The 53,772-nt window shown below is 69.3% G+C and carries 56 protein-coding genes (1 of these 56 only partly in view); 31 read left to right on the forward strand and 25 right to left on the reverse strand.

The window, feature by feature from the left end; translation table 11 throughout:
• The 6 genes from AC1Q5A_RS12705 to AC1Q5A_RS12730 form a co-directional block, all read left to right on the forward strand.
• Positions 1 to 289, forward strand: partial view of a DUF411 domain-containing protein gene (locus AC1Q5A_RS12705; RefSeq protein WP_492701119.1) — the 3' portion only. It extends 164 nt beyond the left edge of the window; 289 of the gene's 453 nt are visible here — the last part of the coding sequence; its start codon lies off the left edge, out of view; the stop codon is at positions 287 to 289.
• Positions 290 to 358: 69 nt separating this feature from the next.
• Entirely contained in the window at positions 359 to 784 is a 426-nt protein-coding gene (locus AC1Q5A_RS12710; protein WP_492701121.1) for a hypothetical protein, read from the forward strand.
• An 85-nt stretch (positions 785 to 869) separates the two neighbouring features.
• Positions 870 to 2,141 carry a TolC family protein gene (locus tag AC1Q5A_RS12715; RefSeq protein ID WP_492701123.1) on the forward strand — a complete coding sequence of 424 codons (1,272 nt, stop codon included), beginning with the start codon at positions 870 to 872 and terminating at the stop codon, positions 2,139 to 2,141.
• A complete protein-coding gene (locus tag AC1Q5A_RS12720) occupies positions 2,138 to 3,457 on the forward strand; it encodes an efflux RND transporter periplasmic adaptor subunit (protein ID WP_492701125.1) in 1,320 nt (439 codons plus the stop codon). The genes AC1Q5A_RS12715 and AC1Q5A_RS12720 overlap by 4 nt, the downstream gene beginning before the upstream one ends.
• On the forward strand, positions 3,454 to 6,627 hold the full coding sequence (locus AC1Q5A_RS12725; protein WP_492701127.1) for an efflux RND transporter permease subunit: 3,174 nt from the start codon (positions 3,454 to 3,456) through the stop codon (positions 6,625 to 6,627). The genes AC1Q5A_RS12720 and AC1Q5A_RS12725 overlap by 4 nt, the downstream gene beginning before the upstream one ends.
• Positions 6,628 to 6,634: 7 nt before the next feature.
• Complete coding sequence (locus AC1Q5A_RS12730; RefSeq protein ID WP_492701128.1) at positions 6,635 to 6,853, forward strand: GDCCVxC domain-containing (seleno)protein; 219 nt, start codon at positions 6,635 to 6,637, stop codon at positions 6,851 to 6,853.
• A gap of 13 nt (positions 6,854 to 6,866) precedes the next feature.
• Here AC1Q5A_RS12730 and AC1Q5A_RS12735 read toward each other — a convergent pair whose 3' ends face one another.
• On the reverse strand, positions 6,867 to 7,502 hold the full coding sequence (locus AC1Q5A_RS12735) for a class I SAM-dependent methyltransferase (RefSeq protein WP_492701130.1): 636 nt from the start codon (positions 7,500 to 7,502) through the stop codon (positions 6,867 to 6,869).
• Between the two features lie 251 nt (positions 7,503 to 7,753).
• On the opposite strand from AC1Q5A_RS12735, the gene AC1Q5A_RS12740 reads away from it, so the two are divergent.
• Positions 7,754 to 9,229: a hemolysin family protein gene (locus AC1Q5A_RS12740; RefSeq protein WP_492701132.1), complete on the forward strand. Its 1,476-nt coding sequence runs from the start codon at positions 7,754 to 7,756 to the stop codon at positions 9,227 to 9,229.
• A 43-nt stretch (positions 9,230 to 9,272) separates the two neighbouring features.
• Here the strand turns inward: AC1Q5A_RS12740 and AC1Q5A_RS12745 are convergent, their stop codons facing one another.
• The 4 genes from AC1Q5A_RS12745 to AC1Q5A_RS12760 form a co-directional block, all read right to left on the reverse strand.
• Positions 9,273 to 10,202: a DMT family transporter gene (locus tag AC1Q5A_RS12745; protein WP_492701134.1), complete on the reverse strand. Its 930-nt coding sequence runs from the start codon at positions 10,200 to 10,202 to the stop codon at positions 9,273 to 9,275.
• Positions 10,203 to 10,305: 103 nt separating this feature from the next.
• The gene (locus AC1Q5A_RS12750; protein ID WP_492701136.1) at positions 10,306 to 12,456 is read right to left on the reverse strand and encodes an AsmA family protein; all 2,151 of its coding nucleotides are present in this window, start codon (positions 12,454 to 12,456) and stop codon (positions 10,306 to 10,308) included.
• 153 nt (positions 12,457 to 12,609) lie between these two features.
• A complete protein-coding gene (locus AC1Q5A_RS12755; RefSeq protein ID WP_492701138.1) occupies positions 12,610 to 13,203 on the reverse strand; it encodes a class I SAM-dependent methyltransferase in 594 nt (197 codons plus the stop codon).
• 78 nt (positions 13,204 to 13,281) lie between these two features.
• The gene (locus tag AC1Q5A_RS12760) at positions 13,282 to 14,220 is read right to left on the reverse strand and encodes a peptidylprolyl isomerase (protein ID WP_492701140.1); all 939 of its coding nucleotides are present in this window, start codon (positions 14,218 to 14,220) and stop codon (positions 13,282 to 13,284) included.
• Between the two features lie 279 nt (positions 14,221 to 14,499).
• Here AC1Q5A_RS12760 and AC1Q5A_RS12765 point away from each other — a divergent pair, with 279 nt between their 5' ends.
• From AC1Q5A_RS12765 to AC1Q5A_RS12780, 4 genes are read left to right on the forward strand one after another with little or no spacing between them, the layout of a single operon-like run.
• Entirely contained in the window at positions 14,500 to 15,264 is a 765-nt protein-coding gene (locus AC1Q5A_RS12765) for a hypothetical protein (protein ID WP_492701348.1), read from the forward strand.
• Entirely contained in the window at positions 15,204 to 15,581 is a 378-nt protein-coding gene (locus AC1Q5A_RS12770) for a methyl-accepting chemotaxis protein (protein ID WP_492701340.1), read from the forward strand. The genes AC1Q5A_RS12765 and AC1Q5A_RS12770 overlap by 61 nt, the downstream gene beginning before the upstream one ends.
• Positions 15,536 to 15,802, forward strand: coding sequence for a hypothetical protein (locus AC1Q5A_RS12775; RefSeq protein ID WP_492701142.1), 267 nt, complete (start codon positions 15,536 to 15,538; stop codon positions 15,800 to 15,802). Before AC1Q5A_RS12770 ends, AC1Q5A_RS12775 begins: the two co-directional genes overlap by 46 nt.
• Before the next feature lie 24 nt (positions 15,803 to 15,826).
• The gene (locus AC1Q5A_RS12780) at positions 15,827 to 17,626 is read left to right on the forward strand and encodes an EAL domain-containing protein (protein WP_492701143.1); all 1,800 of its coding nucleotides are present in this window, start codon (positions 15,827 to 15,829) and stop codon (positions 17,624 to 17,626) included.
• Between the two features lie 61 nt (positions 17,627 to 17,687).
• Here the strand turns inward: AC1Q5A_RS12780 and AC1Q5A_RS12785 are convergent, their stop codons facing one another.
• Positions 17,688 to 18,539 (reverse strand): CHAD domain-containing protein, encoded by an 852-nt coding sequence (locus tag AC1Q5A_RS12785; RefSeq protein WP_492701145.1) that lies wholly within the window; start codon positions 18,537 to 18,539, stop codon positions 17,688 to 17,690.
• Positions 18,540 to 18,780: 241 nt separating this feature from the next.
• On the opposite strand from AC1Q5A_RS12785, the gene AC1Q5A_RS12790 reads away from it, so the two are divergent.
• Positions 18,781 to 19,146, forward strand: a complete 366-nt coding sequence (locus tag AC1Q5A_RS12790; RefSeq protein ID WP_492701147.1) for a PadR family transcriptional regulator — start codon at positions 18,781 to 18,783, stop codon at positions 19,144 to 19,146.
• Entirely contained in the window at positions 19,143 to 20,060 is a 918-nt protein-coding gene (locus AC1Q5A_RS12795; RefSeq protein ID WP_492701149.1) for a sensor domain-containing protein, read from the forward strand. The genes AC1Q5A_RS12790 and AC1Q5A_RS12795 overlap by 4 nt, the downstream gene beginning before the upstream one ends.
• Positions 20,061 to 20,070: 10 nt before the next feature.
• Here the strand turns inward: AC1Q5A_RS12795 and AC1Q5A_RS12800 are convergent, their stop codons facing one another.
• Entirely contained in the window at positions 20,071 to 21,267 is a 1,197-nt protein-coding gene (locus AC1Q5A_RS12800; RefSeq protein WP_492701151.1) for a DUF1501 domain-containing protein, read from the reverse strand.
• Positions 21,268 to 21,319: 52 nt separating this feature from the next.
• Positions 21,320 to 22,759 carry a DUF1800 domain-containing protein gene (locus AC1Q5A_RS12805; protein ID WP_492701153.1) on the reverse strand — a complete coding sequence of 480 codons (1,440 nt, stop codon included), beginning with the start codon at positions 22,757 to 22,759 and terminating at the stop codon, positions 21,320 to 21,322.
• Positions 22,760 to 23,182: 423 nt separating this feature from the next.
• Between AC1Q5A_RS12805 and AC1Q5A_RS12810 the strand changes: the two genes are divergently transcribed.
• Positions 23,183 to 23,791, forward strand: a complete 609-nt coding sequence (locus tag AC1Q5A_RS12810; RefSeq protein ID WP_492701155.1) for a class I SAM-dependent DNA methyltransferase — start codon at positions 23,183 to 23,185, stop codon at positions 23,789 to 23,791.
• A 126-nt stretch (positions 23,792 to 23,917) separates the two neighbouring features.
• On the opposite strand, the gene nth is transcribed toward AC1Q5A_RS12810, so the two are convergent.
• The 3 genes from nth to metG form a co-directional block, all read right to left on the reverse strand.
• Positions 23,918 to 24,556, reverse strand: a complete 639-nt coding sequence (gene nth, locus AC1Q5A_RS12815) for an endonuclease III (RefSeq protein WP_492701342.1) — start codon at positions 24,554 to 24,556, stop codon at positions 23,918 to 23,920.
• Between the two features lie 121 nt (positions 24,557 to 24,677).
• Positions 24,678 to 25,277 carry an RnfABCDGE type electron transport complex subunit B gene (locus tag AC1Q5A_RS12820; protein WP_492701157.1) on the reverse strand — a complete coding sequence of 200 codons (600 nt, stop codon included), beginning with the start codon at positions 25,275 to 25,277 and terminating at the stop codon, positions 24,678 to 24,680.
• Between the two features lie 10 nt (positions 25,278 to 25,287).
• A complete protein-coding gene (gene metG / locus AC1Q5A_RS12825) occupies positions 25,288 to 27,417 on the reverse strand; it encodes a methionine--tRNA ligase (RefSeq protein ID WP_492701159.1) in 2,130 nt (709 codons plus the stop codon).
• A 244-nt stretch (positions 27,418 to 27,661) separates the two neighbouring features.
• On the opposite strand from metG, the gene AC1Q5A_RS12830 reads away from it, so the two are divergent.
• From AC1Q5A_RS12830 to AC1Q5A_RS12840, 3 genes are read left to right on the forward strand one after another with little or no spacing between them, the layout of a single operon-like run.
• Complete coding sequence (locus AC1Q5A_RS12830) at positions 27,662 to 28,780, forward strand: MFS transporter (RefSeq protein WP_492701344.1); 1,119 nt, start codon at positions 27,662 to 27,664, stop codon at positions 28,778 to 28,780.
• Positions 28,777 to 29,406 (forward strand): HAD family hydrolase, encoded by a 630-nt coding sequence (locus AC1Q5A_RS12835; protein ID WP_492701161.1) that lies wholly within the window; start codon positions 28,777 to 28,779, stop codon positions 29,404 to 29,406. Before AC1Q5A_RS12830 ends, AC1Q5A_RS12835 begins: the two co-directional genes overlap by 4 nt.
• A complete protein-coding gene (locus AC1Q5A_RS12840; protein ID WP_492701163.1) occupies positions 29,399 to 30,196 on the forward strand; it encodes a DeoR/GlpR family DNA-binding transcription regulator in 798 nt (265 codons plus the stop codon). Before AC1Q5A_RS12835 ends, AC1Q5A_RS12840 begins: the two co-directional genes overlap by 8 nt.
• A 71-nt stretch (positions 30,197 to 30,267) precedes the next feature.
• Here the strand turns inward: AC1Q5A_RS12840 and AC1Q5A_RS12845 are convergent, their stop codons facing one another.
• Positions 30,268 to 30,732, reverse strand: coding sequence for a DUF2147 domain-containing protein (locus AC1Q5A_RS12845; RefSeq protein ID WP_492701165.1), 465 nt, complete (start codon positions 30,730 to 30,732; stop codon positions 30,268 to 30,270).
• Between the two features lie 155 nt (positions 30,733 to 30,887).
• On the opposite strand from AC1Q5A_RS12845, the gene apbC reads away from it, so the two are divergent.
• The 4 genes from apbC (at position 30,888) to AC1Q5A_RS12865 (ending at position 33,775) form a co-directional block, all read left to right on the forward strand.
• The gene (gene apbC, locus AC1Q5A_RS12850; RefSeq protein ID WP_492701167.1) at positions 30,888 to 31,982 is read left to right on the forward strand and encodes an iron-sulfur cluster carrier protein ApbC; all 1,095 of its coding nucleotides are present in this window, start codon (positions 30,888 to 30,890) and stop codon (positions 31,980 to 31,982) included.
• Positions 31,979 to 32,524, forward strand: a complete 546-nt coding sequence (locus AC1Q5A_RS12855; RefSeq protein ID WP_492701169.1) for an NADPH-dependent FMN reductase — start codon at positions 31,979 to 31,981, stop codon at positions 32,522 to 32,524. Before apbC ends, AC1Q5A_RS12855 begins: the two co-directional genes overlap by 4 nt.
• A gap of 94 nt (positions 32,525 to 32,618) precedes the next feature.
• On the forward strand, positions 32,619 to 33,185 hold the full coding sequence (gene dcd, locus AC1Q5A_RS12860) for a dCTP deaminase (protein ID WP_114342153.1): 567 nt from the start codon (positions 32,619 to 32,621) through the stop codon (positions 33,183 to 33,185).
• Positions 33,186 to 33,280: 95 nt separating this feature from the next.
• Positions 33,281 to 33,775, forward strand: a complete 495-nt coding sequence (locus tag AC1Q5A_RS12865) for a hypothetical protein (protein WP_492701172.1) — start codon at positions 33,281 to 33,283, stop codon at positions 33,773 to 33,775.
• Between the two features lie 82 nt (positions 33,776 to 33,857).
• On the opposite strand, the gene pcp is transcribed toward AC1Q5A_RS12865, so the two are convergent.
• From pcp to AC1Q5A_RS12905, 8 genes are read right to left on the reverse strand one after another with little or no spacing between them, the layout of a single operon-like run.
• Positions 33,858 to 34,514, reverse strand: a complete 657-nt coding sequence (gene pcp, locus AC1Q5A_RS12870) for a pyroglutamyl-peptidase I (protein ID WP_492701174.1) — start codon at positions 34,512 to 34,514, stop codon at positions 33,858 to 33,860.
• Positions 34,515 to 34,533: 19 nt separating this feature from the next.
• Positions 34,534 to 35,502, reverse strand: a complete 969-nt coding sequence (locus AC1Q5A_RS12875) for a 5-oxoproline transporter, DUF979 family subunit (protein WP_492701176.1) — start codon at positions 35,500 to 35,502, stop codon at positions 34,534 to 34,536.
• Between the two features lie 2 nt (positions 35,503 to 35,504).
• Positions 35,505 to 36,200, reverse strand: coding sequence for a DUF969 domain-containing protein (locus AC1Q5A_RS12880; protein WP_492701178.1), 696 nt, complete (start codon positions 36,198 to 36,200; stop codon positions 35,505 to 35,507).
• 31 nt (positions 36,201 to 36,231) lie between these two features.
• Entirely contained in the window at positions 36,232 to 36,996 is a 765-nt protein-coding gene (locus tag AC1Q5A_RS12885) for a LamB/YcsF family protein (protein ID WP_492701180.1), read from the reverse strand.
• Positions 36,993 to 37,967, reverse strand: coding sequence for a 5-oxoprolinase subunit C family protein (locus AC1Q5A_RS12890; protein ID WP_492701182.1), 975 nt, complete (start codon positions 37,965 to 37,967; stop codon positions 36,993 to 36,995). Before AC1Q5A_RS12890 ends, AC1Q5A_RS12885 begins: the two co-directional genes overlap by 4 nt.
• Complete coding sequence (pxpB, locus tag AC1Q5A_RS12895) at positions 37,964 to 38,662, reverse strand: 5-oxoprolinase subunit PxpB (protein WP_492701184.1); 699 nt, start codon at positions 38,660 to 38,662, stop codon at positions 37,964 to 37,966. Before pxpB ends, AC1Q5A_RS12890 begins: the two co-directional genes overlap by 4 nt.
• 7 nt (positions 38,663 to 38,669) lie before the next feature.
• Positions 38,670 to 39,095: an HIT domain-containing protein gene (locus AC1Q5A_RS12900; RefSeq protein ID WP_492701186.1), complete on the reverse strand. Its 426-nt coding sequence runs from the start codon at positions 39,093 to 39,095 to the stop codon at positions 38,670 to 38,672.
• Positions 39,092 to 39,763: a dienelactone hydrolase family protein gene (locus tag AC1Q5A_RS12905; RefSeq protein ID WP_492701188.1), complete on the reverse strand. Its 672-nt coding sequence runs from the start codon at positions 39,761 to 39,763 to the stop codon at positions 39,092 to 39,094. The genes AC1Q5A_RS12900 and AC1Q5A_RS12905 overlap by 4 nt, the downstream gene beginning before the upstream one ends.
• A 106-nt stretch (positions 39,764 to 39,869) precedes the next feature.
• On the opposite strand from AC1Q5A_RS12905, the gene rimO reads away from it, so the two are divergent.
• Both rimO and AC1Q5A_RS12915 read left to right on the forward strand, forming a co-directional pair.
• Positions 39,870 to 41,207, forward strand: a complete 1,338-nt coding sequence (gene rimO, locus AC1Q5A_RS12910; protein ID WP_492701190.1) for a 30S ribosomal protein S12 methylthiotransferase RimO — start codon at positions 39,870 to 39,872, stop codon at positions 41,205 to 41,207.
• Between the two features lie 94 nt (positions 41,208 to 41,301).
• Positions 41,302 to 42,099, forward strand: coding sequence for a DUF3025 domain-containing protein (locus tag AC1Q5A_RS12915; protein WP_492701192.1), 798 nt, complete (start codon positions 41,302 to 41,304; stop codon positions 42,097 to 42,099).
• 44 nt (positions 42,100 to 42,143) lie between these two features.
• Here the strand turns inward: AC1Q5A_RS12915 and greB are convergent, their stop codons facing one another.
• Genes greB through AC1Q5A_RS12930 form a run of 3 tightly spaced genes read right to left on the reverse strand, consistent with a single transcriptional unit; the run spans position 42,144 to position 42,929 of the window.
• A complete protein-coding gene (gene greB / locus AC1Q5A_RS12920; RefSeq protein ID WP_492701194.1) occupies positions 42,144 to 42,650 on the reverse strand; it encodes a transcription elongation factor GreB in 507 nt (168 codons plus the stop codon).
• A complete protein-coding gene (locus tag AC1Q5A_RS12925; protein ID WP_492701196.1) occupies positions 42,647 to 42,769 on the reverse strand; it encodes a hypothetical protein in 123 nt (40 codons plus the stop codon). Before AC1Q5A_RS12925 ends, greB begins: the two co-directional genes overlap by 4 nt.
• Before the next feature lie 10 nt (positions 42,770 to 42,779).
• Entirely contained in the window at positions 42,780 to 42,929 is a 150-nt protein-coding gene (locus AC1Q5A_RS12930) for a hypothetical protein (RefSeq protein ID WP_492701198.1), read from the reverse strand.
• A gap of 107 nt (positions 42,930 to 43,036) precedes the next feature.
• Here AC1Q5A_RS12930 and AC1Q5A_RS12935 point away from each other — a divergent pair, with 107 nt between their 5' ends.
• The gene (locus AC1Q5A_RS12935) at positions 43,037 to 44,524 is read left to right on the forward strand and encodes a transglycosylase SLT domain-containing protein (RefSeq protein WP_492701200.1); all 1,488 of its coding nucleotides are present in this window, start codon (positions 43,037 to 43,039) and stop codon (positions 44,522 to 44,524) included.
• A 178-nt stretch (positions 44,525 to 44,702) separates the two neighbouring features.
• Here AC1Q5A_RS12935 and AC1Q5A_RS12940 read toward each other — a convergent pair whose 3' ends face one another.
• Both AC1Q5A_RS12940 and asd read right to left on the reverse strand, forming a co-directional pair.
• Positions 44,703 to 45,143, reverse strand: coding sequence for a hypothetical protein (locus AC1Q5A_RS12940; RefSeq protein WP_492701202.1), 441 nt, complete (start codon positions 45,141 to 45,143; stop codon positions 44,703 to 44,705).
• Between the two features lie 141 nt (positions 45,144 to 45,284).
• Positions 45,285 to 46,124, reverse strand: coding sequence for an archaetidylserine decarboxylase (gene asd / locus AC1Q5A_RS12945; protein WP_492701204.1), 840 nt, complete (start codon positions 46,122 to 46,124; stop codon positions 45,285 to 45,287).
• Between the two features lie 73 nt (positions 46,125 to 46,197).
• On the opposite strand from asd, the gene prmB reads away from it, so the two are divergent.
• The 7 genes from prmB (at position 46,198) to AC1Q5A_RS12980 (ending at position 53,675) form a co-directional block, all read left to right on the forward strand.
• Complete coding sequence (prmB, locus tag AC1Q5A_RS12950; protein WP_492701206.1) at positions 46,198 to 47,124, forward strand: 50S ribosomal protein L3 N(5)-glutamine methyltransferase; 927 nt, start codon at positions 46,198 to 46,200, stop codon at positions 47,122 to 47,124.
• Between the two features lie 151 nt (positions 47,125 to 47,275).
• On the forward strand, positions 47,276 to 48,364 hold the full coding sequence (gene aroC, locus AC1Q5A_RS12955) for a chorismate synthase (RefSeq protein WP_492701208.1): 1,089 nt from the start codon (positions 47,276 to 47,278) through the stop codon (positions 48,362 to 48,364).
• A 16-nt stretch (positions 48,365 to 48,380) separates the two neighbouring features.
• Positions 48,381 to 48,776 carry a hypothetical protein gene (locus AC1Q5A_RS12960; protein WP_492701210.1) on the forward strand — a complete coding sequence of 132 codons (396 nt, stop codon included), beginning with the start codon at positions 48,381 to 48,383 and terminating at the stop codon, positions 48,774 to 48,776.
• Positions 48,773 to 49,768, forward strand: coding sequence for a 2-hydroxyacid dehydrogenase (locus AC1Q5A_RS12965; protein WP_492701212.1), 996 nt, complete (start codon positions 48,773 to 48,775; stop codon positions 49,766 to 49,768). Before AC1Q5A_RS12960 ends, AC1Q5A_RS12965 begins: the two co-directional genes overlap by 4 nt.
• A gap of 36 nt (positions 49,769 to 49,804) precedes the next feature.
• Positions 49,805 to 50,836, forward strand: coding sequence for an aspartate-semialdehyde dehydrogenase (locus tag AC1Q5A_RS12970; protein WP_492701214.1), 1,032 nt, complete (start codon positions 49,805 to 49,807; stop codon positions 50,834 to 50,836).
• A gap of 29 nt (positions 50,837 to 50,865) precedes the next feature.
• Complete coding sequence (locus tag AC1Q5A_RS12975; RefSeq protein WP_492701216.1) at positions 50,866 to 51,135, forward strand: hypothetical protein; 270 nt, start codon at positions 50,866 to 50,868, stop codon at positions 51,133 to 51,135.
• Between the two features lie 170 nt (positions 51,136 to 51,305).
• Complete coding sequence (locus AC1Q5A_RS12980) at positions 51,306 to 53,675, forward strand: motility hub landmark protein FimV (RefSeq protein ID WP_492701218.1); 2,370 nt, start codon at positions 51,306 to 51,308, stop codon at positions 53,673 to 53,675.
• The last annotated feature ends 97 nt before the right edge of the window (positions 53,676 to 53,772 follow it).

Below are 53,772 nucleotides of genomic sequence, written 5' to 3' on the forward strand. Positions count from 1 at the left end.
GCATCAGGACCAGCCGATGACGGCGGTGAAGGCGCGTTTCGGCGTGCCGGCTGGCGCGATGTCCTGCCATGCCGCCGTGATCGACGGCTATGTGATCGAAGGCCATGTGCCGGTAGCGGACATCCGCCGCCTGCTCGCCGAGCGACCCGATGCGATCGGCCTCGCGGCGCCTGGCATGCCGATGGGTTCCCCGGGTATGGAGATGGGCACGCCCGAACGTTACGACGTGGTGCTGATCGGCCACGACGGCTCGACCAGGGTATATGCGACGCACGGCCGGGGAGCGTGAGCGACGCCGCGCGGCCTGCTTGATCCGCATCAATGACGCCGCCGCCCCTGATGCTACAGTGCCCGTGAGATGAAACGCGCCTTCCGCCTCCGTCCGCTCACCCGTCGCCGCCTTGCGTGGCTGGTGACCCTTCTGCTGCTTTGGCAGCAGGTGGCGGTGGCTGCGTATGCCTGTGTCGCCGCGCCGGCGTCACCCGGTGCAGTGGCGGCGGCCGTGGCGGTGCATGCCTCGTCGATGGCAGCGATGGGCGACGGTTGCGCGGACATGAAGGTGCCGACCGATCCGCTGTGCCGGCAGCACTGCCAGCCCGACCACGCCACCCAGGTCGATGCGCGCAGCGCTTCGGTGCCGGCCAGCACGCTGGCCACGTTGCCGCCGGAGTCGCCGTCTGTGGCCACGGTGGCGTTACCGTCGCATCGCGCCTTGCTGCGACGGGATCAGCTGCGTGCGCCGCCACTGATCCCCCGATTGTTGTTCTGCTCGCTCCTGATCTGATCTGACACGTCGCGGTATCCACCGACGTGGCGTCATCGTGCCCGTTCTGGCACGGCGCAGATTCCAGATCGAGGAGTGTCCATCCATGTTGTCCATGTATTTCGTCCGACGCCTGCTGGCGACGGGCCTGGTCACGCTCCTGTGGGGAGCGGTGGCCGCGGCGGCACAAGCCGCCGAACCGCCGCTGACGCTGGAAGCGGCGGTCCGCCAGGGCGTGGCGCAAGCGCCGCAGCTCGAGGCGCGCGTCGCCGATACGGTGGCAGCACGCGAGGAATCCGTACGGGCTGGGCGATTGCCGGACCCCACCCTGACGTTCGGACTTGCCAATCTTCCCGTCACCAGTCCGGGCGCTTTCAGCCTGCGCTCGGACGGGATGACGGAGCGCACGGTCGGCGTGGCGCAGGCGATTCCGTCGCGCGCGGCGCGGCGTGCGGAACACGCACTGGGCAGTGCCCGGATCGATGCGGCGCAGGCCGATCGCGTGGCCGCCGAGCAGGATGTGCGCGAGCGTATCGCCGACGCCTGGATCGGGGTGTGGGCGGTGGAGCAGCAGCGAACCTTGCTGCTCGACCTGCACGACGAGGCGGCGCTGGCCGTGCGGATCGCGCAGGCGCGCCTGCGCGGCGGCGAGGGCAGCGCGGTCGATGCGTTGGCGGCGCAGGCCGAGATGGCCACGCTGGACAATCGGCTGGAGGCGGTCGAGGCCGATCGGCTGGCCGCGCAGGCGGGCCTGCAGCGCTGGCTCGGGGCTCCGCCCGGTGCGCTCGCCATGGCGCAGGACTTCAGCCGGCTGCCGGTGGCGGCCGATCGCCTGCTGTCCGCCATCGACCAGCAGGCGCCGCTGCAGGCGTGGGCCGCGCGCGAACGGGTGGCGCAGGCGGCGCTCGAGCAGGCGCGCGCGGCCAGGCACCCGGACTGGAGCGTGAGCGCCAGTTACGGCCGGCGCGCGCCGGGCCTGTCGGACATGGTGATGCTGGAGGTGGGCGTCAGCCTGCCGCTGTTCACACGCAACCGGCAGGACCGTGGCATCAGTGCCCGGCAGGCGCAATGGGATGCCGTGCAGGCCGACCACGAGGACGCGCGCCGTGCCCAGCGCGAGGCGGTGACGCGGGCGCTGGCCGGCTGGCAAGGCTGGGGCCGGCAGATCGAGCGCTACCGGCAGACCCTGCTGCCGCTGGCGCGCGACCGCACGCGCACCGCGCTGGCCGCTTACCGCGGCGGCGGTCCGCTGCAACCGTGGCTGGACGCCCGCCGTGCAGAGATCGAACTGCGCCTTGGCTATGCCGACGCGCTGGCCGTCCACGCGCGGCTGTGGGCCTCGCTCGCCTATCTGCTGCCTTCCGAGGTGACCCCATGAAGCGCTCCTTGCTCATTCTTGCTGCCATCGTCGTGGCTGCTGCCTTGCTCACCCTCGGCTACTTCGGCGGTCGCCGTCAGATGGCGACGTCGGTGCCGGCGCACGCGTCGTCGACCGTACCGGACAGTGCCGGCAAGGTGCTGTACTGGTACGACCCGATGGTGCCGGAGCAGCATTTCGACAAACCGGGGCTGTCACCGATGGGCATGCAGATGGTGCCCAGGTATGCCGACGCCGGCGGCACGCCCGGCGACGTGGTGCGGATCGATCCGGCCACCGTGCAGAATCTGGGCCTGCGCACCGCGCCGGTCGAGCGCCGTGTGCTGTCGGGCGTGCTGCGCGTGCCCGGCACGCTGGCGTGGAATCCGCGCGAGGCGGTCACGGTCAGCGCCCGCGTCGATGCAGTGGTCAGCAAGCTGCACGTGCGCGCGCCGTACACCAAGGTGGCGGCGGGCGAGCCGCTGGCCGACCTGCTGGCGCCGCAGTGGAGCAGCGCGCTGGCCGAGTACGGCGCGCTGCAGAACGCGCAGTCGGCCGATGCGAAGGCCCTGCGCGGCGCCGCGCGCGAGCGCCTGCAGCTGCTCGGCCTGACTTCCCAGGAGATCCGCGCGGCACATCGCGGCGCGGGCGCGGCGATCACCCTGCATGCGCCGCAAGCGGGCGTGGTCACCACGCTGGAGGTGCGCGAAGGGCAGCGGGTCGGCGCCGGACAGACGCTGATGACCTTGAACGGGCTGGCCACGGTATGGGTCGAGGCGGCCCTGCCGCAGGCGGTCGCCGGCACGGTGCGCGACGGCACGCCGGTCACCGTCACGGTCGATGCGCTTCCCGGGCAGGAGTTCCACGGCAGCGTGGAGACGTTGCTGCCGGATGTCGACAACACCACGCGCACCCAGCGCGCACGCATCGTGCTGGCCAACCCGGACGGCCGGCTGAGTCCGGGCATGTTCGCCACCGTGCAACTGCAGCCGGCCGAAGGCGAGGCGGTGCCAGTGGTGCCGAGCGACGCACTGATCGCGACCGGCGCCCAGGCGCGGGTGATCGTGGCGGAAGCGGATGGTCGTTTCCGCCCGCTCGCCGTGCGCACTGGACGTTCGGCCGGCGGCTACACGGAAATCCTGGATGGCCTGCACGGCGGCGAGAAGGTCGTCGTCTCCGGCCAGTTCCTGATCGACTCGGAGGCCAGCCTGTCCGGTGCGCTGGAACGCCTTGGCGAACACGGAGAGGTTCCTGCCGCTGCCGCCAGTGCCCCTCATCCGGCAACCTCGCATGGCTCGCATGCGGGCCACGCGATGCCGAGCGGAGGCCATCCATGATCGCCGCCCTGATCCGCGCCGCCGTCGCCAACCGCGTGTTCGTGCTGCTGGCCGCGCTGGCGCTGGCCGCGGCCGGCGTGTTCTCGCTGGTGCGCACGCCGCTGGACGCCTTGCCGGACCTGTCCGACACCCAGGTCATCATCCGCACCAGCTGGGCCGGGCAATCGCCGCAGGTGGTCGAGGACCAGGTCACCTATCCGCTGGCCACCACCATGCTGTCGGTGCCCGGCGCCCGCACGGTGCGCGCGTACTCGTTCTTCGGCGACTCCTATGTCTACGTGCTGTTCGACGACAGCACCGACCTGTACTGGGCCCGTTCGCGCGTGCTGGAGTACCTGAGCCAGGTGCGCGACCGGCTGCCGGCCGGAGTCAACCCGTCGCTCGGCCCCGACGCCACCGGCCTGGGCTGGATCTACGAGTACGCGCTGGTCGACCGCAGCGGCCGGCACGACCTCGGCGAACTGCGCGCGCTGCAGGACTGGTTCCTGCGCTACCAGCTGAAGACCGTGCCGGACGTGGCCGAAGTGGCCAGCCTCGGCGGCATGGAGCGCGCCTGGCAGATCGTGCCGGACCCGCCGGCGCTGGCCGCGCGCGGCATCACCGTGGCGCAATTGGCGGACGCGGTGCGTGCGGCCAACGGCGCCAGCGGCGGCTCGGTGATCGAGCAGGGCGAGGCGGAGTTGATGGTGCGCAGCGAAGGCTATCTGCATAGCCGCGAGGACTTCGAGAACGTGCCGGTCGGCACCAGCGCGAACGGCGTGCCGGTGCTTCTAGGCCAAGTCGCCACGGTGCGGCGCGGGCCGAGCTTCCGGCGCGGCATCGCCGAGCTGGACGGCCAGGGCGAGGTGGCCGGCGGCGTCGTCGTGCTGCGCTCGGGCAAGAACGCGAAGGCCGCGATCGAGGCGGTCAAGGCGAAGCTCACCGAACTCAAGCGCAGCCTGCCGGCCGGCGTCGAGATCGTGCCGACCTACGACCGCTCGCAACTCATCGACGCGGCGGTGGACAACCTGTGGGGCAAGCTGCTGGAAGAGTTCCTGGTGGTCGCGCTGGTCTGCGTGCTGTTCCTGGGCCACCTGCGCTCGGCGCTGGTGGCGGTGGTCAGCCTGCCGCTGGGCGTGCTGGCCGCGTTCATCGCGCTGCACCTGCAGGGCGTGACGGCGAACCTGATGTCGCTCGGCGGCATCGCCATTGCGATCGGCGCGATGGTCGATGCGGCGGTGGTGATGATCGAGAACGCGCACAAGCACCTGGAGCACTGGCGCGACGCGCACGACGGCGGGGAACCGCAGGGCGCGGCGCGCTGGGCGCTGGTGGTCGAGGCGGCGGCGGAGGTGGGGCCGGCGCTGTTCGTCAGCCTGCTGATCATCGCGCTGTCGTTCATCCCGGTGTTCGCGCTGCAGGGGCAGGAGGGCAAGCTGTTCAAGCCGCTGGCGTTCACCAAGACCTACGCGATGGCGGCGGCGGCCGGGCTGGCGGTGACCCTGGTGCCGGTGCTGATGGGCTACCTGATCCGCGGGCGCATCCGGCCGGAGCACGCCAACCCGCTCAATCGCGGCCTGGTCGCGCTGTACCGGCCGGTCCTGGAGGCGGTGCTGCGCTACCCGAAGGCGACCCTGGTGCTGGCTGGCCTGCTGCTGCTCAGCGCGCTGCTGCCGCTCGGCCGGCTCGGCAGCGAGTTCATGCCGGCGATGGACGAAGGCACGCTGCTGTACATGCCCACCGCGTTACCCGGATTGTCCGCGGGCAAGGCGGCACAGCTGCTGCAGCTCACCGACCGCATGATCAAGAGCGTGCCCGAGGTCGAGCACGTGTTCGGCAAGGCCGGCCGCGCCGACACGGCCACCGATCCGGCGCCGATGGAGATGTTCGAGACCACCATCACCTTCAAGCCGAAGGACCAATGGCGACCGGGCATGACGATGGCGAAGATCAAGGCGGAGCTGGACAAGGCGGTGCAGGTGCCGGGGTTGACCAACCTGTTCGTGCCGCCGCTGCGCAACCGCATCGACATGCTGGCCACCGGCATCAAGAGCCCGATCGGCATCAAGGTGCTTGGCAACGATGTCGGCCGCCTGCAGACGGTGGCCGATGCGATCGAGGCGGTGGCGCGTACCGTGCCGGGCGTGGGTTCGGCGGTCGCCGAGCGCGCCGCCGCGGGGCGCTACGTGGACGTGCGCATCCGCCGCGCCGAGGCCGCGCGCTACGGGCTGACCCAGCAGCAGCTGCAGCAACTGGTCGCCACGGTGGTCGGCGGCGAGCCGATCGGCGAGGTCGTCGCCGGGCGCGAGCGCTATCCGATCGTGCTGCGCTATCCGCGCGCGGCGCGCGATTCGCTGGCCGCGCTTGAACAACTGCCGATCGTCGCGGCGAACGGCGCGCAGCTGACGCTGGGGCAGGTGGCCGAGATCGAGGTGGCCGCCGGGCCGCCTATGCTGAAAAGCGAGAACGGCCAGCTGGCGGCCTATGTGTATGTCGACACCGCTGGCCGCGATCTCGGCGCGGTGGTGGCGGACCTGCAGCGCGCGGTAGCGCGCAAGGTGCGCCTGCCGCCGGGCGTCACGGTGGCATGGTCGGGCCAGTTCGAATACCTGGCGCAGGCGATGCAACGGCTGACCCTGGTGGTGCCGGTCGTGCTGCTGATCGTCTTCGTGCTGATCTACGCGGTGTTCCGCCGGGTGGGCGAGGCGGCGCTGATCATGGCCAGCGTGCCGCTGGCGCTGGTCGGCGGGCTGTGGCTGATCTGGCTGCTCGGCCATGCGGTGTCGGTGGCGACGATGGTCGGCTTCATCGCGCTGGCCGGCGTCGCCGCCGAGTTCGGCGTGGTGATGCTGCTGTACCTGCGCCACGCGTGGGACCGCCAGCTCACCATCGATCCGCGCTCGGGGCCGGCCGAACTGGACGAGGCGATCCGCGAGGGCGCGGTGCAGCGCGTGAGGCCGAAGGCGATGACCGTCGCGGTGATCCTCGCCGGCCTGTTCCCGATCCTGCTCGGCCACGGCGCCGGTTCTGAGGTGATGCAACGCATCGCGGCGCCGATGATCGGCGGCATGCTCACCGCGCCGCTGCTGTCGATGCTGGTCATTCCCGCGGCGTTCCGCCTGCTGGAGCTGCATCGATTGCGCCGGGCCGGCCATGACACCGATCGAGTGGGTGCAACCGGAGCAGTGTAAAGACCCCATGACGACCGAACCGATCCTGCGCAGCACGCTGACCTGTCCGCATTGCGGCCACCAGGTCGCCGAGACCATGCCGACCGACGCCTGCCAGTTCTTCTACGACTGCCCCGGCTGCGGCGAACTGCTGCGGTCCAAGCCAGGCAACTGCTGCGTGTTCTGCTCCTGGGGCAGTGTGCCGTGCCCGCCCGTGCAGCAGCAGAAATCCTGTTGTGGCCAGTGAGGCCGCGGCGCCGTCAGGGCGCTGCGGCGCCGGGCTCGCGCCGGAACAGGGCGTAGAGGAACTGCTGGGTGGTGCCGAACGGAGTGGCGTGGGATTCCAGCGTGCTGTCGAGCAGCGTGAAGCCCACGCCGAGCTCGCCGGCCAGCCCCGCGGCATCGTAGCGGACCGTGTCCAGCCCGCTGCACTTCAGTGGGCCCTGCGGGCCGAACGTGGCCAGCAGCGCGTGGCCGCCCGGCTTCAGCGCATGGATGAGTTGTTGCACGTACCGCGCCCGTTGCCCTGCGTCGGTCAGGAAATGGAACACGGCGCGGTCGTGCCACAGGTCGTAGCGCGCTGGCGCCAGCGGCGCGTCGAGCAGGTCGATCGCCAGCCAGGTCACCGCGTCCGCTGCCGCGCCCAGGCGCTCGCGGGCGAGTTGCAGCGCCGCCGCCGAAATGTCGAGCACGCTGAGGTTGCGGTAGCCGCGCGCGATCAGGTCGTCGACCAGGGTCGACGCGCCGCCGCCCACGTCGAGCACCGCGGCGGCGCGGTCGGGCGTGGCGCGCTCGATCAGCGCCAGCGAGGTGCCCAGGTGCGGGCGGTACCAGCTGACCGCGTCCGGCGCCTTGTTGCGGTAAACCGTTTCCCAGTGCTGCTGCGTGTCGATCATGGCGGAATCCTGCGGGAGTGGCGATGCGGTGGCGGAGGTCCGGGTGGTGCGGATGGGCGTGCTTGCCCGCCGGCCCCGGCGACGCGCGTGATGGTAACGGCGATGCCGTGCGCATTGTTCTGCGCTTGCGCACGCACCGTTCCGCGGACGCCTGCTTCCATGGAATGCGGCCGGCGCGACCGCACTGTCCCTCATCGCGCGAGGGACACCGGCAAGCATGCGTCGCGTCGGGCTTCCCGGTGCAGCCGGGCGTGGATGGCATAATCGACCGCAGCCTGTGCGGCCGCAGCGTGGTGCCGACCGGCAACCGGTCGGACTTCACCCCGCGCAAGCGGGTGCTGCAGGACATCCGCGACTGGCTCAGCCGTCCATTCGGGCGACGGCTTCCCAATTTGATGGAGACGACGACAGTGTCCGACTTGGCGGGCGTATTTGAGGTACTGCTGCTGGTGGCGGCCAACGGGTTCTTCGTGGCCTCGGAGTTTTCCCTGGTGGCCGTGCGGCGCAGCCGGGTGGCCGAGCTGGTCGCCAACGGACGCCTGAACGCCAGGGCGTTGCAGCGCGCGGTCGACAACCTCGACGCCAGCCTGGCCGCGACCCAGCTCGGCATCACCCTGTCCTCGCTGGCGCTGGGCTGGATCGGCGAGCCGGCGCTGTCCCACCTGATCGAACCGCTGCTGGCGGCGTGGGCCGGCTCGTTCGCCGCCGCCGGCTCGCATGCGGTGGCCATCGCGATCGCCTTCTCGCTCATCACCGCCTTGCATATCGTGCTCGGCGAGCTGGCGCCCAAGAGCCTGGCATTGCAGCGCAGCGAAAGCACCGCGCTGTGGATCGTGCGTCCGCTGCAGGTGTTCCTGTTCGTACTCCGGCCCGCAATCGTGGTGCTCAACGGTCTGGGCAACCTTGTCCTGCGCCTGTTCGGCCTGCGGTCCGGCGCGGGCGAGGAATCGCTGCATTCCGCCGAGGAGCTGAAGTTGCTGGTCTCCGCCAGCCAGGAGGCAGGGCTGCTGCAACGGACCCAGCAGGAACTGGTCGAGCGCGTCTTCAACATCGGCGACCGCCGCATCGGCGACATCATGACGCCGCGCCCGGATATCGACTGGATCGATGCCGACGACAGCCTCGACGAGATCCTCGCCACCGTGCGCGCCTCCCGCCACGACCAGTTGCTGGTCGGCCGAGGCGGCATCGAGGAGCCGTTGGGCATGGTCATGAAACACGACCTGCTGCACCAGGTGCTCGACGGCCGGCCGATCGATCCCCTGGCGGTGATCCGCGAGCCGCTGGTGGTCCACGAGGGCATCTCGATCTTCAAGGTGATGGAACGCTTCCGGGCCACGCCGGTGCGGGTGGCCATGGTGCTCAACGAGTACGGCGGCCTGGAGGGCATCGTCACCCAGACCGACTTGCTGGCAGCCATCACCGGCCACCTGCCCGAGGTGGAGGGCGAGGCGCCGGAGATCGTCCAGCGCGAGGACGGCAGCTTCCTGATTGACGGTTCCACCTCGGTGCTGGATGTCTTCGACCGGCTCGGCCTGCGCAACCAGACCGCGGAAGACGGCTACCACACCATGGCCGGTTTCGCGCTGTCCAGGTTCCAGCATCTTCCGAAGGCGGGCGAGCACTTCGACCACCAGGGCTGGCGCTTCGAGATCGTCGATACGGACGGGCGCCGGATCGACAAGGTGATGGCGTCGCCGCTGGCGGACGCGGACGTTCACGCTTAACGGCGCCGGCCACCCATGCGGACGGGTGGCCGGCGCGGTGCGCTCAATCCACCACGCCGTGGATCTCGGTGGTGCCGAGCAGTTCGGGCTGCGTGGCCGGGCGCTGCCGGCGATGCAGCAGCGGATGCATGAACACCGCCAGCAGGATCACCGCCACGCCGGCGTAGAACCAGCGGTCCAGCTCATGCTGCTCGCCCAGCAGCACGGTCGCCAGCACGATCGCATAGACCGGCTCCAGGTTGGTCACCATCTGCGTGCCGAACGCGCTCATGTGGCGCAGCGCCACCAGTGCCAGCGTGAACGGAAGCAGGGTGCAGCCGAACGCCAGCGCCAGCAGCAGCAGCGCGTCATGCGCGCCCGGCAGCATGAACGCCGGGCCGGCGTGCGGGATGAGCGGCGCCAGCAGGGTGAGGAACACGGCGCCGGTGCCCAGCTCGATGAAGGTCACCGTGAGCGGGTCGCCATGCTCGACCAGGCGCTTGTTGAGCGAGCCGAAGAACGCCACGAACAGCGCCGACAGCACGCCCACCGCGATGCCCAGGCGCATGTCGTGCGGCACGCCGCCCACCACCATCACCACGCCCGGCACCACCGCCACGCCGATCAGCAGTTCGCGCGGATCGAAGCGGCGTTTCGCGATCCACGGTTCGATGAAGGCCAGGAACACCGGCCCCAGCGCGATGCAGGTGGCGCCGACCGAGGCGTTGGACAGCTTGATCGCGGCGTAGAAGGTGAGCCAGTGCAGCGACACCAGCACGCCGATGCCGGCATAGGCCCAGACCAGCCGCGCCGGCATCGCGCGCAAGCCGCGCCAGACCCGCGGCATCAGCAGCAGCGCCACCACCACCAGCAGCATGCGCCACCACACCAGCGGCAGTGCCGGCAGGGTGATCAGCTTGCCGAGGATCGCGGTGAAGCCCCATAGCAACACGCAGAAATGGATCTGCAGGCGGGCCTGGTTGACGGGTTGCATGGGGACATCGCGCGGTGAAAGGAGCCGGCATTCTAGCGCTGGGCACCGCCGCAGCCATCACCAAGGCAAATCGGTGTCACCCCACCGTACCGCCAGCGGGATCCTAGCGGTGTGGGCGGGGCTTGGCTGGTGGCGCCATGGTGCCGGAGCTGCGCAGCTGCTGCAGCACGGTGCGGCAGGTGTTGTCGCCGTCGCCGCCGTGGCTGGGCGCGACCAGGGCGAGCAGGGCGGCGGCCGGGGCGGCGACGACGCCCAGCGCGACGGCGCCGGCGCCGCGCGCCAGCAGCGGGCCGGCATGCACGCCGACATCCGGATTCTTCAGCGTGCCGCGGACGTACAGCGGCGAGCGCAGCGAGAACACCCGGAACCCCTTGGTGTGCGGCTTTACGTCGAGGTCGAGTTTCTCGTCGGCAAAGTTCACCGTACCGGTCACGTTGACCACCGCGTCGCCGGTGTCGAACACGAACAGGCGCATGTCGAACAGGCCGTGGGTCGCACTCATGTCGGCAGCGGCGCAGTTGATCGGCACCGTGCGGTCGCCGAACAGCTTGCCGATGACGATGTTGGCCACGTTGAGGCCGGCGGTTTCCAGCAGGGTCTTGCTGATCGCGCCGTCGTTCATCAGCAGCTTCAGTTCGCCGTTCGCGCTGCCGAGCAGGGCGGCGACCGAGTTGCCCTGTGCATCGAGCGCGGCATCGCCGTTGATCTCGCCGAAGCTGGTGCGCATCGGCCCGAAGGTCGGGAACAGCTGCTTGAGCTTGAGGTGGCGCGCATCGAGTTTCAGCACGCCGCGCATCGGCCTGCGGCTGCCGTCGAGGGTGAGGTTGCTGCGCACCGTGCCGCCGGCCAGGCTGAAGCTCAGCGGGTCGAGATACAGCGCGCCGTTGTTCATGACCAGGTGGGTGCTGAGCGAGTCGATCGGCAGCGCCGCACCGCGCACGATGCGTGCGCCGGTGAAAGTCACGTCCGCGTCCATTGCCTGCCAGCGGTCGGTGCGGAACGGTTCCACCGGCAGCAGCTTGTCGGCCGGCTGCGGCGTGGCGTCGCCGCGCCGTTCCTTGCCGGCGCGGGAGTCGGCGCCGATCAGCGGGGCCAGGTCGGCGAGCTGCAGCAGTTTGGAGTGCAGGTCGCCGCTCAGCTTCGGCCGCGCACCGCCGGTGACGAACAGCAGGTTGCCGGCGAGGTCGCTGCCGCCGACGCGGCCGCGGAAGCCCTGGTAGCTGTAGCGGCTGCCGTGGCGGTGCAACTCGGCCTTGAGGTGGCCCTCGGTGGCGTAGGGCGGCGTGTCGGGCAGGGTGATGCCGGTGATCGGGTAGAGCCTGGCCATGCTGGAGCCGGAGAACCACAGGCGCACGTCGAGCGCGCCCAGGTGCAGCGGATCGGTCAGCGTGCCGACCAGCGCGATGTGGCTGTCGCCGATGCGCAGGTCGGCCTGCAGCGGGAACGGCATGCTCTTGTCCTGCAGCGCCAGCACCGCGCCAGTGCGGCCCTTGCCCTTGAGCGGGCTGCCCTGGTAGCTGCCTTCGGCGGTCCAGCCGAACTGGTAGACGGTCGACGCGGTCGCCTGGCCGACCCGTTCCGGCGTGGCCTCACCGCCGGCCATGACCCTGGTCGCGGCCGCGCCGGCCGTCTTGCCGGCCTGCTCGCGTGCATCGCTGGATTGCTGCGCCACGATCTGCTCGTAGGGAATGGCTTGCTGCAGCGGCTCCACCACCAGCTGCAGCTTCACCCGGCTGGCGGCATCGTCGAGCGTGATCAGCCCCTGGTCGAAGCCGATCGTGCCCAGCTGCAGTTTCCAGGCGGAGGGCGCGGTGCTTTGCGGCAGCGCGAAATCCCAGCTGGCGCGGCCCGACTTGTCGCGCTCCAGGTCGACCCTGGGGCGCACCAGTTGCAACGTGGGCACCTCGATGCGGTGCGCCAGCAACGCCGGCAACGACAGCCGGAAGCGCAGTGCGTCGAGGTGGGCGAACTGCGGCTGCACGGCCCAGCCCGGGTTGGCGATGCGGATGTCGCGCGCGGTGAACTCGGGCCACGGCAGCCACGAACGGGGCCAGCCGGCGAGGGGGTCGCGCCGCCAGTCCACGGTCAGCGCGCCGTTGATCGCGAACGGTCGCCCGATCGCCTGGCTGACCTTGTCGCCGATGAACGGCTTCATGCGGTTCCAGTCGAACGTTGCGACGGCGACCAGCAGCACCGCGAGCAGCACCAGCAGCGTGCCCGCGATCCAGCTGAGTACTTTTCGGCTGCGTTGCATCCGTGACTCCCGCGGCGGTTGGCCCGCGCGTCGGGCGGACGCGTCGAGGCACCGCGCCCATTGATAGCCGCAGAGATGCAAAGGTTATGTGGTGATGGCCGGCTGCTTTCAGACCCCGTTCACGCGCGGTCGTCGGGCGAAGCCTGCGCTGGATCAGGCCGCGACCTGACTCTCGGTCCGCCGGCTGATGCAGTACACCGCCGCGGGCGGCAGGTTGAGCAGTGCGCTGCCGACGCGGTGGGCCTGCAGGCCCAGCCGCGCGAGCAGGGCCGGTGACAGCGGGCAGCGCGGGCCGTAGGTGAACTGGTAGAACATGCCGCCGCTGCGCAGCTGGCGTTCGAATACGCCACGCATGATCGCGGCGACCTGGCCCGACGGCATCGACAGCAGCGGCAGGCCGCTGACCACGGCGCAGGCGCGTTCGTCGCCGAACAACGGTTCGGTGTCGCCGAGCCGGGCCGCGTCCATGTGCAGGATGGTCGCTTCCGGGTAGCGCCGGCCCAGCGTGTCGGCGAGGTGCGGGTCGGCCTCGACCAGGGCCAGCCGGTGCAGCGGCACGCCACGCGCGAGCAGGGCACGGGTCAGCGCGCCGGTGCCCGGCCCCAGTTCGATCACCGGGCCATCCAGCGCGCCGACGCGGCTGGTCATCAGCCGTGCCAGCGCGGCGCCGGACGGCGTCACCGCGCCGATGCCGCGCGGGTCGCGCAGCCAGGCGCGCAGGAAAGTCAGGGTGTCGTGCAAGGGCATGCAGTGGTTTCCGCGCTCGGCTGGAGGTGCACGGTAACCGACGCGGGTGAACAAAATGTTTGCAGCGGCGTGGCGGCGTCAATGCGCCGGTTGCGCCTCGCGCACCGGTACGTCGATGCTGCACAGGTCGACCTTGCCGGCCGGCCGGGCATAGAACGCATTGCGGCCGTTGCGCTTCGCCTCGACCAGCGCGGCGAAGCTGGCGCTGCCGGTGCGCAGCACCTCGATCGCCGGGCGATCCTTCGCCGGAATGTCGGCGGCCAGCCGTACCGACTCGATGGTGACGCGTTGCGCCGGCTTCGTGTAGAAGCCCATCGGTTCCGCGCCGCGCGGCAGGCCGGACAGCAGCGGCATGCCTTCCAGCACGCGGCCGGCGACGGCGAGGTTGCGGTCCAGCCGGCGCGGCGCCTGGCCGATCACCGCATACAGCGAGCTGCCGCTGCCGGTTTCCGGGGCCACGTCGCGCGCTACGCCGACCATGCCGTAGCAGTGCGCCAGCCATTGCTGCCCGCTGGCCGGGTCGCGCGCCACCGGGAAGCCTTCGCTGAAGCCGACTTCGGGCGCGTACACGTCGCCGTCCGGCAGCGGCGTCCACGGCAGCTTCGCGTCGATCGGGCGGGTGAACTCCGGCGGCAGCGTCCTGCTGGCGTTGCCCAGCGAACGGAGCTTGCTCTTGTCGCCGTTGTCGTCGTCGTTCGGGTCGCCCCACTGGGTGACGAAGTTGTCCTGCACGCGGATGATCGCCAGCCCGTCGAAGTAGTGGTTGCGCACCAGGGTACGGATGTTCGCCGCGTGCAGCGGGGTGAAGTCCGGCGCCAGCTCGATCACCACGCGCCCGGTCGACAGCTGCATGAACAGCAGGTCCTGCGGATCCGGCGTGCGCCATTCGGCCGCTGTGGATCTGGCCAGGATTTCCTTCGCCGTCGGCGTCGGCTTGTCCTGTTCGGCGGCGACGGCGGGCAGCGCGAGCAGGCTGCCCGCCAGGGCCAGTGCGATGGCGAGATGGCGGCGTAGCATGGCATTCCCTTTGCGCAGAGACTGGCGGCGGCAGCAACTTAGCAGAGTACCGATGGGCATGACATCGGGGCCCGCGGATGCCTCGTAACAGCACGGTCTTGCAAGCTGGGCATGCTTTCCGCGGTGCCGAGACAGGGTTCGATCCGTCGTCGTGCGCGTTGGGCGAGCGTGAAATATATTATTTAATAGATTGAAATATAAAATAAATATTTCGTCACTGGCTAAAGTAAACAAAGCAGCAGCCGCTATGATGGTGACCTCGTCAGCCTTGACTTCCTCATGTCCCTGCGCTTCGCTCTTCCATCCCTTTCCTCTTTCGGCGCACGTCTGGCAGCACGACTGGCCGGCACCGTCGCACTGCTCAAGTCCGGGCAGTTCGACATGGCGAGGCTCAAGGTCTCGAATGACGTGGAGAACGCCTTCGGTCCGCTCAAGAGCGATTTTTCGAACCTGTTTGCGTTGGCGCTCGCTGCCGGCGATTCGCAGGCTGCCCTGCAGCATGTGGCGAACCGGCGCGGGCTCTATGCGCTGATTCTCCTGGTGCTTGCCGCGTTGGGACTGACGCTGTGGGTGGACCTGCGCATCATCCGCTCCCTGACCGGCTGCCTGGCCGTTGCGGCGCGGGTGGCCACGCGCATCACCCAAGGCTCGCTGGGTGGGCCGGTCGAACCCGGGCACGGTGACGAGATCGGCCGCCTGCTGCGGAGCCTCGACGGCATGGATCGCCGGCTCGCCGCGGTAGTCGGCCAGGGGCGGGACCGGGCCTGCATGCTCGACAGCAACGCTGCCGGCATTGCCGATGGAAATGACGCGCTCAGTCGGCGCACGGAATTGCAGGCGATGCAGTTGCGCGTACCGCCGGTGCCATGGCCAGCATCGCGGCGACTTTTTCCGAGAGCGCACGTCTGGGCAGGGACGCCGATCGCGCAGCGAGCGACGCACGCGAGCAATCCGGACATGGTCGTCTTGCGGTCGGCGAAGCCATCGGTTCGATGGAAGCCATCGGCCGCACCAGCCGCAGCATGGGCGACATGCTGGATATGATCGATCAGGTGGCCTTCCAGACCCGACTGCTTTCCCTCAATGCGGCCATCGAGGCTGCCCGGGCCGGCGAGCACGGCCGCGGATTCGGGGCCGTGGCTACCGAGGTGCGCCAGCTGGCCCAGCGGTGCGCGGAGGCGGCGGGGGATATCCGTGGCCTCGTCAAGGCGAGCGACGAAGCCGTGCGCAGCGGCCCTGGCCGGGTTGCCCGGGCCGGCGGGGTGATCGAAGCATCGGCAGCAGCGTCGACCGCCTTGCCGGAGCAATGGCGGCCATGCTGGTGGCCGGCCGCGCGCGGGCCAGCGAGATCACGGCCGTGAACCAGGTGGTGATCGACATGGATGCGATGACACGGGAGAATGCTGCACTCGGCGAGCAGGCCGCCGCGGCGAGCCGGGCGATGAGGGAGAGCGCCACGGCACTGCTGGACGAAGTCGGTTTCTTCACCCTCGTGGAGACGGCAGCCCCGCCGCCAGCCATCGACGAGGTCGCCGGGTCTTCGCAAGCCACGTTCGCCGATCCACTCCCGGTTCTCACCTGATCAGACGGTCAAGCTCGAATGAGCATGGTTATTGGTCCAGACAATCGCGGTCCATCCCTGCTCGACCAGGCGGCTGGCGGCAGCGGACTGCGGGCGGTGTTCCAGCCGATCGTGCGGCTCGATACCATGACCGTGGTGGCGCATGAGGGCTTGTGCCGGCCGGCGGAAGGAGCCAGGGACCTCAGCGTGCTCGACATGCTCGACCTGGCTCGCGCCAAGGGCCGGCTCGGCGAGTTCGAGCTGCTGGCTGCCCGCACTGTCTGTGCCGCCTTTGCCATGCAGCCTGGGGGCGGCCGTTTGCTGGTCAATCTCAGCGCGCATACCATCGTGGACGGCGGCCTGCAGCCGGACCAGTTGATCGCGGCCCTGTCGGGGGCGGGCATCAGCCTCGATCGCATCACGATCGAGGTCACCGAACGCGACATCGTGGAGAATCCGGCCGAACTCGCGCATGCCGTCGGCTATCTGCGGGCACGCGGCACGCGCATCGCGCTGGATGATTTCGGCAACGGCCACTCCAATTTCGAAATGTGGAACGAACTTCACCCCGAAATAGTGAAGATCGATCGCTACCTGGTGCACGGGCTGGCGCGAAGCGCCGAAAAGCTCGCGATAGTGCGTGCGCTGTGTAGCGTCGCCGAGACGCTCGGTGCCGATCTGGTGGGCGAGGGCGTGGAAGATGCCGCGGACCTGCGGCTGTTGCGGGAGCTGGGCATTTCCTACGTGCAGGGCTTTCTGCTTGGGCGGCCGCTGACCGAGGCCGCAACCTCGGTCAGCGACGAGGCCCGCGAGGCGATCCGCGGGCACACGGTGCCGGTGCCGCCGCGGCCGCGCGGCCCGGTCACGCAACGACCGCTGCAGGCGGGTCACCTGGTGATTCCCGCTCCGGCCGTCACCTTGCAGCAGACCAACGACGACGTGGCGGCGCTGTTCGCGCGGCACGACGAACTGCATGCCGTGGCGGTCACCGACGGGGAACGTCCGGTGGGGCTCATCAATCGCCGCGTGTTCACCGAGCGACTTGCGCAGCCGTTCGCGCGCGAGCTGTTCGGGCGGAAATCCTGCGAGGCCTTCATGCACGCCGCGCCCTTGCTCTGCGAGGAGGGCCAGTCGGTGGAGAGCATGGCCGACGTGCTGCGTGGCGAGGACCAGCGCTACCTGACCGACGGTTTCATCATCACCCGCGACGGAAATTATCTCGGGCTGGGCACCGGCGAGTCGCTGGTGCGGCGCGTGACCGAGCAGCGCATCGAAGCGGCGCGCTATGCCAATCCGCTCACCTTCCTGCCGGGCAACATACCGGTGACCGAGCACATGGAGCGGCTGATACGCGAGCAGCGCATCTTCGTTGCCGCCTATGTGGATCTGAACGACTTCAAGCCATTCAACGACCAGTACGGTTACTTCCGGGGCGACGAGATGATCCGCCTGCTGGCGGCGATCCTCACCGCACGGATCGATCCGGCATGCGATTTCGTCGGCCACATCGGCGGCGACGATTTCATGCTGCTGTTCCAGAGCGCCGATTGGGAATCGCGCTGCCGGACGGTCATCGCCGAATTCAACGAGCGCTCGCGTGTCCTGTTCGATGCCGAGGATCTCGCCCAGGGAGGCATCGAGGGTGAGGACCGTCGTGGTACGCGGCAGTTCTTCGCGCTGGCCACCGTGTCGATCGGTGCGGTCCGCGTCCAGGCTCCCTTTCCCCGCCGTCCCGAAATCATCGCCACGCTCGCCGCCCGGGCCAAGCGGCATGCCAAGCGCGAACGGCTCGGCTTCCATGTATTTCTGGCTTCCGCGACCGAACCGGCAGCGTCTGCCACCTGAACTGCATCGAGGCGGCCGTGGTTCTTCGAAACCACAGGTCGCCCTGGCAGTTCCCGCGCCCTCATCCGGCAAGTTCCGCCGTCACCCTGGCTGCGTCGACCATCGCCTTGCGCAGTTCCAGGCGGAGCTGGGCCGGGCCTCCACGACCCGCATCGAGCCGCGCGAGGTGGCGGCGCAGCAGGCGAAGGTCTTGTCGCCGGCCCAGGGCATCTGTCATGCGCTTGAGTTCGCGCATGGGGCGCCGAGGGTGGGTCGCGTCGGCGAGAGCCGGCGACATGGCGGAAACCTTCGCCATGGCATCGAGCTGCAGGCGCAGTCGACGCAGGCGGCGACGCCAGCGATGGAGCAGGTCGACGGTACCCCGGCGCCGGGCATCGTCTTCGCTGCGTTTGGTGCGGCGCCGGCTACGTTTCAGCGCCCGTGCCATGGCTTGCGGGTTGACACGTTCCCATGACAGGGCGGAAAGCGCCTGGCGAATCCGGCCGAGTTCGCTCCTTCGCGCGGCGAAGTCGGGGTCCGTGGCCAACGCGCTGAGCAACTCCTGGTTGCAGGCCTCTTCAAGGGCGGCGGCAGCGGCATGCCACGGCGCTGCGCTTCCACCCATGGCCAGCGATTGCGCTGTCTGCGTCGCGACGAAGGCATCGCGCAGCGCGGAGAGGCTCCGTGCCAGCTTGCGCAGGCGACGATCGATCCACCGGGTTGCGTCATCCGGCTTCGGCTCCGCCAGCGCAAGGATCGCACGCAGCGAACGGATCTCTTTGCGCGCCCGATGAATGCCAACGTGCCGGTTCCGGGTATTGGCCAGCGCCCGGTCGATCGCATGGCATTCGCGCACCGCAAGCACGGCCAATGCCCCGCCGGGGGTGATGGCCCTGGCTTGAGCGCGGGATGGCTTCGATTCTGGAACAGGCATGGCCGGCCCCTGGCAAGGCAGGTTAAGCGTCGTACCCCTGATTGTCGTATGCGACGAGTGCTTCTTTCATGTCGCGACCGACGCTGGGTGCCTTCATGATGCCCATGTTCGTGTGAAGCGCACAAACAGGGTGCCCGACCACGGCTGCAGGTTGGCCAGGGCATGACTTCAGGCCCATGCACTAGTGTCAACTTCGTACTATGGTTCACTCAATGCCAGGTGGCGGTGCGGGTGAGCCGAAGTGGACGACAGCGCCGGCCAGTTGAAGAAGTTCCAGAAGGAGCTTTCCAGCGGCACCGTGGCGCTGGTGCTGCTGGCGGTGCTGGGGCAGTCGCGCCAGCCGATGTACGGCTACCAGATCGCCAAGCGGCTCGAAGAAACGGGCGAGGGTGTGCTGGCCGGCAAGCAGAGCGCGCTGTATCCGGTGCTGCGCAACCTGGAGGCGGCCGGCCTGCTCGCCAGCGAGGTGGAGCCGTCCGTCAGCGGGCCGCCGCGCCGCTATTACCGCATCACCAGACCGGGGCGCGAGGCCCTGCGTGAATGGGTCGCCGCGTGGAACGCCACCCGCGATTCCGTCGACAACGTCTTGCAAGGAGGGGTGTCATGAACGCGCCGCGCACCATCGTCGAATACCTTGAGCAGCTGCGTGCCGCGTTGCGCGGCGCCGACCCGGCGCTGATCCAGGACGCGCTGTACGACGCCGAGGAACACCTGCGCGCCGAACTGGCCGAGCAGCCCGGGCGCAGCGAGGCACAGATGCTGGAACACGTCGTCGGCAGCTACGGTGCGCCGGACGAGGTGGCGGACATCTACCGCGACCAGGAGATCAAGATCCAGCGCGCGCTGCGCCCGCCGCGGCCGCCGAAGCGGCGCTCGCTGGCCGGGCGCTTCTTCGGCGTCGCCGCCGATCCGCGCACCTACGGCGCGCTGTTCTACATGCTGCTGGCGCTGGCCACCGGCATCTTCTACTTCACCTGGGCGGTGACCGGCCTGTCGCTGTCGTTGGGGCTGTCGGTGCTGATCATCGGCTTGCCGTTCATCGTGCTGTTCTTCGGCAGCGTGCGCGTGCTGTCGCTGGTGGAAGGGCGCATCGTGGAGGCGATGCTGGGCATGCGCATGCCGCGCCGGCCGGTGTATCCCATCCAGGGCATGACCCTCATGCAGCGCATCGGCAGCATGTTCACCGACGTGCATACCTGGACCACCCTCTGCTACCTGTGGCTGATGCTGCCACTGGGCATTGTGTATTTCACGCTGACGGTGACCCTGCTCAGCGTGTCGGTCGCCTTCATCGCTGCGCCGCTGGCGATGCTGTTCCGCGACGACAGCTGGTTGTCCTGGCCGCGCCAGGTCACCGTGGACTGGGGCTCCGGCGCACATGTGCCGGGCTGGGGCGACGCCATCGCGATGTGCGTGATCGGCATCGTGCTGCTGTTCGCTACCCTGCACCTGGCGCGCGGCCTGGGGCGGCTGCACGGATATATTGCCAAGCACATGCTGGTGCCGCGCGCGGCGAGCTGACCGTGGTGGTTCAGACCAGTTGCAGGTCGCGCGGCCGGGCCTGCGGGAACACCGCCTGCAACTGGCTGTCCGACAGCCCCCAGAGGCGCTTGAACACGCCGCCGAACACGTCGCGGTAGTTGTTGAGCACCGGGTAGTCGCGATCCTGCAGCAGGCTTTGCCGCGTGACCGCGATCTGGTTGCCGGCGATGCGGCCGCCGTTGACCTTGCCGCCGAGTACCCAGTGCACCGTGCCGTGGCCGTGGTCGGTGCCCTTGTCGCCGTTCTCGCGGAAGGTACGGCCGAACTCGGAGACCACCATTACCACGGTGTTGTCCCATTCGCTGCCGAGCGCGTCGGCGTAGGCGGCCAGGCCCTGCCCGAGGTTTTCCAGGTTGTTCGCCAGGGCGCCGCTGACGCTGCCCTGGTTCACATGGGTATCCCAGCCGCCGACGTCGACGAAGCCGAGGCGGTACTGGTCGCGCATCAGCGTGGCGATGCGCCGGGTCTCGGCGGCGAAGTTCCTCGCGTTGGCGGCGCCGCGGTTCGCCTTGGCCATTTCTTCCTGCAGATCCTTCGATACCTGCTGGTGCAGCTCCAGCCCGTCGGCAGCGGCAGCGGCGAGCGGGGTGTGCCTGTACATGCCGGCAAGGATCGACGATTGCCCGGCGTCGAACACTGGCCTGGCCACGCCCCGCAGCGAAATGTTGGGAATGTCCTTGCGACCCTGGAAGCTAAGCGGCAACGCATCGGTGAACGCGATGGCCGGGACGCGCGGCAGCGTGCCGGACAGGCGTGCGAGGAAGCCGCTGCGGAAATCGCGGTGTGGCGCGGCCGGTTCGCCGGATTCGATATTGTCCTGGGTCTCGAAGTGGCTGCGGGAGAGATCGTCGGTGCCGGCGAACGGCACGAAGGTGATCTGCTTGCGTTGCCACAATGGATAGATCGAATCGCGCAGCACCGGGGTGAGGCCCCAGTCCGCGTCCAGCGCGATCGCGCTGGACGGGTTGCCGGCATCGGGCCTGGCGATCGCCAGGGTCGGGCGCGATTCGTAATAGAAGTCGCTGCCGTACGGCACCAGCAGGTTGTTGCAGTCGTAGCCGCCGCGCAGGAACACCAGCAGGAAGCGTGGCGAACTGGCCGGCGCGGCGAACAGCCTGCCGGAAAACGACAGCGCCGGGACGGCTGCAGCGCTGGCGGCGGCGAACAGGAATTCACGGCGGTTCATGGGGTGCCTCGGCGGGTGGCGGGGAAGGCGGCTGGACGGACACGTGCGGCGGTCAGCGGTAATTGAAATCCGGCGACGACAGCAGGAAGGTGTTCCACTCCTGCTGCGAGGTTGCCTTGCCCAGTGCCGTACGGGTGCTGGCGGAAAGGCCGGGCTCGATCGCTTCGTAATACAGCCGGCTGGTCAGCATCGGGAAGCCGGCGTTGACCCTGGGGCTGCCTTCGGGCCGGAACAACTGGTTGTCGCCGGTGCCGATCGCGCGGGCGATTTCGAAGCGTTTGGCCATCTGGCCGGAGCTGCTCCAGTCGACGGAATCCAGCGGCCAGCCGTCCGGCGTGAGGCGGCCGAAGGGCGGTTCGCCCATCTGGTTGAGCCAGTTGACCAGCGGCCGCGCGTTGGCGATCGGCTGGCCGTCGTAGGCCAGCCGCATGGCCGACACCACGAACCGGGTCGGATCCTTGAACTTCCCGCCGCTCCCGTCGAACTCCGCCGAGGTCAGCATGGTGCGCATCACGGCGGCGATGTTGCCGCCACTGCGCTGGAAGGTGGCGGCCATCTTCGCCACCAGCGACGGGGGCGGATCGTCGGCGACGAAATATCCGGCGAGCTGGCGCGAGATGAATTGCGCGCAGGCCGGTTGCTGCACGATCAGCTGCACCGCCTGTTCCACCTCGCGGAAGCCGCTGCCCTTGATGTGCTGGCCGAGGAACACCTTGTCGCTGAAATCGTGGCGCGCCGGGTTGAACTCGAACAGGTCCCGGCGCACGACCCGCGCCTGCATGCGCGGGTCGAAACGGCGCTGCCGGTCGTTCGGCGGGGCCAGCCCCGAGCCGGTCAGGATCAGCGCCAGCTGCTGCACGTCCTGCTGGGTATAGCCCGAGCCGACGCCCAGCGCGTGCAGTTCCATCAGCTCGCGCGCGTAGTTCTCGTTGACCTTGCCCCGGGCGTTCTGCGCGTTGTCCAGGTACTCGAGCATGGCCGGACTTTCCAGCGTGGCCAGCAGCAGATCGCTGAACTTGCCCAGTGCGTGCGGGCGGATGGTGTTCTCGGCGTAGTCGGCGACGACCCAGCGGACCCGCCCTTTCGCCGCGTACACGCTGAAGTGGTTGAGCCAGAACCACGTCAGCTGTTCCTTGAGCTGGTCGCTGCCGTAGACGGCGCGCAGCAATTCGGTCTGTTGCGCCTGCAGCGCCAGGTTCTGGCCGTGTTGCTGCAGGGCTTTTTTCGCGGCGATCTTGCCGTCGCCATCGGGCATGTCCCGGATGCGTTGCTGCTCGTCGCGCAGTTGCGCCATCAGTTGCGCGACGGGCGTATTGATGGCTTCGTAGCTGCCGATCAGGCCCGCGACGGGCGCGGGCAGGGCATCGGACCCGCCGGCGGCGAGCTGCCGGTCGAGGTAACGGGCGCGGCCGAGCTCGCGATAGCTGGCCACCTGCGCCGAGTCGATGCCGAAGCCGATCCGCTGCAGCCAGGCGATATCGTCACGATGCAAGGGCTGGCCGTGAGGGCTGCCTGGCGCCGCGAGCGCTGCCGTTCCATCGGCGCCGCGGTCGGGCCGGGCCTGCGCACCGCACGCCGACACGGCGAGGGATGCCAGTGCGTACAGCGCAAGCCGCGGCAGGCGCGAACGCGGCGAAGTCGCAGTGGCCGGCGGACAGTGGGACGGCGGTATTGGCTGCATGCGGGGCATTCCAGGCAGTGCACGGCAGGGATGGGCAATGGCGACGCCACAGTGTCAACGCACGCGAGCGGCATCCGATGACAGCGGGCAGGTTTTTCGTCGAGGCATTGAGTCGGGATTCAGGCACCGGCACGAAGGCATCGGTCGTTCCGCGACAACTTGCGGGCGCTCCGGGGGATGGCGCGCCGCGAAGCCCGTCGCCGGTTACCATGCCGCCTTTGCCGGAGCGGGCCGATGCCGAAGACCTACGATCGCGACTATTTCGACAAGTGGTACCGCGACCCGCGGCACGCGGTCGGCTCGCCGGCGGAGCTGAAGCGCAAGGTGGCGATGGTGGTGGCGCAGGCCGAGTACTACCTGGGCCGGCCAGTGCGCAACGTGCTCGACGTGGGTTGCGGCGAGGCGACCTGGCGCGCGCCGCTGCGAGCGCTGCGACCGGGCATCGCGTATCGCGGGCTGGACGCCAGCGAGTACGTGGTGGCGCGTTACGGGCGCAGCCGCCACATCGGGCTCGCGCGGTTCGGCCAGCTGGAGCAGCTGCGCTTCGATACCCGCTTCGACCTGATCGTATGCACCGACGTGCTGCATTACCTGAAGCCGGCGGAGATCCGTGCCGGGCTGCAGGGCATCGGCGAGATGCTCGAAGGCGTGGCGTTCATGGAGGTGTTCACCAGCCGCGACGACGTGGCCGGTGACCACCACGGTTTCGTGGCGCGCGCGCCGGCGTGGTACCTGCGCGAGTTCGGTGAGGTCGGCTTGCTGCCGTGCGGCTCGCATTGCTACCTGGGGCCGCGGCTGGAACGCCACATCGCGGCGCTGGAACGGGCGCAACTGCCAGCCTGAAACAGTCCCGGGCTTCGGGGTGCTCAACCCCGACCTGTGGGGGGAAGGATAAGGTTTCTGGTCTTCGTCGCGGAGAGCAACCCCACCCCAACCCTCCCCTGCAAGCAGGGGGGCGTGCCCTGTGGCTCAGTCGGCCTTGGTCTTGTGCTTGTAGCGGCAAAGGTCGCGGATCATGCAGTGCGAACAGTCGGGCTTGCGCGCCTTGCACACGTAGCGGCCGTGCAGGATCAGCCAGTGGTGGGCGTCCTGCTTGAACTCCGCCGGGATCACCTTCTCCAGCTTGTCCTCGACCGCGCGCACATCCTTGCCCGGAGCCAGCCCGGTGCGGTTGGCGACGCGGAAGATGTGCGTGTCGACCGCGATGGTCGGTTCGCCGAAGGCGGTGTTGAGGATCACGTTGGCGGTCTTGCGGCCCACGCCGGGCAGCGCTTCCAGCGCCTCGCGGGTGCGTGGCACCTCGCCGCCGTGCTGCTCGATCAGCAGCCGGCACAGCGCGATCACGTTCTTCGCCTTGGCGTTGAACAGGCCGATCGTGCTGATGTACCGCTTGAGTCCGTCCTCGCCCAGCGCGAGGATCGCCTGCGGCGTGTTCGCCACCGGGTAGAGCTTCTTCGTGGCCTTGTTCACGCCCACGTCGGTGGCCTGCGCCGACAGCACCACGGCGACCAGCAGTTCGAACGGCGTGGAGTAGGCGAGTTCGGTGGTGGGATGCGGGTTCAGCTCGCGCAGGCGGGTGAACAGCTCGACCACGTTGGCGCGTTTCATGGGCATGGCGAAACGTCCGTCATGCCAGCGAAAGCTGGCATCCAGTGTCTTGCCGCTGCCCCAGCCTGAGAGTCGCCGGGTTCCAGCCTGCGCAGGAACGACGATCTGCGGCCCCGCGTGTTCATGGCGATTTGTCCTGTTTCGCACGCGCGCGCGCCAGCGCGGCCAGCACCGGGTTGCTCGATGCGGCGGTGTCCACCGCCGCCTTGCGCGCCGCCAGTTCCGCCTCGCGCGCGGCCGTTTCGCGCGCCAGGCGCGCCTCGCGGCGCTGGAAGTGTCCGCGCGCCGCGTCGGCGTGCGCCTGGTCGATCTGCTGCGCCGGCATCGGTTCCAGCACGATGCAGTCGACCGGGCAGGCCGGCACGCACAGCTCGCAGCCGGTGCAGTCGCCGGCGAGCACGGTGTGCATCAGCTTCGATGCGCCCACAATCGCATCGACCGGACAGGCCTGGATGCACTTGGTGCAGCCGATGCAGTCGGCCTCGACGATGCGCGCCAGCAGGCGCGGCTTTTCCGTGCCGCGGGCCGGGTCCAGCGGCAGCGCCGGCCGCTGCAGCAGGGCGGCCAGCTGCGCGATGCCGGCCGCGCCGCCCGGGGGGCAACGGTTGATTTCCGCCTCGCCGCATGCGATCGCCTCCGCATACGGCCGGCAGCCGTGATAGCCGCACTGCTCGCATTGCGTCTGCGGCAGCAGGGCATCGATGCGGTCGGCGAGGCTCATCGTCGGTGCGTCAGCGCACGGTGGCACCCGGCTTGGCGCCCTGGTCGGCGTCGAGCAGGAACAGGTCGCTGCCGCCGTCGCCGGCGGAGAGGATCATGCCTTCGGACAGGCCGAAGCGCATCTTGCGCGGCGCCAGGTTGGCGATGAACACCACGTTGCGGCCGACCAGCTTTTCCGGTTCGGCGTAGGCGGCGCGGATGCCGGAGAAGATCTGCCGCTTGCCCAGCGGGCCGGCGTCCAGTTCGAAGCGCAGCAGCTTGTCCGAGCCGTCCACGACGTCGCAGGCGGTGACCTTGCCGATGCGCAGGTCGAGGCGCGCGAAATCGTCGATGCCGATGGTGGCGGGATCGGAAAGGGTGGATGCCCCGGCATTCGCCAGCAGGGCGCCGGGATTCGTCACGGCGGGCTTCGGGCTGTCGTTCCTGGGCTTTTTCTTCTTGTCGGCAACGGGAGCTTCGGCCGATGCGCCGAGCGAATCCTTCGAGGCTTCGACCATCGCCTCGATGCGCTTGGGGTCGATGCGGCCGAGCAGCGGGTCGAACGCGTTGATGGCGTGGTTGCGCAGTTCGACGTGAGCGTCGTCGAAGTCGATGATCGGCGCGTCCAGGAACTTCTCGGCCGCGGCCACGGTGGCTGGCAGGATTGGCTTGAGCAGGCCTGCCAGCAGGCGGAACGCGGCCAGCGCGAATGAACACACCTGGTGCAGTTCTTCGCGGCGCGATTCGTCCTTGGCCATCGTCCACGGTGCTTTGGCAGCGATGTAGCCGTTCACCAGGTCAGCCATAAGGACGAACTTGCGGGTGACCTCGGCGAACTCGCCGTTGTCGTACAGCGTCGGCACATCGTCGTAGTGCGAAACCAGCACTCGCCACAACTCGACCTCCTCGCGACCGAAGTGCGAAGCCAGGCGGCCGCCGAAGAAGTTGTGCACGAAGCCGGCGGTACGGCTGGCGATGTTCACCCACTTGCCGACCAGATGCGAGTTGACGCGCTCCTCGAACGCCTTGAGGTCGAGGTCCACGTCCACCGGCGCGTCGCTGAGCATGCTGGCGAAGTAGTAGCGCAGGAACTCCGGATGGATGCCGGCGTCGAGGTAGGTGCGCGCCTGGATGAAGGTGCCGCGCGACTTGGACATCTTGGCGCCGTTCACCGTGAGGTAGCCGTTGACGTGCAGCGCGGTGGGCACGCGCATCTGCGCGCCATGCAGCATCGCCGGCCAGAACAGGCCGTGGAAGTTGATGATGTCCTTGCCGATGAAGTGGTGCATCTCGGCCGTGCTGGCGGGGGCGAGGAAGTCCTCGAACTTGAGGCAGGCGGTGCGGTCGCACAGCGCCTTGAAGCTGGCCAGGTAGCCGACCGGCGCGTCCAGCCATACGTAGAAGAACTTGCCCGGCGCGTCGGGGATCGGGAAGCCGAAGTAGGGCGCGTCGCGCGAGATGTCCCAGTCCTTCAGCCCGCCGTCCAGCCATTCGCGCAGCTTGGCCGCCACGCCGACGTTGGCCACCGGCTTGCCGTGGGTGTACTTGCCGGCGAACCAGTCGCGCAGCAGCCCCTCGAACTTGCCCAGTTCGAAGAAGTAATGCTCCGAGTCGCGCAGCACCGGGGTGGCGCCGGACATCACCGAGTACGGGTTGATCAGGTCGGTAGGCGCGTAGGTGGCGCCGCAGTGTTCGCAGTTGTCGCCGTACTGGTCCGGCGTGCCGCAGTTCGGGCACACGCCCTTGATGTAGCGGTCCGGCAGGAACATCTGCTTTTCCGGATCGAACAACTGCTGGATCTTGCGCCTGGCGATGTAGCCGCCGTCGCGCAGGCGCGTGTAGATCAGCGTCGACAGTTCGCGGTTCTGTTCCGAATGGGTGCTGTGGTACTGGTCGAAGGCCACGCCGAACGCGGCGAAATCCGCCTCGTGGCCTTCGCGGATGCCGGCGATGAAAGCCTCGGGCGTCATGCCGGCCTTCTCCGCGGCCAGCATGATCGGCGTACCGTGCGCGTCGTCGGCGCAGACGTAGATTACCTTGTTGCCGCTCATTCGCTGCGCGCGCACCCAGATGTCGGCCTGGATGTAGCCCAGCAGGTGGCCCATGTGCAGCGGGCCATTGGCATAGGGCAGGGCGTTGGTGACGAGCAGGCGACGACTCATGGGGCGTATTCCGTTGTTGACTGCGCATTATGCCATGGCCGCCACGGTCGCATTGGCTGCGGACGGTCTTCCGGCGAGGTTCGGCGGCAGGGTCGGGCACGCCCCGGAGGTGCCTCGCGATGCATGGAGGCGATCTGATCGATTGCGTATTTATACGTGTTTATATACATTTATGCGCATTCAATCAGGTGGGATTGGCGTGCAGACGAACAGCATTTCCCTGGCGGCGGGCGAGCGGGACGCCATGGCACCGGCCATCCGCGCCACCCGGCTGGTCTTCCTGGCTTCCGGCATCGGCATGGCCGCGTGGGCGCCGATGGTGCCTTACGCAAAGGCGCGGCTCGGCCTCGACGAGGCTTCGCTCGGCTTGTTGCTGCTGGCCTTCGGCGGCGGCTCGATGGTGTCGATGCCGCTGGTCGGCTTCCTCACCCATCGTTTCGGCAGCCGCCGGGTGATCGGCGTCGGCGGCCTGCTGCTGTGCCTGGCGCTGCCGCTGCTGGCGATCGCGCCGGGCGCGGCCACGCTGGCGCTCGCCCTGTTGTACTTCGGCGCGACGCTGGGCGCGGTGGACGTGGCGATGAACGCACATGCGGTGGAGGTGGAGCGTCGCGATGGCCGTCCGCTGATGTCGGGCTTCCACGGGCTTTTCAGCATCGGCGGCTTGAGCGGTGCCGCGGGCATGAGCCTGCTGCTGGCGCTGGGCATGCCGCTGACCGTTGCCGCCGTGGCGATTGCCGCGCTGCTGGCCGTGGTGGTGGTGACGCAGTGGCCCTGCCTGATCGAACACGTCGACGATGCCGGCGAACGCGCGGCGTTCGGCATGCCGCGCGGCCTCGTGCTGGTGCTGGGCCTGCTGTGTTTCATCAGCTTCCTGGCCGAGGGTTCGATGCTGGACTGGAGCGCGGTGTTCCTGCGCGATTTCCGCGGCTTCCCGGCGGCTTCGGCCGGCATCGGCTATGCCGCCTTTTCGGTGGCGATGGCGGTGGGGCGGCTTGGCGGCGACTGGACGGTGGCGCGCTTCGGCCCGGTGCTGACCGTGCGCCTGGGCGCCTGCACCGCGGCGGCGGGCTTCCTGCTGGCGTCGATGCTGGCGTGGCCCGGCGCGGCGCTGGTCGGCTTCGTGCTGGTGGGTTTGGGCGCGGCCAACATCGTGCCGGTGATGTTCGGCGCGGCCGGCCGCTTGCCTGGCACGTCGCCGGGCATCGCCATCGCCACGGTGACCACGCTGGGTTATGCCGGCCTGCTCAGCGGCCCGGCGCTGATCGGTTTCCTGGCCCAGGCCAGCAGCCTGCCGGTGGCGCTGGCCGCAGTGGCCGGGCTGCTGTTGCTGACCGCCGCCTCGGCAAGGCTGGTGCGGCCGTGAGTGCGCCGCGCTTCGACACCGTGGTGTTCGACCTCGGCGGCGTACTGCTGGACTGGAACCCGCGCCATCTGTATCGCCGGCTATTCGACGACGAAGCGGCGATGGAGCGCTTCCTGGCCGAGGTCTGCACCCAGCACTGGAACGAGCAGCAGGATGCGGGGCGCGCCTGGCGCGAGGCCATCGACGGGCTCAGCGCACAGCATCCGCGGCATGCCGAACTGATCGCCGCCTACCGCGAACGCTGGGACGAGATGCTGCGCGGGCCGATCGAGGGCAGCGTGGCCATCCTCGACGAGCTGCGCGCACGCGGCGTGCGGTTGTACGCGCTGACCAACTGGTCGCAGGAAACCTTTTCGCTGGCGCGGCAGCGCTACCGCTTCATGGACGCCTTCCGCGGCATCGTGGTGTCGGGCGAGGAGCGGCTGATCAAGCCCGACCCGGCGATCTTCCGCCTGCTGCTGTCGCGCCATGGCCTGGAGGCCGCGCGCACGGTGTACATCGACGACGCGCCGCGCAACGTCGAGGCCGCGGCGCGGCTGGGCATGCACGCGCTGCACTTCCGTGATCCTGCCACCTTGCGCGCGGAACTCTGCCGTGCGGGCCTGCTGGAGGCGGCGCATGGCTAAGCCGACGCTGCCCAGCGAGATGCTGCCGCAGGAGCGCCAGCACGAGATCCTGCAGCGCCTGCGCAGCCGCGGGCGGGTGGTGGCGGCGGAGCTGGCGGTGGAGTTCGCCGCGTCGGAGGATTCGATCCGCCGCGACCTGCGTGAACTGGCCGCGCAGGGGTTGTGCAAGCGCGTCTATGGCGGCGCACTGCCGCTGTCGGCGGCGATCGCGCCGCTGAAGCAGCGGCGCGGTGAACAGGTCGGCCGCAAGCTGGCCCTGGCGCGCAAGGCGGTGAGCCTGGTGCGCGAAGGACAGGTGCTGCTGGTCGACGCCGGTTCCACCAATGCCGCGATTGCCGCGGCGCTGCCCGAGCGGATGAACCTCACCGTGATCACCAACGCGCCGGATATCGCGCTGGCGCTGATCGAGCGCGAAGGCTTCGGGATCCTGCTGCTGGGCGGCCGCATCGACCCGCGGATCGGCGGCGCGGTGGGGGCGCAGACCCTGCAGGAACTGCATCGCGTCCGCGCCGACCTGTGCTTTCCGGGCGCCTGCGCCATCGACGCGGACAGCGGCCTGTGGGGCTTCGACAGCGAGGAATCGCTGCTGAAGCGGGCGATGGTGGAGGCCAGCGGCGAGACTGTGGTGGTGGCCACCAGCGACAAGCTGGGCGCGGTGGCCACGCACCGGATCGCGCAGATCGCCGAGGTGCAGCATCTGGTGGTCGAGCATGCCGTCGGCCGCCAGGCACGCGCCGCGTTTGGCGCCCGCGGCGTCAGCGTGCATCGGGCCGAACCGGCGGCCGACTGATCAGCCGCACATGAAAACGCCCCGCACCGGCGGGCGGTGCGGGGCGTTCGGTCAGCCGCAGCGATGCGGGGTCAGTCCTGCCGTTCCCAGACCTGCGAGCGGCCGAGCAGGGCGAAGCCGATGTAGCCGTGCACGTCGAGCTTGCGACCGCCGTCCACCAGCTTGAGCTTCACCTTGTAGACCTTGCCGTTCTTCGGATCGAGGATCCTGCCGCCGCTCCACTCGTCGCCATCCTTGCTGACGCCCCACATGAAGGTCATCCCCACGATCGGCTGGTTCTTGCGTTCGCCGTCGCACCTGGTGCAGAGCGGGTGCTCGCCGTCGCGGGCCACGTCCTCCGGCGTGCGGTTCAGCAGTTCCATGATCTTCGCCTGGTACTCGCCGTTGTATTCGGTGATCTGGACGATCGACTTCGGCTGGTGGGTGGCGTCGTCGATGGTCTTCCAGGTGCCGGCCGGGGTGTCGGTGGCGGCCAGCGCGGTGCCGGCCGCCAGCAGCAGGCCGGCGGCGAAGGTGAGGCGGACAGCAAGCTTCATGGATATCCTCCCGTACGAAAGCGTATGGATGCGAGACTGGCGAGGTTCCATGGGGCCGTCAAGTTGCATTGCGCCATGTCTGTCGCTGACCCAGGTCAGCGGGGCCGCGACGGCGGACTGGCATAATGGCGCTTCCGAGAATCATTCGAATTGACATGACACAGGCGAACGAAACCCTGGTCCGCCAGATCCTGGGCGGCCTCATCGACACCCATACCGGCGCGCCGCTGGCCGAGGCCGTGCGCGCGGTCGGCGTGGACGGGACGAAGGTGTCGGTGGACCTGCAACTGGGCTACCCGGCCGCCGGCGCGATCGACAGTTTGGCGGCGCGCGTGCGCCAGGCGCTGGAAGCCGATCCGGCGATCGATGCGGCCGTGGTGTCGATCACCAGCCGCATCCATGTGCACAAGGTGCAGGGCACGCTGGGGCCGCTGCCGAACGTGAAGAACATCATCGTGGTGGCTTCCGGCAAGGGTGGCGTGGGCAAGTCCACGGTGTCGGCGAACCTGGCGCTGGCGCTGCAGGCCGAGGGCGCGAAGGTCGGCGTGATGGATGCGGACATCTACGGCCCCAGCCAGCCGACCATGCTCGGCGTGCACGGCAAGCCGGCCTCGCCGGACGGCAAGAGCATCATTCCGATGCAGGCGCACGGCATGCCGGTGATGTCGATCGGCTTCCTGGTGGAGGAAGACACGCCGATGATCTGGCGCGGCCCGATGGTCACCCAGGCGATGATGCAGCTGCTCACCGACACGCGCTGGGAGCAGCTCGACTACCTGATCGTCGACCTGCCGCCGGGCACCGGCGACATCCAGCTGACGCTGTCGCAGAAGGTGCCGGTGGCCGGCGCGGTGATCGTCACCACGCCGCAGGACATCGCCCTGCTGGATGCGCGCAAGGCGCTGAAGATGTTCGAGAAGGTCGAGGTGCCGGTGCTGGGCGTGGTGGAGAACATGGCCACCCACGTCTGCTCCAACTGCGGCCACGAGGAAAACATCTTCGGCGAAGGCGGCGGCGAGCGCATGGCGAGCCAGTACGGCGCGGCCTATCTCGGCTCGCTGCCGCTGGACATCCGTATCCGCGAGCAGGCCGACAGCGGCAATCCCACGGTGGCGGCAATACCCGATTCCGACCTCGCCATGCGCTATCGCGAGATCGCCCGCAACGCGGCGGGCCGGCTGTCGCGGCAGCCGCGCAACAAGTCGCTGGGGCTGGGCAAGATCGTGGTGCAGGGCGTACCCGCCGCATGACGGTGACGGCACGGCGCGTGCTGTGCCTGTGCGGCAGCCTGCGCCGGGTGTCGTCGAACCGCGCGGCGCTGGAGGCCGCGCGCCAACTGGCTGCGCCGACGCTCGAACTGGTGTTGTACGAAGGGCTGGGCAAGCTGCCGCTGTTCAGCCCGGATGACGATGTCGATCCGTTGCCACCCGTGGTGCTGGCGCTGCGCGAAGCCGTCGGTCGCGCCGACGCCCTGCTGATCGCCTGCCCCGAGTACGCCCACGGCCTGCCAGGCGCGTTCAGGAACCTGCTGGACTGGCTGGTCGGCAGCCTGGAGCTCCCCGGCAAGCCGGTGCTGCTGCTGAACACCGCCGCGCGTGGTTCGTACCATGCGCAGGAGGCGCTGGCCGAGGTCCTGGCCACCATGTCCGCCCAGCTGCTGGCGTCGCAGCCCTTGCCGGTGGCGCTGCCGGGCGCCGGCTGCACGGCGGCGCAGGTGCTGGCGAGCGCGGAACGCTGTGCGGAATTGCGCGCGGCGCTGGACGTGCTGGCCGAGGCGCTCCCCGCGGCCTGAGGCCACGCGGCTGGCGCGGCGGCGCCCCGACCATGTATTTTTGCCGCCTTGCGCCCGGCCCGACCGGGCGCTGCCGCTACCGACCGGAGACCGCGTGAGCATCAAATCCGACAAATGGATCCGCCGCATGGCCGCAAGCCACGGCATGATCGAGCCGTTCGAGCCGGGCCAGGTCAAGCTGCGCGACGGCGACAAGCTGATCTCCTACGGCACCTCCAGCTACGGCTACGACGTGCGCTGCGCGCGCGAGTTCAAGATCTTCACCAATATCAATTCCACCATCGTCGATCCGAAGGCGTTCGATCCGAGCAGCTTCGTCGACGTCGAGGCGGACGTGTGCATCATCCCGCCGAACTCGTTCGCGCTGGCGCGCACGGTCGAGTACTTCCGCATCCCGCGCAAGGTGCTCACGGTCTGCCTCGGCAAGAGCACCTACGCGCGCTGCGGCATCATCGTCAACGTGACGCCGCTGGAGCCGGAGTGGGAGGGCCACGTGACGCTGGAGTTCTCCAACACCACCCCGTTGCCCGCAAAAATCTACGCCAACGAAGGCGTGGCGCAGATGCTGTTCCTCGAATCCGACGAGGAGTGCGAGACCAGCTACAGGGACCGCGGCGGCAAGTACCAGGGCCAGCAGGGCGTGACGCTTCCGCGCACCTGAGTACGCGAGCTGAACGGCGGAACCGCGACCCGCATCGCCGTTCCGGGCCGCGCTACACTTCCATGATCCAGACGTTCGATTGCCAGGAGACTCCCATGACCCGTTTTTCCACATTGCTGACGCGCGTCACGGCAGCCCTCATGCTGGGCAGCCTGCTCGTGCTGGCAGGCTGCCACCGGGGCAGCACCCGGGACGCGGTCAGCACGGCGGCGATGAAGGGCCAGTTCGACGCCACGCTGCAGGCTTACAAGGACGGCCAGTTCCTGCTCGATGGCGCGGTGCTTTCGGCACTCGATGTCGGCAGCCATTTCGCCTACCTGAAGGATCAGGGCAAATTACCGAAGACCGTGCTGCTCACGCGCAGCGACGATTCCAAGATCCGCAAGCGGCACCTGGAATACCTGGCGCGCATGCAGATGGACTATGGCTTCACCGCGTATTACGACGATGACGGCACGCTGACCAAGATCAATCCGGTGGAAACCAAGGCCCGCGCGCTCGAGGATCATCATGCGCCGGCGCCGTTGCCCGATTCGCAGAAAGGCAAGGACGCCAGCAGTGGCGGTTTCGACCCGCAGCACCAGTACTGATTCCTGCCGGATGGACCATGGAAGCCGCGATGCGAATCGCGGCTTCCTGTTTTTTGGGGGCCGGGGCCGGCGCGGGACCCGGTCAGTCCAGGGTGCCTGCGCCGAGCCTGCGGTCGCGCCGGGTGGCGGCTGCCGTGCGCAGGGCGATCTCCAGGCCGCGCACCACCTCGGCCTGCGTCATGCTCGGCGCACCGGGGTGCTGCGCGGCCTGCGCCGGAAGGAACGGAATGTGGATGAAGCCGGCGCGTGCGCCCGGCCGCCGCGAGGCGAGGTGCAGCATGGCGTAGGCGATGTGGTTGCAGACGTAGGTGCCGGCGCTGTTCGAGATTTCCGCCGGCACTCCCTGCGCCCGCAGCGCAGCCAGCATCGCCTTGATCGGCAGCGTGCTGAAGTAGGCGGCCGGAGCATCGGCGATCACCGCCTCGTCGATCGGCTGCGCTCCGGCGTTGTCGGGGATGCGCGCATCCTGCAGGTTGATCGCCAGCCGTTCGATCGACAGCTGCGCCCGCCCGCCGGCCTGGCCGACCCCGAGCAGGATCGCTGGCGCCACCTCGCGCACCGCGCTCCTGAGCAGGCGCAGCGAGGCGGCAAATTCGGTGGGCAATTGCAGTGCGACGACGCGATGGCCGCCGATGCGCCGGCCGTGCAGCGTGCGCACGGCTTCCCACGACGGATTGACCGCCTCGCCGGCGAACGGATCGAAGCCGGTCAGCAGGATGCGTGGCAGGGGTGTGCCCATGGCGGCCTCTTCAGCGTGTTCAACGGAATACCAGCAGCCACATCATCATGAAGGTGGCGAGCAGGATCCACCACGCGCTCCACAACTGGGCGCGGATCACCCCGTATGGGCTGCGCAATTCCAGCAGCGCCGCCGGCACCAGGTTGTAGTCGGCCGCCATCGGCGTCAGCAGGGTGCCGCAATAGCCGCACAGCATGCCCATCGAGCCGAGTATCGCCGGATCGGCGCCGTGCTGGCGGATCAGCAGCGGCAGGCCGATGCCGGCCATCATCACCGGGAAGGCGGCGAACGCGTTGCCCATGATGACGGTAAACAGCACCATGCCCAGCGCGAAGGTGATCAGGCAGGCCAGCGCGCTGCCGGTGGGCAGCCAGCTGGTGGCCAGCGCGGCGATCGCCGCGCCCACGCCGCTTTGGGTGAACACCTCGCCCAGCGCCGCCAGCAGCAGCGGCAGCAAGGCCGCCCAGCCGATCGCGTCGAGCAGGCGGTGGCCCTCGGCCAGGCCGGTGGCCAGCGGCGCGCGCGCCACGCGCGCGGCGGCGAACAGCGCGATCACGCAGGCCAGCGCGAGCCCGGTCAGGGTCATCTGCGCGGTGGCGAACAGGTGCCGGCCCGCGAACGCGAGGTAGCCGCCGAACAGCGCCACCAGCAGGGTCACCAGCGGGATCAGCAGGGCCGGCACGAGCAGCTTGTGGCCGAGCCGGATGGCCGACTGCAGGCGTTGGGCGGCGCTGTTGTCCTCGGCATGGGCGTGCCGGTGCAGTCGCGGCGCCAGCAGGGCCAGCACGATCACGCCGGCGCCGGCCAGCTGCGAAGGCAGCGCATGGCCGGCGGCCTGCTGCGCCAGCACGTAGTCGCCGCCGCCGAACAGCACGCCGAGCACCAGCCAGAACGCGGCGTGCCAGGCGCGCCGTTCGCGCAGGTCGCGCAGGCCGCAGTAGAGCAGGAGGGCGGCGATCAGCCAGTAGACGTATTCGATGCGGAGCATGCTCAGTCCGCCGCCCCGGCGCGCAGGCCGGCGGCACGGCGCTGCAGCCGGCGCTGGTACAGCCATATCCGCACGGACTGCACGACGAAGGCGGCCACCGCGGTGGGCAGTGCCCACAACGCGATCGACAGCGGGCTCAGCTCGATGCCGTGCTGGGCGTAGAAGCCCTGGATCAGCAGCACCGCGCCGAGCGCGATGAACACGTCCTCGCCGAAGAAGCGGCCGATGTTGTCGGTGGCCGCGGCGACCGCGCGCAGTTCGTCGCGGTCGGCGTCGTCCAGCCCGGGATCGATCTTGGCTGCCGCCGCCTCGCCCATCGGCGCCAGCAGCGGGCGCACGGTCTGCGCCGGGCCGGCCACGCCGGTCAGTCCGAGCGTCGCCAGCAGCTGGCGCAGCAGCAGGTAGCCGATCAGCAGCCGCGCGAGGGTCAGTCCGTGCAGCCGGCTCATCCAGCGCTGCGCATGTTCGCGCAGGCCTGCGTGCTCGAGCAGACCGATCGCCGGCAGGGTCAGCACGAACAGCATCAGCATGCGGCTGGAGACGAAACTCCTGCCGAGCAGGGCGAGCAGGGCGGGAATCGTCAACCCGGCGAGCAGGCCGCTGCCGACGGCGGCGGTAACCACCACCAGCACCGGATTGAAGCGCAGCAGGAAGCCGATGACGATCACCGCGACGCCGAGCAGGGGCCAGTAGTTCATGCGGTTCCTCCGGGGTGGGGCGCAGCGCGCTTCATGCCGCATCCGGCGCGGCGACGCGCAGGCCGGCGGCATCGAGCGCCTCGCGCAGGCGGCCGGCCAGCTGCACCGCGTGTGGGCCATCGCCGTGCAGGCACAGCGTGTCGGCATGCAGCGGAACGGGCTGGCCGTCCACCGCATGCACCGTGCCGTTGCGGGCGATGCCGAGTGCCTGGGCCACGGCGGATTCCACTTCCTCGATCACCGCACCGGCCTCGCGCCGTGGCTGCAGCGAGCCATCGGCACGGTAGCGGCGGTCGGCGAAGGCCTCCGCCGCCACCGCCAGGCCGAGCTTCCGGCCCGCCTCGATCAGCGCCGAACCGGCCAGGCCGAACAATCGCAGCCGCGGGTCGAAGTCATGCACCGCGCTGGCCACCGCGTCGGCGAGGAGGGCATCGCGTGCGGCCATGTTGTACAGCGCGCCGTGTGGCTTGACGTGGCTGAGGGTAGCGCCGGCGGCGCGGGTGAACGCGTGCAGCGCGCCGATCTGGTACAGCGTCATGGCGTAGGCCTCGGCGGGCGTCACCGCGATCTCGCGCCGGCCGAAACCCTGCAGGTCGGGCAGCGAGACGTGCGCGCCGATCGCCACCCGGTGCGCCACTGCCTGCGCCACCGTGTGCTGCATGATCTCCGGGTCGCCGGCATGGAAGCCGCAGGCGATGTTGGCCGAGCTGAGCAGCGGCAGCAGCGCGTCGTCATCGCCCATGCGCCACGCGCCGAACGATTCGCCGAGGTCGCCGTTGAGGTCGATGCGGTTCATGCGCCGGTTTCCAGTCGTTGTGCGATCGCGTCGAGCATGCGGGCCAGTCGTTGCCGGTGTGCGGCCAGCCGGGCCAATGCCTCGTCCATGCCGGTGTCGCGGAAGCATACGGTATCGCCGGGACGCAGCTGCGCCAGCCGCGGCAGATCCACCGCGGCCAGCTGGCCGATGCGCGGATAACCGCCGGTCACCGGCGCCTCGGCCTGCAGCGCGATCGGCTGGCCCGATGGCGGCAGCTGCAGCGTGCCGGGCAGCACCGCCTCGGATACCAGTTCCAGCGGCTCGGCCAGGTGCAGCGCAAGACCGTCCAGACGACCGGCGGTGCGGTTGCTGTCCTTGCTCAACGTGAATCGCCCGCCATAGAGCTGCCGTTGCGAGGCGCTGTCCAGGGCGGCCCAATGGCTCCCGTGCAGCAGCGCCAGCGGCCGGCGCTCGAGATCGAACCAGGGCCGCGGGTCGAGGCCCCAGCCCAGTACGCGCACGTCGTGGCCGGGGGGCAGGGCACGCAGCGGCGGCGCCGCGCCCAGCGGCAACACGTCGCCCGCCTGCAGCGCGCGGCCGATGCGGGCATGCAGGTCGCTGCTGCGGCTGCCGAGCAGTGGCGGCACGTCGAAGCCGCCGCGCACGGCGAGATAGCTGCGGCAACCCTGGCGCATGCCGCCAAGCTGCAGCACGCTGCCCGCGGGCAGCTGGCAGGTCGTCCATGGCAGGATCGCCCGCGAGCCGACGTGGGCGGCGATCGCCGCGCCGGTCAGGGCGATGATCGCAGGCTGCTCGAAACGGAGGCTGGGCCCGGCCAGGGTGCATTCCAGCGCGGCCTCGCCGTGGCGATTGCCGACCAGCGCATTGGCGAGCCGCCAGGCCGGCATGTCCATCGCCCCGGCACGGCCCACGCCCAGCGCGGCATGCCCCGGGCGGCCGGCATCCTGCAGGCTGCTCAGCAAGCCCGGCTTGATCACCGTAATACTCATTCGGAGTGGGTCGTGGCCAGCTGGCGAAAGGCGTCCGCGTCGATCGCGCGGAAGCGCACGCGATCGCCCGCGGCGAGCAGCGCCGGCGCTTCCGCCGCGAGATCGAACAGGCGCAGCGGCGTGCGCCCGATGACCTGCCAGCCGCCGGGCAGCGCCTCGGGGTAGATGCCGGTCTGGCGGCCGCCGATCGCCACGCTGCCGGTCGGCACGCGCTGGCGCGGATCGCTGCGACGCGGCATCACCAGGCGCGGATCGAGTCCGAGCAGGTAGGGGAAGCCCGGGGCGAAGCCGAGCATCGCCACGCGGTAATCCGCCGCCGCGTGCAGCGCGGCCACCGCGGCCTCGTCCAGCCCGCAATGGGCGGCGACTTCGGCGAGGTCCGGGCCGTACTCGCCGCCATAGCAGACCGGAATGACCAGTTCGCGCGCCGCGGCGACGGCATCGCCGGCCGCGGCCAGGGCCGCATCGGCGGCCGCCTGCAGCTGGCGATGGGGACCGCCATCGCCGGGCCAGTCCCTCGGGTCGAAGCGCAGCAGCACGCTGGCATAGGCCGGCACGCATTCCACCCGCGGCAGCCGGCGCAGGCGGGCGGCCGCGGCCTGCACCCGGGCGTTGAGCTCGATATCGATGCGGTCGCCGAAACGCAGCAGCAGTGCATCCTCGGCCAGTGTCTCGAAGCGGATCGGCGACTCCATCGGGGCGTTACCGGGCCGTGCCAGCCAGTTGATGGCGCAGCGCATCCTGCCGTGCGGCCAGCGCTGTTTCGGCGTACGGCTGTGCGCGGCCGCTGCCCCAGACCGGGCCGGGCCACGCCGCGTCGCCTTCGCGGCGCGCCACCACGTGCACATGCAGCTGGCGCACGATATTGCCGAGTGCGCCGAGGTTGAGCTTGTCGCAGGGGGCGGCGGCACGCAGCGCGGCGGCGGCACGATTCACCTCCCGCCACAGCAGGGCCTGTTCGTCGTCGCGCAGGTCGTCGATCTCGACCAGGCCGTTCCGGCGCGGCACCAGGATCAGCCACGGATAGCGTGCGTCGTCCATCAGCCGCACCTCGCACAGTGGCAGCGACGCGACCGGCCGGGTGTCCGCCGCCAGCCGGGGGTCGAGTGCGAAGTCGGCTGCGCTCATGCGTCGCCGGCCAGTTGCCGGTCGAAGAACGCCAGCGTGCGCTGCAGCGCCAGTTTCGCGCTGGCCTCGTGGTAGGGCGCGCTGCCGTCGCGGTTGAAGGCGTGGTCGGCCGGGTAGGTGAAGAGCTCCATCTGGGGCAGCGCCTCGCGGTGCTTCGCCACCATCTCCGACGGGATGCTGCGGTCCTTCTCGCCGAAGTGGAACATCACCGGCGCCCGCGGCGTCTCGTGCAGGAACGGCAGGTTGCGCGCGCCGTAGTAGCTCACCGAGGGCAGGCCCAGGCGCAGCGCGGCGAGCAGCGCCACGGTGCCGCCCCAGCAGTAGCCGACGGTGCCGATCCGGCCGGCCGAGGCGATCGATTCGGCGGCGCTGGCGACGTCCTCCAGCGCGCGCTCCAGCCCCAGTTCGCCGATCAGTTGCCGGCCCTTGTTCATCCCGGCCTGGTCGTAGGCCAGTTCCACGCCGCTCTCCAGGTGATCGAAGAACGCCGGTGCGATCGCGACATAGCCGTGCCCGGCGAAGCTGTCGGCCACGCGGCGGATGTGCTCGGTGACGCCGAAGATTTCCTGGATCACCACGATGCCGCCCTTCGGCTTGCCCTGCGGCTGGGCGAGGTAGCCGCCGATGCACTGGGTGCGGCTGGTGGGGATGTTGATGTGCTGGCCCATGGTGTGGCTCCGGCAAGGGGATGGCGTGAAGTCTAGCCGCGCCGGTGGCCGGGCCGCACTGCCGTATAATCGTCGGTTGTTCCGCATGTTTCCGGTATCGACACGCATGTCCCAGACCGCACACAAGATCGGCTTCGTCAGCCTCGGTTGCCCCAAGGCGCTGGTCGATTCCGAGCGCATCCTCACCCAGCTCAAGGTCGAGGGCTACCAGATCGTGCCCAGCTACGGCGAGGCCGACGCGGTGGTGGTGAACACCTGCGGCTTCATCGATGCGGCGGTGCAGGAGTCGCTGGATTCGATCGGCACCGCGCTCAACGAGAACGGCAAGGTGATCGTCACCGGCTGCCTGGGCAAGCGCGAGGCGTTGATCCGCGAGGCGTACCCCGACGTGCTCTCGATCAGCGGCCCGCAGGACTACGCCAGCGTGATGGGCGCGGTGCACGCGGCGCTGCCGCCGAGGCGCAACAAGTTCATCGACATCGTGCCGGACACCGGCGTGAAGTTGACCCCCAAGCACTACGCGTACCTCAAGATTTCCGAAGGCTGCAACCACCGCTGCAGCTTCTGCATCATCCCCTCGATGCGCGGCAACCTGGTCTCGCGCCCGGTCGACGAGGTGCTCATCGAGGCCGAGAAGCTGGTCAAGGGCGGCGTGAAGGAACTGCTGGTGATCTCGCAGGACACCAGCGCCTATGGCGTCGACTTGAAATACGCCGAACGCGAGTGGCGCGGCAGGGCGTACCGCACGCGCATGACCGAGCTGTGTGAGGGCCTGGCGGAGCTGGGCGCGTGGACGCGCCTGCACTACGTCTACCCCTACCCGCACGTGGACGAAGTGATGCCGTTGATGGCGGATGGAAAGATCTTGCCGTACCTCGACATCCCGTTCCAGCACGCCAGTCCGCGCATCCTGAAACTGATGAAGCGCCCCGGCAACATCGACAGGACGCTGGAACGCATCCAGAACTGGCGCAAGCAGGTGCTGGACCTGACCATCCGCAGCACCTTCATCGTCGGCTTCCCCGGCGAGACCGATGCGGAGTTTGAGGAGCTGCTGGATTTCCTGCGCGAGGCCGAGCTCGACCGCGTGGGCGCCTTCGCCTATTCGCCGGTGGACGGCGCCAAGGCGAACGAACTGCCCGGCGCGATCTCCGAGGAACTGAAGGAAGACCGCCTCGAACAGTTCATGGCGGTGCAGGCGGAAATCTCTGCCGCGAAGCTCCAGCGCAAGGTCGGCCGCACGATCAGGGTGCTGGTCGACGAGGCGGGCGCCGAGGGCGCGGTGGCGCGCTCCGCCGCCGATGCGCCGGAGATCGACGGCACGGTGCTGATCGCCGACGGCCAGTCGCTGAAGCCGGGCCAGTTCGTCGACGTGGTGATCGAGGCGGCCAGCGAGCACGACCTGCATGCGCGCCTGGCGCATCCTGCGCTGAAGATCATCTAAGAGTGCGGCCACCGATGGCCGCTTCCGGCATTGATGCGAGGCGTGGAGTGCATGCCATGATGATCGACGGGTCGGCGCGTTCATGGACGTGCACATGAAATACATGGCGCCGGCGCGCGACGCGGTCGATCCGGCGGTGTTCGGCCGGCCGCCGCTGGCGGCGTGGCGCGAGTATGCGGCTCTGCTCGATGGCCTCGCGTGGCCCGCCATCGAGGCGCTCAATGCGTACTGGCCGCGCGAGGCCCGCGAGCGCTTCGCGGCGCAGACGCCCGACCTGCTCGCCGACGGCCTGCACTACGAGCAGCGCATCGCCGAGCGCGGCGTCATCGCCACCCGCGAGCGCAACTGGCACGACCTGTTCAACGCGCTGGTCTGGCTGCGCCACCCGGCGCTCAAGCGCGCGCTCAACGTGCGCCAGCAGGCCGAGATCGCCCGCATGGGGCCGAAGCGGCGCTCGCGCGCGCAGTACGCGCTGACCCACTTCGACGAGGCCGGCGTGGTCGTCGCCGTGCGCGATCCCGCTCTGCTGGCGCTGTGGGATGCGCACGACTGGCACGGCCTGTTCTGGCGCCGGCGGCAGGCCTGGCTGGACGGTTCGATCCGGCTGGAGCTGTTCGGCCACGCGCTGCTCGAACTGGCCTTGAGTCCGGACCGGCTGCTGGTGGGCAAGGCGCTGGTGTTCGGGGGCGAGGATGCAGCCGAGTCGTTGCCGACCCGCGGCGCCGAGGCGATCGCCACCGGCCGGCTGCTGGACGACCCGCTGGAATTGCGCCCGCTGCCGTTGTCGGGGATCCCGGGCTGGCATCCCGCGAATGCCGATGAAGCTTTCCATCGCAACGCGGCCTGCTACCAGCCACGGCGGGCCGGGCGGGTGTATCCGCCGGCTGCCTGAACCGGCCCGGGGCATGCCTGGCGAAACCTGTTGCCGGCGCCGCGTCAGTCCCGTTCGTAATCGACCGCGAGCACGGCGAATGCCGTCGTACCGCTTGGCAGCTCGGCGACGAATTCGTCGTCGATGCGCTTCTTCAAGACCGCCCGTGCCAGCGGCGAGTCGATGCTGATCCAGCCGCGCTTCGCGTCGGTCTCGTCGGGGCCGACGATGCGGTAGCGGTGGAGCTCGCCGGTGGCGACGTTCTCCAGCTCGATGCGGGCGCCGAAGAACACCGCAGCCCTGTCGCCCGGCGCGCCTTCGGCCACCTTGAGCGAGGGGATGCGCTTGCTGAGGTAGCGGGCGCGGCGGTCGATCTCGCCGAGCTGTTTCTTGCGGTAGGTGTACTCGGCGTTTTCCGAGCGGTCGCCCTCGGCGGCGGCCGCGGCCAGCGCCTTCACCACTTCCGGTCGCAACACGTGCCACAGGTGGTCGAGTTCGGCCTTCAGCCGCTCGAAACCCTCGCGGGTGACGATCGCGGTGGAGCCGGGCGAGGGTGGCCGCCAGCGACTCATGCCGGGCTGGCCAGCTGGCGCCGCAGCGCGTCGATCTCGGCGCGCTGCGGATAGCCGAAGCCGGCCGCGAGGCGTTCGCCGAAGGGGGTGTTGGCGGGGACTACTTCGACGCGCGGCATCGTCGGCGCCTCAGCGCTTGCCGCCGAAGATGCCGCCGGGCACACCGCGCAGGATCTGCCGCCCGATCTGGCTGCCCATGGTGCGCACCACCTGGTTGCCGTAACGCGGGTCGAGGTTGACGCTGGTGCTGTCGTTGCGGCCGATCAGGATCTCGGTCATGGCGTTCCATCCGTTGCGGGTCGATCGATTGTAGCCAGGCATGGCCGCGCGTTGAGTCGGAGCCGTGCGCCCGCTATGGTGGGCATTTTCCGCGGGTGAAGTTCGTGATGTCGTCGTATCCGGTGGTTCGTTCCGTGCGCCTGGCGCCGCTTGCCATGGCGATCATCCTGCTCGGCGGCTGCGCCAGTGCCGGTCGCGGCGCCAGGCACCCGGCCCAGGTCGATGAGCTCTACGGCCAGCTCGACCAAGCCAGCAAGGGCTATGAGACCGCCCTGCAGCAATCGCGCGCGGGCGACCGGCAGGCCTCGCAGCAGACCCTGGCCCGTTCGCTCGACAGCCTGAAGGCAGCCGCGGCACGCTGCGGCAATACGGCCGGCTGCGATCCGCAGCGGTTCTTCTCGGCGTTCGACCACCTGTTGCGCATGAAGGATGGTGATTTCGACGACACACAGGATCTGGCCGGTGATGTCGAGCCGTCGCAGGCGGCGCTGGCCGCCGGCAAGGCCGGTCCGGGCAGCCTGCCGCAGGCGCAGCGCAGCGTGACCCTGCTGCACGGGCGGAAGCTTTCCCAGCTGATCGCGATGAACGGGCCGGTGAAGGCCGCGCTGGAGATGTGGCTGACCCAGTGGCGCCCGCAGCTGATGGACGCCTGGGTCAACTACCAGTACCTGCGCTACCAGATGTGGCCGCAATACGAGAAGGCGGACCTGCCCGAGGCGCTGCTGTTCGGCATCATGGCCAAGGAATCCGGCGGCAAGGTGCATGCCGTCTCGCGCTCGGGCGCGTCGGGTCCCCTGCAGTTCATGTACGCCACCGGCATGCGCTTCGGCCTGGGCAGCGACGGCGGCTTCGACCTGCGCTTCGACCCGGCCGCCTCGGCGCGGGCGAATGCCGAATACATCAACGAGCAGTTGCGGATCTTCAACGACAACCTCGAGCTCGCGCTGGGCGCCTACAACGGCGGCGAGGGCCGCATGCGCCGCTCGGTCGGCGACAACACTGCGACGAGCTTCTACGACCCGCGCATCTACGATCAGTTGTCGCAGGAAACCCGCGACTACGTGCCAGCCGTGCTGGCCGCGGCCTGGCTGTTCCAGCATCCGGACAGCTACAACCTGCGCTTCCCCAGGGTTGATGGCGCACCGGGCTCGGTCACCCTGAAGCGACCGGCTTCACTGACCGAGCTGACCGTGTGCCTGGGCTCGGCCGGGGGCATGAGCGACGGCTGGTTCCGCACGCTGCGCAACCTCAACCCGCGGCTGGACCCCCAGGTGAGCCAGCCGACGGGCACCACGCTGCAGCTGCCGAAACTGCTGGAGAAGGCGTACGCGTCGCGCTGCGTCGATGGCCCGTGGCCGATCCTCGCCGACGACCTGCATCGTGCCGTGGTGCCGGTGGTGTCCGCGCCATCAGCGGCACCGGTGGCGAAGGTGGCGAGGGAAACCCGCCACTACAAGGTGCGCCACGGCGATACGCTGATCAGCATCGTGCGCAAACTGCACTGTTCGAGCGTGCAGGAGGTGACCGAGATGAACGACCTGAGGCACCATCGCATCGGCGTCGGCCAGACGTTGAAGCTGCCGGTCTGTCGCTGAGAGGTTGTGATTTTCCAACCTCGAAGCCCAGCCATGGATGGCTGGACGCGAATCTGGCACGTAAGTGACTGATTCGCGTGAGCGAGTCCGGACATGTGCCGGACTCGCGACGGAAGAAAACCACAGGAAGTGGTTTTCTTCACAGGCGCTGAGCGGACGACCGCGAATTCGCCGCGGGTCAGGCGACGGCGGCCTGCTGCACCCAGCTGCGATTGGCGGTGTTCTTGCCGCCGTGCGCTTCCTTCAGTTCGCGCAGCAACTGCATCAGCTGGCGATACTGCGGTTGCAGGCTGGGGTAGGGGGAGTTCTTGGTCTCGTGGTAGGCCACGGCCAGCCACAGCGCGATGCCGCGCAGCGCCACTTCCGGGTTGCTCGAGCGGGCGCGATCGTAGCCCGCCTCGGTGCCCTGACCCCAGGGGAAGTAGCGCGCCTCCGGCGCAGTGCCGTACAGGTGCGGAAAATCGCTGCGTGAGGCCTGCCCGATCTCGCGCAAGGTGAGTTCGCCGAGGCGTTCGCGGGTGCGCCTGGGCAGGATGCGCACATTGCGCTCGATGTCGCGGAACTGGCGGCCGAGCTGACGCGCGCGCAGCATCACAAGGAACGGCGTGAGTAGTTGCATCGGATCCCCTCGGCCTGGAATTCGGCAGCGTGCAAGGCTCGCTGCGGAGCACAGAGCGTAACGAAGCGATCAGCGGAATAGCGCCTAGGACGTCACAAAATGACCCGCCGCGTCAGCTTGCCCGGTGGCGTGCGTGGTGGTTCAACCCCGGCCGAGCCGCTGGCCCACCCGCACGGCCTGCTGCGGCTGCAGTGCGTCCAGCTCGGCCGTGCCCTCGGGCAGCAGCAGGATCACGGTGGAACCCATGTTGAAGCGCGCCATCTCGGCAAAGCGTTCCAGCGTGATGCCCTGGCCGGCGAACGACTTGCGCCGGATCGACGATGCGTACGGCGGGATCACCAGCCCGTCCCACACCGTGGCCACCGACGAAACCAGGATCGCGCCCACCATCACCACCACGAACGGGCCGTGTTCGCTCTCGAAGTGGCAGACCAGCCGCTCGTTGCGGGCGAACAGCCGCGGGATCGCCTCGACCGCGAACGGCGCCACGCTGAAGATGCGCCCGGGCACGTGCACGGTTTCCTTCAGCGTACCTTTCAGCGGCATGTGCACGCGGTGGTAGTCGCGCGGCGACAGGTACACGGTCACGAAGCGGCCGTTGCGGTACGGCGCCGCCGCGGCCGCATCGCCGCCAAGCAGTTCGGCGGCGGTGTATTTCTGTCCTTTCGCCTGGAAGATACGGCCGTCGACGATCGTGCCGGCCTGGCTGATGCGGCCGTCGGCGGGCGAGAGCAGGGCGGCCGGATCGGCGTCGACTTGGCGCGCGCCAGGCCTCAGCTTGCGCGTGAAGAACGCATTGAAATGCTGGTAGGTCAGCGGATCGGGCTGCGCCGCCTCGGCCGTGTCCACGTCGTAGCTGCGCACGATGGTGGCGATCAGCCAGTTCTTCCACGGGGCGAAGGTCCAGCGCGTGGCCCAGTAGACCACCCGCGACAGGGCGCGATGCGGCAGGATGTACTGCAGGAATACGTTGAAAGTCATCGGCCCAGTATACGGGGGGTCGCCGTTTCAGGCCCTATAATGGCCGGCCAATCCGCCGCACTCCTGGATCGCCTTGACCGCCGAGCTCGCCACCATCATCGACTTCATCCGTTATGGCGCCAGCCGCTTCTCGGCGGCGGGGCTCACCTTCGGCCACAGCCACGACAACCCGATCGACGAGGCCACCCACCTGGTGCTGGCCAGCCTGCACCTGCCGCCGGACATCCCGCCGGCGTACGGCGTGGGTCGCCTCACCACGGCCGAGCGCGCGAACGTGCTGGCGCTGATCGAGCGTCGCGTCAACGAGCACCTGCCGGTGGCCTACCTGGTCGGCGAGACCTGGTTCGCCGGTCTCAAGTTCAAGAGCGATCGCCGCGCGCTGGTACCGCGTTCGCCGATCGCCGAGCTGATCGAGTCGGGCTTCGCGCCGTGGCTGGACCAGCGCCACGTCGAGCGCGCGCTGGACCTGTGCACGGGCTCGGGCTGCATCGGCATCGCGATGGCCGAGTACAACCCGGACTGGCAGGTCGACATCGTCGACGTCAGCGATGAGGCGCTGTCGCTGGCGCGCGAGAACATCGCGTTCCAGCACGTCGAGCGCCGCGTCGAGGCGATCCAGTCCGACCTGTTCGCTGGCGTGGCCGGACGCCGGTACGACCTGATCGTCTCCAACCCGCCCTATGTCACCGAGGACGAGTACGCCGCGCTGCCGGGCGAATACGCGCACGAGCCTAAGCTCGGCCTCACCTCCGGCGCCGACGGCCTGGACCTGTGCCTGCGCATGCTGGACGAGGCTGCCGACCACCTCACCGGGGACGGCCTGCTGATCGTCGAGGTGGGCGAGAGCGAGCACGCGCTGGCCGCGCTGCTGCCGGAGGTGCCGTTCGTGTGGATCGAGTTCAAGGTCGGGCCGATGGGCGTGTTCGCGCTGGAGCGGCGCGACCTGGTCGAGCACGCCGGGGCGATCCGCGCGGCGGCCGCCACGCGTCGTCCTGGCTGATCGATGGAACTGATCACGGCGCGGCTGCGGATCGACGCGTTGCGCCTTGATGATGCCGCCGCGCTGTTTGCCCTGCTGGATCACGAAGGGCGGGCAGCGCAGCGCCATCGCGGTTAAGCTGTGGCGATTACCCAATAGACGTCCAAATCCCGTGTCCAGCAATTCCTTCGGCAAACTGTTCACCGTCACCACCTTCGGCGAAAGCCACGGGCCGGCGATCGGCTGCGTGATCGACGGCTGCCCGCCGGGGCTGGCGATCGGCGCCGAGGAGTTTCGCGGCGACCTCGACCGCCGCGCCACCGGCCGCAGCCGCTACACCTCGCAGCGGCACGAGGCGGACGAGGTGGAGATCCTCTCCGGCGTCTACCAGGGCAGGACCACCGGCACGCCGATCGCGCTGCTGATCCGCAACACCGACCAGCGCAGCAAGGACTACGGTGGGATCGAGCAGACCTTCCGCCCCGGCCATGCCGACTACACCTACTGGCAGAAATACGGCATCCGCGACCCGCGCGGCGGCGGGCGCTCCTCGGCGCGCGAGACCACCATGCGCGTGGCCGCCGCGGTAGTCGCCAAGAAATGGCTGGCCGAGCGCCACGGCGTGCGCGTGCGCGGCTACCTGGCGCAGATCGGCGACGTCGTGCCGCAGGCGTTCGACTGGGACGCGGTGGAGCAGAACCCGTTCTTCTGGCCCGACGCGATCCAGGTGCCGGCGCTGGAGGACTACATCAACGCGCTGCGCAAGTCAGGCGACTCGGTCGGTGCGCGCGTCAACGTGGTTGCCGACGGCGTGCCGCCGGGCTGGGGCGAGCCGATCTACGGCAAACTGGACGGCGACCTGGCCGGTGCGCTGATGTCGATCAACGCGGTCAAGGGCGTGGAGATCGGCGACGGCTTCGCCGCCGTGGCGCAGCGCGGCAGCGAGCATCGCGACGAAATGTATCTGGACGGCTTTACGTCCAATCATGCCGGTGGCATCCTCGGCGGCATCAGCACGGGACAGGCCGTGGTCGCCTCGATCGCGCTGAAACCCACCTCCAGCATCCTGATCCCCGGCCACAGCGTGAACCTGGCCGGCGAACCGGTCGAGGTGGTGACCAAAGGCCGCCACGATCCCTGCGTCGGCATCCGCGCCACGCCGATCGCCGAGGCGATGATGGCGCTGGTGCTGATGGATCATGCCTTGCGCCATCGCGCCCAGTGCGGCGACGTCGGCGCCGTGGCGCCACGCATTCCCTGAGCCGGAGGGACACGCCATGCCAGCATCGTCGAATCCGCTCCACGCAGCTCCCTCGCATGCGTCGTTGCAGGATCTCCTCGGCGACGCGATCCGCTACTGGGAGGTGCGGCGGATCGCCTACAACATGGCACTGGTGCTGGTGGTCGCGGGCTGGATCGTGATGGGTTGGCCGGGTGTCCTGGCCGCCCTGCGACTCCAGTCCGTGCCGGCCTTGTTCTTGCTGGCGGTGCTCGCCAATGTCTGCTATTGCGCGGCGTATCTGGTCGATATTCCGGCCCAGTGTTCGCCGTTCCGCGCAGCCTGGCGGCACGGGCGCGGGGCGTTGTGGCTGATCGGAACCCTGTTCGCGATGACGCTGGCGTACTACTGGCTCGCCGACGAGATTGCCCCCGCGATCGGAGCCATGCCTTGACCAGCAAGCCGCGCGTCTGGGTCTCGCGACCCACTTTCCAAGGGGTGATCGCCCGGCTCGAACCGCACTTCGAGGTGACGGCCGAGGCGGAGGAGCGCAAGTTCAGTCCGGCCGAACTGGCGGCGAAGCTGGCCGGACAGGATGCCGCGATCGTCGGCCTGAAGGACCGCGTCGGCGCGGCGGAAATCGCCGGCGCGCATCGGCTGCGCATCGTCGCCAACCTCGGCGTCGGCTATGACAACCTCGATCTGGATGCGCTGAGCGCCGCCGGCGTCGCCGCCTCCAGCACCGCCGACGTGCTCAACGAGAGCGTGGCCGACTACGCCTGGGCCCTGCTGCTCGGCGCGGCGCGGCGGATGACCGCGGCCGAGCGCTGGCTGCGCGCCGGCCAATGGCACGCCACCGGGTTCAAGGCCTGGCTGGGCGCGGACGTGCGCGGGCGTACCCTGGGCATCCTCGGCATGGGCCGGATCGGCCAGGCCATCGCGCATCGCGCGGTCGGCTTCGGCATGCCGGTGCTCTACCACAACCGTTCGCCGCTGCCCGAGGCGACCGAGCGCGCCTGCCATGCGCGCTTCGTCGACAAGCCGCAGTTGCTGCGCGAATCCGATTTCCTGGTGCTGGTGCTGCCGTTGACGCCGCAGACCCGGCATGCGGTCGGCGCGCCCGAACTGGCGCTGATGAAGCCGACCGCGATGCTGGTCAACGTGGCCCGCGGCGGTATCGTGGACGACAAGGCGTTGGCCGTGGCCCTGCGCGAGCGACGCCTGGCCGGCGCCGCGCTGGACGTGTTCGAGGGCGAGCCGGCGCTGTACCCGGGCCTACTCGAACTGGACAACGTGGTGCTCAGCCCGCATATCGCCAGCGCCACGACCGAAACCCGCCGCGCGATGACCTCGGTGGCGGTCGACAATGTGCTGGCCCTGTTCGGCCACGGCTCGCACGCCGGGCGGCCGCCCACCATCCTCAATCCTTCCGTGCTGGACAAGTGACCGGCGCAACCTTCCACCCCTGAGCAGACAATTCCCATGAGTCAGAAGAGCAGTTACAAGGTCGCCATGGTCGGCGCCACCGGCGCGGTCGGCGAGACCCTGCTGGCGATCCTCGCCGAGCGCGAGTTCCCGGTCAGCGAGCTGGTGCCGCTGGCCAGCGAGCGTTCCGCCGGCGGCAAGGTCAACTTCGCCGGCAAGGAGATCACCGTGCAGTTGCTGGATACCTACGATTTCGCCGGCGTCGACATCGCGTTCTTCTCGGCCGGCGGTTCGGTCAGCCGCGTGCACGCACCGCGGGCGGCGGCGGCTGGTGCGGTGGTGATTGACAACACTTCCGAGTTCCGCTACCAGGACGACATCCCGCTGGTGGTCAGCGAAGTCAACCCGCACGCGATCGCGCAGTACACCACGCGCGGCATCATCGCCAACCCCAACTGCTCGACCATGCAGATGCTGGTGGCGCTGGCGCCGATCCACCGCGCGGCGCAGATCGAGCGGATCAACGTGGCCACCTACCAGTCGGTTTCCGGCGCCGGCCGCAGCGGCATGGAGGAGCTCGGGCGGGAGACCGCGGCCCTGCTGAACTTCCAAAGCGTGGAACCGGGCAAGAAATTCCCGACCCAGATCGCGTTCAATGTCATCCCGCAGATCGACGATTTCCAGCCGAACGGCTACACCAAGGAAGAGATGAAGCTGGTGTGGGAGACCCGCAAGATCCTGGAGGACGAGTCGATCCAGGTGAATCCGACCGCGGTACGCGTGCCGGTGTTCTATGGCCATTCCGAGGCAGTGCACATCGAGACCAGCGACAAGATCACCGCCGAGCAGGCTCGCGAGCTGCTGCGCCAGGCGCCGGGCGTGGTGCTGGTGGACGAGCGCAAGCCGGGCGGCTACCCGACTCCGGTGGGCGAGGCGGCCGGCAACGACCCGGTGTACGTGGGGCGCATCCGCGATGACATCTCGCACGAGCGCGGGCTGGATATGTGGATCGTCTCGGACAACATCCGCAAGGGTGCGGCGCTGAACGCGGTGCAGATCGCCGAATTGCTGATCGAGGACTATCTCTGAAGATGCATGTAGTGCGATTCGCCGTTGTCATGGGGTTGGTCTTCACGCCCGTGGCCTGGGCTGGCAGTCAGGCCGCAGCACCGCCCGGTGCGGCCGGTGCTGGGTCGCTGCACCCCGCCAACAGCCGGCAGCTGAGCCGCAGCCAGGTCGAGGTGGATCGCCTCCAGCGGGATCTCCACCGGCAGGAATCGGACAACCGGCACGCTGGCGAGCGGCTGCAGCAGCAGGACCAGAAGATCACCGAACTGCGCAGGCAGCTGCAGGAACTGCAGGCCGGCCAGCCGGCTGCGCGGCACTGAGGGCGGCATCCAGGTGAGAACGCACCCTAGCAATGCACTGCAAGTATTCGCCACAGCTATTGTTGATTGGCCTGCATATAACTAAAGTGGCACCTTGTTTGCCGCCGTCAGGGCCATGGCGGCGCCGCCGGGTCAAGAGCTGCGCCAAGGATTTGTTCGGGGGAACACGCATGAACCGTTCGTTGAAATTGTCGATGCTGATGGTCCTGGCACTGGGGAGCAGCCAGGTCATGGCATTGGATCTTGGCCAGATCCAGGTCAAGTCGACGTTGGGCCAGCCGCTGCTGGCGGAGATTCCGTTGCATCCCGCCAGCCCGGCGGAGCTGCAGAACCTCACGGTTCAGCTGGCTTCCAGCGAAGAATTCGCGCGCGCCGGCGTCGCCGGCGGGCGCACCTCGATCCCGTTGAACTTCAGCGTGACCAAAACCAGCGGTGGTCAACCGGTGATCCGCATCACCAGCAGCGCGCCGGTGGACGATCCTTTTCTCGACCTGTTGCTCGAGGTGAACGGCAACGCCGGCAAGAGCGTGCGCGAGTACGCCATCCTGCTCGATCCGCCGAACGCCCCGGCGGCAATGGCTGCCTCGGCACCCACGTCGGCGCCGGCCGCAGCGAGCCGTCCGGCAGCCAGGGCGCCCGCCAGGGCCGCCGCGCCGGTCGCTGCTGCTCCAGCCAAAGTCGTGTCGAAGCCCAGGCCGGCACCCGCGGCATCCGCGTCAACGGCATCGACCGCCGGCAAGGGTCAGGTCGGTCCGGTCGAACGCGGCCAGACGCTGTCCGGCATCGCGCGCAACGTGACCCCGTCCGGCGTCGACGTGCGGCAGATGATGCTGGCGTTGCAGCAGGCCAACCCGAATGCGTTCTACCGCAATAACATCAATGCGCTGAAGAGCGGCGTGGTGCTGCGCGTGCCGACTTCGGCCGAGGCGCAGGCCATGGCGATCGCCGCCGCCGCCGCCGAGGTGCGCCGGCAGAACAGCGACTGGCGTGCCGGCACGCCGGGCAAGCCGGCGGTGGTGGCCAATGCCGCCACCCGCACATCCGATGCCGGCGCTCCTGCCGGCACGCCCGGCACCGGCGACCGGCTGGCCCTGGTGACGGCCAAGGCAGGCGGCGGCGCCCAGGGCGGCGGTACGGCCGGCTCACACCAGGAACTGTTGCGCACCAAGGAGAGCCTGGCCAGCCTGCAGCAGCAGAGCGCCGACCTGAAGGCCCGCCTGAAAGACCTCACGGACATCAACAGCAAGAACGAGCGCCTGCTGTCGCTGAAGGACAGCGAGATTGCCGAGCTGCAGGCCAAGCTGGCCGCCGCGCGCAAGTCCGCCGGCATGCCGGCCGCAGCGGTCCCCGCGCCCGCGCCGGCCGTCGCCGCGACGAAGAGCGCCGCCGCGCCGCCGGCCGCTATGCTGGAGACCGCTGTGGCCACCGCCAGCACCGCGATCGGCACGCATGCCGCCACGGCGCCGGCCGCTGCCGGTTCGGCGTCACACGCCGCATCGCCCGCCACGACCTCGTCCGTGGTGACCACGCCACTCGCCACGCCGGCGCCTGCCAAGCCGGTGGAGAAGGCGGCCGCCCGGCAGCAGCCGCATGCGCCGGTGGTCGTCGAGGAGCCGTGGTACATGCAGATCTGGGCGCAGGCGACAACCGTCGCCGCGGTCGTGCTGCTGGCCCTGCTGGCCCTGCTGGCGCGCCGTCGGCGCAAACCGGCCGACAGCACCAGCACCGAGGCGTCGAAGTCCGCCGCGTCCCTGGCCGATCGCTTCGGCTCGACGCCGGGCGGTGCTGCGGCTCACCTTTCGGGTGACGACGTGGACCAGGAGGAGTTGCTGGATCAACTGGCCGAGCACCCGGACGACATCGGCCTGCACCTGGAACTGGTCACCCTGTATTACTCGCGCCGCGACGTCGAGCACTTCGAGGCGGCCGCCGAGGCGATGTACGCCCATATCACCGATCCGCAGCAGGACGAGTGGCAGGACGTGCTGCACATGGGCGAGGATCTGGTGCCGGGCCATCCGCTGTTCGACCACCACGCCGCGCCGCCCGTCCACAAGGGTGCGCGTGCCCTCGGCGAGTTCGACATCGACGACTATGCCCGCGAAGGCGACGCGTCCACGGTGGAGTCGTCGGTGCCGCCGCCTCTGCCGGCGGGCGGGGCGAAGAAGGTCAGCGCGTACAACTTCAATTTCGACCTGACCCGGGCGACGACCGAAACGCCGGCGCGGCCGGGCATGGACGATGCCACGCCGGCTGCCCCGCCGGCCAGGGAGCCGGCCCCGACACCCGCGCCCGCGCCAGCAAAAACGGCCTCCAGCTGGCACTTTGACGACGCGGACGATGCGCACCTGGCGAATGTGCCGGTCCACGAGCTGGGCGAGTTCAGCGACGATCCGGTGGATACCAAGCTGGACCTGGCCCGCGCCTACATCGACATGGGCGATGCCGAAGGCGCGCGCGCCATGCTGGACGAGGTGGTCAACGAAGGCAGCCAGATGCAGAAGGAGGTCGCCAGGCGTTTGCTTGACGGCATGCACTGAGCCGACGGGCGTCATCAGTCCTGCGTATCGGGGCGGCTCATGCCGGCCCGATGCCGTTGCGGCCTGCTAATCTTTCCGCCTTCACCGTGGAAGGCCC

It is taken from the genome of Rhodanobacter sp. GW835-FHT13D09, assembly GCF_058793995.1.

What these genes read in the sequence shown, in the direction of transcription:
- metG (WP_492701159.1), bottom strand. Translation starts at nt 27,417, where the DNA reads ATGAGTCGTCGCCTGCTCGTCACCAACGCCCTGCCCTATGCCAATGGC.
- nth (WP_492701342.1), bottom strand. Translation starts at nt 24,556, where the DNA reads ATGAAACGCGCCAACGTGGTCGAGCTGTTCACCCGCCTGCGCGAGCTG.
- AC1Q5A_RS12800 (WP_492701151.1), bottom strand. Translation starts at nt 21,267, where the DNA reads ATGAACCGCCGTGAATTCCTGTTCGCCGCCGCCAGCGCTGCAGCCGTC.
- AC1Q5A_RS12960 (WP_492701210.1), top strand. Translation starts at nt 48,381, where the DNA reads ATGCCAGCATCGTCGAATCCGCTCCACGCAGCTCCCTCGCATGCGTCG.
- AC1Q5A_RS12845 (WP_492701165.1), bottom strand. Translation starts at nt 30,732, where the DNA reads ATGAAGCTTGCTGTCCGCCTCACCTTCGCCGCCGGCCTGCTGCTGGCG.
- AC1Q5A_RS12735 (WP_492701130.1), bottom strand. Translation starts at nt 7,502, where the DNA reads ATGATCGACACGCAGCAGCACTGGGAAACGGTTTACCGCAACAAGGCG.
- greB (WP_492701194.1), bottom strand. Translation starts at nt 42,650, where the DNA reads ATGAGTCGCTGGCGGCCACCCTCGCCCGGCTCCACCGCGATCGTCACC.
- AC1Q5A_RS12820 (WP_492701157.1), bottom strand. Translation starts at nt 25,277, where the DNA reads ATGAGCCTCGCCGACCGCATCGATGCCCTGCTGCCGCAGACGCAATGC.
- AC1Q5A_RS12730 (WP_492701128.1), top strand. Translation starts at nt 6,635, where the DNA reads ATGACGACCGAACCGATCCTGCGCAGCACGCTGACCTGTCCGCATTGC.
- AC1Q5A_RS12875 (WP_492701176.1), bottom strand. Translation starts at nt 35,502, where the DNA reads ATGCTCCGCATCGAATACGTCTACTGGCTGATCGCCGCCCTCCTGCTC.
- AC1Q5A_RS12935 (WP_492701200.1), top strand. Translation starts at nt 43,037, where the DNA reads ATGTCGTCGTATCCGGTGGTTCGTTCCGTGCGCCTGGCGCCGCTTGCC.
- AC1Q5A_RS12905 (WP_492701188.1), bottom strand. Translation starts at nt 39,763, where the DNA reads ATGGGCCAGCACATCAACATCCCCACCAGCCGCACCCAGTGCATCGGC.
- AC1Q5A_RS12765 (WP_492701348.1), top strand. Translation starts at nt 14,500, where the DNA reads ATGTCCCTGCGCTTCGCTCTTCCATCCCTTTCCTCTTTCGGCGCACGT.
- AC1Q5A_RS12755 (WP_492701138.1), bottom strand. Translation starts at nt 13,203, where the DNA reads ATGCCCTTGCACGACACCCTGACTTTCCTGCGCGCCTGGCTGCGCGAC.
- AC1Q5A_RS12840 (WP_492701163.1), top strand. Translation starts at nt 29,399, where the DNA reads ATGGCTAAGCCGACGCTGCCCAGCGAGATGCTGCCGCAGGAGCGCCAG.
- AC1Q5A_RS12775 (WP_492701142.1), top strand. Translation starts at nt 15,536, where the DNA reads ATGCTGGTGGCCGGCCGCGCGCGGGCCAGCGAGATCACGGCCGTGAAC.
- AC1Q5A_RS12710 (WP_492701121.1), top strand. Translation starts at nt 359, where the DNA reads ATGAAACGCGCCTTCCGCCTCCGTCCGCTCACCCGTCGCCGCCTTGCG.
- AC1Q5A_RS12865 (WP_492701172.1), top strand. Translation starts at nt 33,281, where the DNA reads ATGACCCGTTTTTCCACATTGCTGACGCGCGTCACGGCAGCCCTCATG.
- AC1Q5A_RS12715 (WP_492701123.1), top strand. Translation starts at nt 870, where the DNA reads ATGTTGTCCATGTATTTCGTCCGACGCCTGCTGGCGACGGGCCTGGTC.
- AC1Q5A_RS12720 (WP_492701125.1), top strand. Translation starts at nt 2,138, where the DNA reads ATGAAGCGCTCCTTGCTCATTCTTGCTGCCATCGTCGTGGCTGCTGCC.
- rimO (WP_492701190.1), top strand. Translation starts at nt 39,870, where the DNA reads ATGTCCCAGACCGCACACAAGATCGGCTTCGTCAGCCTCGGTTGCCCC.
- pcp (WP_492701174.1), bottom strand. Translation starts at nt 34,514, where the DNA reads ATGGGCACACCCCTGCCACGCATCCTGCTGACCGGCTTCGATCCGTTC.
- asd (WP_492701204.1), bottom strand. Translation starts at nt 46,124, where the DNA reads ATGACTTTCAACGTATTCCTGCAGTACATCCTGCCGCATCGCGCCCTG.
- AC1Q5A_RS12745 (WP_492701134.1), bottom strand. Translation starts at nt 10,202, where the DNA reads ATGCAACCCGTCAACCAGGCCCGCCTGCAGATCCATTTCTGCGTGTTG.
- AC1Q5A_RS12725 (WP_492701127.1), top strand. Translation starts at nt 3,454, where the DNA reads ATGATCGCCGCCCTGATCCGCGCCGCCGTCGCCAACCGCGTGTTCGTG.
- AC1Q5A_RS12915 (WP_492701192.1), top strand. Translation starts at nt 41,302, where the DNA reads ATGAAATACATGGCGCCGGCGCGCGACGCGGTCGATCCGGCGGTGTTC.
- AC1Q5A_RS12810 (WP_492701155.1), top strand. Translation starts at nt 23,183, where the DNA reads ATGCCGAAGACCTACGATCGCGACTATTTCGACAAGTGGTACCGCGAC.
- AC1Q5A_RS12930 (WP_492701198.1), bottom strand. Translation starts at nt 42,929, where the DNA reads ATGACCGAGATCCTGATCGGCCGCAACGACAGCACCAGCGTCAACCTC.
- apbC (WP_492701167.1), top strand. Translation starts at nt 30,888, where the DNA reads ATGACACAGGCGAACGAAACCCTGGTCCGCCAGATCCTGGGCGGCCTC.
- AC1Q5A_RS12760 (WP_492701140.1), bottom strand. Translation starts at nt 14,220, where the DNA reads ATGCTACGCCGCCATCTCGCCATCGCACTGGCCCTGGCGGGCAGCCTG.
- AC1Q5A_RS12830 (WP_492701344.1), top strand. Translation starts at nt 27,662, where the DNA reads ATGGCACCGGCCATCCGCGCCACCCGGCTGGTCTTCCTGGCTTCCGGC.
- AC1Q5A_RS12900 (WP_492701186.1), bottom strand. Translation starts at nt 39,095, where the DNA reads ATGAGCGCAGCCGACTTCGCACTCGACCCCCGGCTGGCGGCGGACACC.
- AC1Q5A_RS12890 (WP_492701182.1), bottom strand. Translation starts at nt 37,967, where the DNA reads ATGAGTATTACGGTGATCAAGCCGGGCTTGCTGAGCAGCCTGCAGGAT.
- AC1Q5A_RS12925 (WP_492701196.1), bottom strand. Translation starts at nt 42,769, where the DNA reads ATGCCGCGCGTCGAAGTAGTCCCCGCCAACACCCCCTTCGGCGAACGC.
- pxpB (WP_492701184.1), bottom strand. Translation starts at nt 38,662, where the DNA reads ATGGAGTCGCCGATCCGCTTCGAGACACTGGCCGAGGATGCACTGCTG.
- AC1Q5A_RS12970 (WP_492701214.1), top strand. Translation starts at nt 49,805, where the DNA reads ATGAGTCAGAAGAGCAGTTACAAGGTCGCCATGGTCGGCGCCACCGGC.
- AC1Q5A_RS12940 (WP_492701202.1), bottom strand. Translation starts at nt 45,143, where the DNA reads ATGCAACTACTCACGCCGTTCCTTGTGATGCTGCGCGCGCGTCAGCTC.
- AC1Q5A_RS12975 (WP_492701216.1), top strand. Translation starts at nt 50,866, where the DNA reads ATGGGGTTGGTCTTCACGCCCGTGGCCTGGGCTGGCAGTCAGGCCGCA.
- AC1Q5A_RS12795 (WP_492701149.1), top strand. Translation starts at nt 19,143, where the DNA reads ATGAACGCGCCGCGCACCATCGTCGAATACCTTGAGCAGCTGCGTGCC.
- AC1Q5A_RS12980 (WP_492701218.1), top strand. Translation starts at nt 51,306, where the DNA reads ATGAACCGTTCGTTGAAATTGTCGATGCTGATGGTCCTGGCACTGGGG.
- AC1Q5A_RS12855 (WP_492701169.1), top strand. Translation starts at nt 31,979, where the DNA reads ATGACGGTGACGGCACGGCGCGTGCTGTGCCTGTGCGGCAGCCTGCGC.
- AC1Q5A_RS12785 (WP_492701145.1), bottom strand. Translation starts at nt 18,539, where the DNA reads ATGCCTGTTCCAGAATCGAAGCCATCCCGCGCTCAAGCCAGGGCCATC.
- AC1Q5A_RS12750 (WP_492701136.1), bottom strand. Translation starts at nt 12,456, where the DNA reads ATGCAACGCAGCCGAAAAGTACTCAGCTGGATCGCGGGCACGCTGCTG.
- AC1Q5A_RS12885 (WP_492701180.1), bottom strand. Translation starts at nt 36,996, where the DNA reads ATGAACCGCATCGACCTCAACGGCGACCTCGGCGAATCGTTCGGCGCG.
- AC1Q5A_RS12780 (WP_492701143.1), top strand. Translation starts at nt 15,827, where the DNA reads ATGGTTATTGGTCCAGACAATCGCGGTCCATCCCTGCTCGACCAGGCG.
- AC1Q5A_RS12880 (WP_492701178.1), bottom strand. Translation starts at nt 36,200, where the DNA reads ATGAACTACTGGCCCCTGCTCGGCGTCGCGGTGATCGTCATCGGCTTC.